The sequence below is a fragment of the Pseudoalteromonas sp. CuT4-3 genome, from assembly GCF_035666335.1.
In the GTDB taxonomy this organism is placed as follows: Bacteria; Pseudomonadota; Gammaproteobacteria; order Enterobacterales; family Alteromonadaceae; genus Pseudoalteromonas; species Pseudoalteromonas atlantica.
Genome location: NZ_CP142030.1, coordinates 3,399,843 through 3,457,513 on the forward strand (window position 1 = coordinate 3,399,843; position 57,671 = coordinate 3,457,513).

A 57,671-nucleotide genomic window follows, 5' to 3' on the forward strand; every position below is an offset into this window, starting at 1 on the left:
CGCGGCCTTGCTGGCGCTGCTCAACAGCTTGCTCATCACTGAGTTTACCGGTTGCATCATAGGTGGCTGCTTCTGCACTGCTTGGCAGTTTTGCTTTATCAGCATCGCTTTGTGCTTTGGTTTCGGTATTACTGGCGCTATTGGGTGCAGGGGCAGGAATAACTTCGCGCAGTTGGTTGTCACGCCGAGCGGTTTCCGTATAAACATTGGCAGTGTTTATATTGATAGACGGAAATGGCGTGACAATATTCATAACGTTTAAACTTTAATATCGATTAGCGTACCAAGCACTTCATCTGCAGTTTGAATAGATTGCGTGTTTGCCTTGGCATTAAACTCTTCAACTTTTAAATTAACAAGCGCTTCGTCAACCCGAGCTGGTTGTGCAACAGGCGCTGTTACAGCCTCTTCAGGTCGCGCAGCTGTTAACTGGCGCTGTTGGGCTAGTTGCGTATCGTCTTGCTCTTCAATGGTGGCACGGTTTATCTCTGCGCTTGCTCGTTCTATACCTTGGCTTGCACGATTAAACCCTTCTACACCACTATTAAATACTGAACCAATAGCCATGCTGTACCTCCAAAAAATAAATATTGTTTAATTATCGCTCACTTCATGGGCAAAATAAAGCTTTAAACAGTACCTTTCTTTAGGCTATTTTAAAGCATTGATTTAACGGCAGATAAAAACTCTTTTTTATGAGAAATAAACGGTGCATGGGAGGCTTTGTCTAGTACTTCGTATTCAAACTCAGTATTTAGTGCTGCCATTTTATTAATTGCTTTGTAAGGTACCAGCGCATCTAAACGGCCAAATATCGCTTTTACAGGCACTGGGCAATGCGCAAATACGTTGCGTAAATCATCATTTTGTAAAATATTTAAACCCGCACTTAACGCCTCACTTTTAGGGGCGCTGTACTGATTTAGCAAGTGCTTTAGCTGCTTTATATCATCGCGTGCCGACTCACTACCCATGGCCTGAATAGCTAAAAAGCGCTCTATGGTTTTTTCTCGCTGATTAACTAATTGCTCTTTAAATTGCTCAAGCACGCTGGCTTTTATTCCAGGCCAATCATCTGCCTCGGCAAAAAAAGGGCTTGAGGCAACTAAAATTACTTTTGATACTTTATTTGGCCAATGTTTAGCAATATAAAGTGCAAACAATCCTCCTAGCGACCAGCCCATTAAAATAGAGCCAGGGCTAAGTTGCTCGCTTACGATTTCAGCTGCATCGTGTAAATTATAAGGACTTGGGCAGCTATTGCTGTTGCCAAAGCCAGGCAGATCAATACTGCGCACCGAGCCACTGTAAAAAAACGTTAACTCTGGCTGCACTAATTGCCATACGCCTTGGTTCATGCCCCAACCATGTAATAAAACTAACTCGCTTTGCATATTTGCCTAACCTTAACCAAACTTAGCCACATCTTAACGCTTACATTGACGAAAGCAACGCAAGGAGCAGCCAATGCAACACTCATTTTTTAATTGGTTATTTCCCTCTTATTGCGTGCAATGTCAGGGAGTTATTAGTGCTCAAGAGGGGTTGTGCGACTATTGCTTAACGGATTTAAGCGTGTTTGATTTAAATAAGCACAGTAATTTATTGCACCGCCCGGATATTGTAGAAATGTTTCCGCATTGCGAATTTGATAAGCTCTTTGCCTGTGCTTTTTATCAGCCCCCTTTTGAGCATTGGCTTAAACGGCTCAAATTTAATAATCAAATTCACTATAAAAAAGCGCTGCAACAAGTAATTAAACGCCAGCTAACGGTGTTTTTTGAAAATTTAACTACCCGACCCGACATAGCTATTATTTTACCTTTGCACCGAGGACGCTTTTTAACGCGCGGGTTTAATCAGGTAAGCCAAGTGTGGCAACCGTGTTTGGCAAAACATATTTGTATAAGTAATGCGCTAATACGCAATAAAGCCACGCAAGCACAGTCACAATTATCTAGAGCTAAGCGGGTTAAAAATGTAAAAAATGCCTTTGTATGTACACAAGATATGAGCGGTAAAACGGTGGTTATTGTAGATGATGTAATGACCACAGGCGCCACGCTCAACGCGGCTACCCGGGTATTAAAGCAAGCGGGCGCTAAACAAGTATGGGCTTTTGCTACGTGTTTAACGCCACTTTAAAGGTGTAATTAATCACCTCTTACTCTAAATGTGTGGCCAAAAAATAAAGCATTACTGAGTAATCGGCTTGTGCCGTACCAGTATCCTCTAAATACAGGGTTATCTGTCATCGCAATAACACTGCCACGCCCGTATGAGTGAGCCATCATGGCTGCTGCACCGGCAATTTGCTGCTCATTTACGCCATCGGTAAACCCTGCTAATAGTGGTTTTTGCGGGTAAGTGAGTATGTTTACAAACGGGGCAGATGATTTTTCTAATAACCAGGTACTATTTTTAAATACAGGCAGCGTTTCACGATTAAGCGAAAACGTTAGTGGATGCGTGGTGTCTACATCGGTATTAAAAATAGCGCCGGCTATACGTTGTCGCCCTGCTAAATGGTCTTTATCTGCGTAATTTAGCCCTTGAGTATTAAAAGCGCTGGCTACATCTTGCCTAGATAAATAATTAGCCTTAAGTAATTGCTGATCAGCTAAAAATTTAGCGCCGCCTTTGTGGCCCCAAATTACGCCGCCTTTTCTTACCCAGCTTTTAATAGCAACTTTATCACTATCGGGTAAGCCCGAGTAATTGCCATTAGCTAGTACAATGTGGCTATAATTATTTAAATCTAGGCTACCTAAACGCTCCATTTCTACTATGGTCGGAGAAATACCGACAAAGCGGTCAAGGTAATACCATACTTCACCCGCTTCGTATTGGCTTACGCCTTTACCGCCTATAAGCAGTACTTTTGGCTCGTTTAATACCGCCATAGTGCGCGAGCCTAAATCGGCGCCTTTCCCTGTAAGGCCAGTGGTAATAGGCTTTATCGCAATACCAAATTGCGTTTGAGCATCGTTTAAAATAGCCACCCAATCAGGGTTCGTTTGCAGCCCTGCGGGGACAATAATGCTGCCAGGTGCAAAGTCTATTTCGGTGGTGCTGCTTTTAGCTGTTAAGGCACTTAACGCGACACGCGCTTTAATGCCTTGCTTTAGCAAGCTATTTAACATTTTAGGTGCTAAGTAATCGTCCCAGGCAAAGCCAAATGCATAGCTTTGCTTTAACGCAGCAAATGATGGTTTAACTGCTTTTTGCCACGCAGTGCTGGCTACTTCTAAGCCCCAACTACTTTTTACTTGTGCAAACTCTAAATTAAAAGCGTGGGCGAGTGTCCAGCCCGACACATCATAAAATGTGTTATCGGCAAAACTTTTTTGCTCACTAAAAATAGCTTTTACTAAACGAAACTGTGGCTGAGCTAACGGCACAAAATAGCTCTGGGTGCTAAAGTTTTTGCCATTGGCTTTTAGCGTTTTTGTAAGTGGATAGGCGTTAATTTGATGCTGCTTTAACAGGTTTAAAAATAGTTTAATCCGGGTGTTATCTTTAGCGCCCTCAACCACATAGCCTTCAAAACTTTCATCATGTGCTAAATCAATTGCTTGGTTATAAAATTTTGCCTGATAGGTTAATAGCGCCTCGCGGTTATCTACCGCTGCTTTAAAGGTTGATAGGCTTGTTAGTAACTGATTTTTAAGAGTAAAAGGAAACGTAAGCGTACCATTTATGGTTTCTTGTACATGCCCACGTGAGCTGGCTTGCTCAAATAAAATACCTATACCGCCGTTTACATCGGGGTAGGTTGAACCCTTGCCGTAATAAAAGTCGTCAAAGCTTTCTTCGGTAAAATAAAGGGCATTATTTTTATCTAAAGTTTTAGCATGGTAATTGGCTATGGCTTTAGTAAGTGTTACGTTTTCATCTGGGGTAATTGGGTGCTTGCGACTGGCAATGCCAGGTTGAAAAAAGTAGCTGCTGTTTGGCCCCATTTCATGAAAGTCGGTAAGAATATTTGGCTTCCATTGATGAAATTTAGCAATGCGTGCACGCGACTCTGGGTGTTGTAGTAACAACCAATCGCGGTTTAAATCAAACCAATAGTGATTTGTACGGCTACTTGGCCAGCTTTCTACGTGTTCACGCGTTTTAGGGTCGCTTGATAAGTTCATCCCCCGATTACTATTAGCCCAATTGGCAAAGCGAGCCAAGCCATCAGGGTTAAGTGAAGGGTCGAGCAAAATAACGGTATTATTTAAAAATTTTTCTATTTCTGGGCCTTGCGCTGCAGCAAGGTAATACGCAACCAATAAAGCGGCATTGCTGCCTGATGACTCATTGCCATGCACACTGTATCCCATCCAAACTACAGCAGGCTCATTTTGTGTGTTTTTAGCTTGCTCACTGTTTGTTAAACGGGCTAAGTGCGCTTGGCGAATTTGCTCTAAGTTAGCTAGTTTTTCAGCGCTGCTAATACTTAGCATCACAAGCGGACGTTGCTCGTGTGTGCGCCCTATTACTTCAAAATTTATACGATTACTTTTTTGCGCTAGAATTTCCATGTAACGCACCAGTTGGTCGTGCCTTACATGCCACTCACCTACTTCGTAACCAAGTACGTCTTGTGGGGTGGGTATTGTTTTATCAAACTCTACATCTTGTTCAAAATAATACGAAAGTGGTTTTGCCATACTTGAAAAGCTAAGCATTGCCACCATTATAGTTACTATCCAGCGCATATAAATCACTCTAAAAATGTTTGTTATTTGCACGCTAGCATTGCTTAAAATAGATGCCAACTTTTTACGCTCAACACTAGCCGCAACACGATGAGCGGAGTATGATATGCAGTATCCGAGTAATTTAGTCAAGTATAGACGGTTTTATGATTTCTATTTCCGAAACAGCACAAGCGCATTTTGCTAAACTTTTAGCAGATCAAGCACAACAAACTAATATTCGTGTGTTTGTTGTAAACCCTGGTACATCACAAGCGGAATGTGGTGTTTCTTATTGCCCAGAAGACGCCGTAGAAGACAGCGATATTCGTCTTAACTTTAATGGTTTTGATGCCGTAGTAGATACAGAAAGCGCTCCTTTTTTAGAAGAAGCTGAAATTGATTTTGTTACCGACAAAATGGGCACTCAGTTAACTTTAAAAGCACCTAATGCAAAGGCACGTAAACTAGGCGATAACGCATCGCTAAATGAGCGTGTTCAACACATGCTAGAAACCGAAGTAAACCCGCAGCTAGCTAACCACGGTGGCCAAGTAAGCCTAGTTGAAGTAACCGATGAAGGTATTGCAGTACTTCAATTTGGTGGTGGTTGTAATGGCTGTTCTATGATCGATGTAACGCTTAAAGAAGGCATCGAGAAAGAAATGATTGCAAAGTTTGATGAAATCACCGGTGTTGCCGACATTACCGAGCACCAAGCGGGCGATCACTCTTATTACTAAGCAATAATGTTAAAGCCGCTTATTTATCGCTTAGGGAGTAACCCTAAGTTGAGTTTAACGCGCTTTTTTCGCGGCTTAGCACTGTTTGTGCTAGCCGTGATATTTATTGCCCTTGGCTACTACACCCACTTTAGTTTACAAATTATAGGTGTGGTTATTTTAATCCCGGCATTATTTTTTGCTGTATGGGGTTATAGCGGTATTTTTGCCAATCGTTTCTCGCAAGTTTTAAAAGATATGGGGCCAAAAAATCACGACCCCGACCTATGGAAATGACACGTTCGCTTAATCTAGCAGCTGATTAGTTGCTTTTAACTGCAAATACTTAATAATTAACGTAACGCCGCGCATAAGCATAAAGCAACTCATAGCCAGCCATAACGCATTATTTTGCCACTCTATAAACACCCAAAACACCCCAAAAAAGCCAATAGCAGCTGAAAGAATCATACTGTTACGCATATTTTTTGCCCGTGTAAGCCCTACAAATACGCCATCAAACAAAAAACAGCTCATTGCTAATATAGGCAATACTATTACCCACGGTAAGTAATTTGTCGCAGCTTCTATCACCTCGGGTACATTGGTTAAAAGCTTAATAATAGCGCTGCCAAACACAGCAAAAAATACGCTGTAAAGCACGCCAAAAAGCACCCCCCAAAACACACTTATTTTTACCCATAATCTAATGTTATTAACGCTTCGCTGGCCTTTAGCTTGACCAACTTTGGCTTCGCTTGCATAGGCTATTCCATCAAGTGCAAAGCTTACCAACATTAAAAAGTTAAGTAACACGGCATTCGCTGCAAGCGCTGTTTCACCTATGCGGGCGCCATAAAAGGTCATAAAGCTAAAGCACAATTGCAAAATTAAAGAGCGAATAAATATATCTCTATTTAAACTAAGTAGCTCTGCCATTTTGCTAACACTGAGCCAGTTGGGCACGCTTAGCTCCACGCCTTGCTTTTTAGCGAGCTTAATCACTAGTAGCAACGCAAAAGCCAACGCGCTGTAATCCGCAATTAACGACGCCCACGCGGCTCCCGCTACTGCCCAGTCTAAATACACCACAAAATATATATCGAGCACTATGTTGGTAATATTGGTCACTAGCAGCAAGTAAAATGGTCCTCGCCCATAATGTACGCCAAGCATCCAGCCAAGCAGCACTAAATTACAAAGTGCGGCAGGGGCACTAAATATACGAATACTAAAATACTGATATGCTTGAGCAAGAACCTTACTATTTGCGCCTGATAAAAATGCAATAGCTTGTTTTATCAAAGGCGATAAAGCTATAAGCGCTAACGCCACACACACGGCAAGTAATAAGCTGCGTTTTAAAAGCGCTGCCAACTGTGTTAAGTTATTTTGCCCGTATGCTTGGGCCACTAACCCTGTGGTGCTCATACGTAAAAAACCGGCGAGCCAAAATAAAATAGAAATAACAGCTGAGCCAAGTGCGATGCCCGCTAAGTAATGCGCGCTACCTAAGTGGCCAATAACAGCGGTATCAACAATTCCTAACAGTGGGACAGTAATATTTGATAATATCATTGGACCCGCTAGCAACAGCAAGCTTTTATGGTGTGCATTATTATGTTTAAGAAATTGTTTCATTTAGTTTTAATTACTCTCATTTGTTTATCAGTACGTGCTCATGCGGCGGTTATTTTACAGTATCACCATGTAAGCGAAACCCTTCCGGCTGTGACCAGTGTAAGCGCAAATACGTTTACCAAGCATTTGAGCTACTTAAAAGAGCATAATTTTAATGTTATTGCACTAAATGAGCTAATAAGCGCTATACAACAAGGCAAAACCTTACCTGAGAAAACAGTCGCTATCACCTTTGACGATGGTTACAACAATAACTACGAACAAGCTGCGCCTATTTTAGAAAAATTTGGTTACCCCTATACTATTTTTGTAAACCCTACCCTTATTGATGAAGGCAAAGGCTACGTAATGGGGTGGGATAAATTAAAAGAGCTCGCAGGCAAAGGGGCGTTAATTGCCAATCACACTGCCCAGCATGACTACCTGCATATTAAGCTAAAAGATGAGAGCGATGCACAGTGGCAAGCACGTATAAAACAAGATATTTTGCATTCTCAACAGCGTATTAAAGAAGAAATAGGCCACGACTATAAATACCTAGCGTACCCGTATGGTGAGTTTAATAACAAACTACAAGCGCTTGTAGAAGAGCTTGGCTTTATTGGCATTGGTCAGCACTCAGGCGCTGTAAATAAAAACGCTAACTTTACCCGCTTACCGCGTTTTCCAGCCTCTGGCTTTTACAGTAAATTAGATACGCTAATTACAAAATTAAACTCTCGGGCGTTTAGTATTAAAACCCTAGATTACCAAGACAGTGTAACCTCACAAAACCCACCAACGCTCAGCATTGAGTTTGAAATGGGTGATTTTCATAAAAGTCAGTTTGCGTGTTATGTCTCAAGTGTTGGGCAGGCTAAGTTAACTTGGGTAAACGACACAACTGTAAAAATTAACTCACCAAAGGCGCTAAATAAAGGCCGTTCACGCTTTAATTGTACCGCCCCTTCTATTGAGCACCCTGGTAGTTACTATTGGTTTTCGCAGCCGTGGGTTATTCAGTAGCAATTACACTTTTATAGTCTGATGCAATAAGCGCTGGGTTACTTTATCAAGCGCAACAATTTCGTGAGCGGCACCTAAATCAACCGCCGCTTTGGGCATTCCCCACACCACAGAAGAAAACTCATCCTGTGCAATGGTGTAACCACCCGCTTGTTTAATACTAAGCAAACCCTTTGCTCCATCGCTCCCCATACCGGTTAGTAACGCTGCCACAATGTTTTTTCCACCGCACTCAAGTAACGAGTTAAATAATACATCTACTGCCGGTTTATGGCGGTTAACAGGCTCAGAATCATCAAGCTCGCAATATAAACTTGCCCCTCTTTTTTTTATACAAGTGCAAACCACCTGGGGCTATATAAGCCCATCCCGCAGTGAGCTTGTCGCCGTGCTGCGCTTCTTTTACGTTAATTGCACAGGTGCGGTCCATACGCTGGGCAAACGAGGTACTAAATACCGGAGGAATATGCTGGGTAATCACAATCGCAGGGCAATTGGTCGGCATTTTTATAAGCACTTCTTTTATTGCTTCTGTGCCCCCTGTTGAAGCCCCTATCGCTATTATCTTGTTTAATAAAAATTGTGCATTGCTAGGTAAAAGCTCACTTACGGTGCTTACCTTTTTAAAACTTCTTACCCTTGCACCTGCCGCCACGCGCACTTTTTGCTGCACAACATATGCATATTGACTCATTTGCTGCTTAACATTCACAGTTGGCTTGGCAATAAAATCCACTGCACCAAGCTCAAGCGCTTCTAAGGTGATAGGCGAGCCTTGCTGGGTTAGTGTAGAAATCATCACAACGGGCATAGGTCTTAAGCGCATTAGGTTTCTTAAAAAGCTAATGCCGTCCATTTTTGGCATTTCTACATCGAGGGTAAGCACATCTGGATTGAGCAATTTAATCATTTCTCGTGCTTGATAAGGGTCTTCAGCACAGCCAACAACCTCGATATCGCTAGCCTGAGATAATATTTCGCTCAGCAAACGCCTTATCAGTGGTGAATCATCTATTATCAGAACTTTAACCATTACGACTCCTAAAACAGCTCTATGTTAGTCTCGGTGGCTTTATCTTGTTGCTTAAGGTTTTGCAGGTAGCGCACTTCGCGTTTTTCAATTGTATTGTTGTGCAAATTCTTCAGCTTTTTTACGTGGACTTTGCCCGTATGCGGATGAAAAAAATTTTTCGAGGCCATGGCCCCCCATATCTTGTGCGACAAGATTGAGCGACTCTTCCTGAATATACGCATTAGCAAAGCTAATATTACCAATCCCTATGTCAGTCATTGCGCTAATTATTTTGCCGCCACCAAAGAGTTTTATTTTTAAATTTTTTCGCGCAGCACCACCTTTGAGTACTTCGTTGATCAGGTATTCCATTGCCCAGTTTCCGTAGCGGCAGCTCAAACTATGGGCACTGTTTAATTCTAGGCCTTTTTTTACCGGCAACATAAAATGATTTACGCCACCTATACCGGCTTTCTCATCGTAAACACACGCGGCTATGCACGACCCAAGCACTGTAGAAATAAGCTCATCATTTTTTGATACATAAAATTCGCCAGGTAATATTTTTGCCACCACGCTTGTGCGCCCTGCATCCCAGTAACGTTTTATATGTTCAAACCCTGGGAGCACCGGCCTAAACTGTGCGTGCATTGTGTTGCTTTTGATACATGGTTTTCCCTAAATTTTTAAACTCAGAATGCTCTTTTCCCATACTCTCTGAGTGCCCTAAAAACAAATAACCGTCACGATTAAGTGCATTTGCATAACGTTTAAATAAGGTGTCTTTTGTTTCTTTATCAAAATAAATAACCACGTTACGACATAAAATTAAGTCAAACTGCCCTTTCATGGGCCATTCTTGTAAAAGGTTAAGGCGTTTAAAAAAAATGTGTTTATTTAACTGTGGTTTTACTTTATATGTTTGCCCATCTTTGCTTTTTAAAAACCACTTTTTTAAGTACATTGTTTTCTAAGCCATTTACATTAGCCGCGGTATAAATACCCGCTTGTGCTTTGGCTAATACATTAGAATCTAAATCGGTTGCTAAAATTTTTACATCCCAAGAACTTGGGAATAAATCGGCAAGGGTTATTGCTAAGCTGTAAGGCTCTTCGCCTGTAGAGCAACCCGCTGACCATACGCGTACTCGTTTTGTTACTTTGTTACTGCTAAGTAACTGCGGCACTATGGTGTTTTTTAAAAACTCAAAGTGGTGGGGCTCTCTAAAAAAGGAGGTTAAGTTAGTGGTAATAGCATTAATAAATGCGTCAAACTCAGCCTCTTTATTATTGTGTAAGTACTCTAAGTATTGAGAAAAGTTTTTAAGTTTATGCTCTCTTACCCTTCTTGCTAAGCGGGAATACACCATTTCGCGTTTATGATCGCCAAGCACAATTCCGCACGCGTTATAAACTAAAGTGGCAATGTCTTTAAAATCTTTATCGGTACATAAAAATTCTTTCATTGTCATACCATCCCTTGTAAAGCAGGCTTGCTAGGGTATTAACTAGCAAGCCAGTAATGACTAAAACTCTTCCCATTCATCTGCTGAGTCTATAAAGTTTTCGCCTTTGGGTTGGGTATTTTTTAAATAGCCACTAGGTTGGCGCGCAGGGGGCGCTGAGCGTTCAAAGTGCGTATATGGTAATGTGTTCATGCCTTGCTGCCCGAGTGAAAAAAAGTGCAATAACTGACGCATCTCGTTTGCTTGCTCAGCCATTGACTCGCCCGCCGCAGACGCTTCTTCTACAAGGGCCGCATTTTGCTGGGTCATTTCATCCATTTGGGCAACCGCTTTATTGACTTGCTCAATGCCTGCGCTTTGCTCTTCAGAGGCCTCGGTTATATCCGAAATCATTTGCGTAACACGTTGTACGCTTGAAACAATTTCTCTGAGTGTTTCGCCCGACTCATTTACAAGCACAGAGCCATCGGTTACTTTTGCAACGCTGTCTCTAATAAGCTCTTTAATTTCTTTGGCTGCTCCAGCTGAGCGCTGCGCTAAATTACGCACCTCACCAGCAACAACGGCAAAGCCACGGCCTTGCTCACCCGCTCTGGCTGCTTCAACGGCGGCGTTAAGTGCCAGTAAATTAGTTTGAAAGGCAATTTCATCAATCACGCCAATAATGTCTGCAATTTTTTTACTCGACTCGTTAATGGCCGACATACTCGTTACAGCCCTATTAACTACTTCACCACCTTGAATTGCTTTCTCACAGGTTTCTTCGGCTAAATCGTTAGCGACTTTTGCGTTATCTGCATTTTGCCTTACGGTACTGGTCATTTCTTCCATACTTGAGGCGGTTTCTTCAAGTGATGAAGCTTGTTCTTCGGTACGCTGGCTTAAATCGGCGTTGCCTTGCGAAATTTCCTCTGCGCCACTGGCTACTAATGTGGCCGATGAGTTAATTCGGTTAATCACATCGGTCAATTTATCTGCTGTGGTATTAGCATCTTGCTTGAGCTTATCGAACGAGCCTTGATACTCTTTTTCTATGCGTTTTGATAGGTCGCCATTGGCCATTGCATCAAGCATTTGCGCGGTATCACTAACGGCATCATCAACAATTTCAACTAAGCTGTTTAAGCCCTGCGCTAAGCGTAAGAAAAAGCCTTCTTTTCCTTTTTCATCTACTCGGGTTTCTAAATCGCCATTACCTGCATCGCTGACTAATTGTGCAATTTCTTTTTCTATTGCAACTTCGCCCGTTCTATCTTCCCACTCAACTACGGTGCCTATGCGTTCTTGTTCTGGTGTAAAAATAGGGTTTGCAACTAAACCAAAGGTGCGCCCGCCTACTTTTATTTCGGCTCGGTAAGTTGTTGTAAGCTTAGCTAGTAGGTTTTGTTGATGAGCCGGATTTTTATGGAATATATCAATGTTTTGCTGCATTAAATTGGTGCTATCAAAGTTTGGCAGCTCCTTTTTCAAATCATCTTCAGCAATACTCATCATCGATTTAACCGCGTTGTTCATGTATACAATTACATTTGAAGCATCGGCTATCATGGTGTTTGTTGCTACGGTATCAAGGGCTTGTTTTACTCGTAAGTTTTCTTGTGCTTCAGCACGTTCTTGCTCTGCTTTTGCTACGCTATCGGTAATATCTTCCCACTCAACAATAGTGCCTAAATGCTTACCTTCATGGTTTATCCACGGTGTAGCAATTAAACTAAAAATAAGCCCCGCTAAACGTAACTCAGTTTTATAAGGTTGTTTTAAGTTTTTTAATAGTTCGCGTTGATGAGCTGGGTGCTTATGAAAATCATCAACACACGTGCCTATTAAATTATCAACAGAAAAACTAGGTAGCACACCTTGCAACTCAGTTTCTCGCGCTTTGAGCATTAATTTAACCTGATCGTTTACAAATACAATATTTAGGTCTTTATCGGCAATCATTACATTGGCTTGGCAAACAGTTAACGCACTTGCTAAATCGGCAGCCTTTTTAGACTCGCGCTCTAGCTGTTTTTGCGCGGTGATATCACTGGCGTATTTAATAACTTTATAAGGCTTGCCGTTTAAATCGAAAATAGGGTTATAAGAGGCTTGAATCCATACTTCTTGCCCTTGTTTGCCTATTCGCATGTACTCGCCCGAGTCGTACTCGCCTCGTCCTAACTTATCCCAAAATTGTTTATACTCGTTTGTTTTAGCGTATTCTGGGTCGACAAATAATTTATGATGCTGGCCTTTTATTTCGCTAAGTTGATAGCCTAAACCATTTAAAAAATTGTCATTGGCAGTAATAATTGTGCCATCAAGATTAAACTCAATCACCGCCTGAGATTTACTAATTGCCTCAAGTTGGCCTTGCGCTTCAGCGGCCTGTTTCTTTTGTTCGGTAATGTCGGTAGCAAATTTAATTACTTTTAGCACTTGCCCTTAGCTATCAATAATTGGGTTATAGGTAGCTTGGATCCATACTTCTCGCCCTCCATTAGCAAGACGCTTAAACTCATTAGAAATAAACTCACCACCGCGCAAGCGTTGCCAAAAATTTTTATACTCGCTGCTTTGTGCTTCATCTGGTTCAACAAACATAGAGTGGTGCTGCCCTTGCACTTCCTCTAAACGGTATCCCATTGCATTTAAAAAGTTTGAATTAGCCGTAATTATTCTGCCACTGGGTTCAAACTCAATAACCGCTAATGATTTATTTAATGCATTAACGATTAAGTCATTACTTGATTCTGACTGCTTCGGATTACTAAACCATCCCATGCCCATCACCACCTTTATGTTTGTTTTTGTTGCTACATAGCGCTGTGGCTATATATCCATTGTTCTTTGTAAATCAATTAACGAGACCATTTTTTCGCCCACGTTCACCAGCCCTGCGACATATTCACAATTACTCGAATCAGACAGGCTAGGGACGGGCTTGGCGTCTTGCTCTGCAATGCTGTAAACATCTGACACCGCATCTACTGCGATGCCCATTATTTTTGAATCGTTTTCAAAAATAACTTTTACAACAATAACAACTGTTAATGGCCCATATTCAGTGCTTGGCAGGCCAAAACGTAAGCGTAAATCTATTATTGGCACTATGGTGCCGCGAAGGTTTATCACTCCTTTAACAAAATCCGGCGCGTTGGGCAGTACGGTAATTTCTTCCCAGCTTCTGATCTCTTGCACGGTTAATATATCTACGCCGTATTCTTCGCCAGCCATAATAAAGGTTAAAAACTGCTTAACGCCTTGCTGTTGCCCTAAATCAATTTTGTTGTTTAGCTCGCTTTGTTCACTAATCATGAAGCCTCCAGAGGTGTTTTAGATTCTATGATTAGCTCTTGGCTACCTGGTTTTTTAAGCCCTGATAATTTTATTAAGCCGCTAATATCAACAATTAACGATACACGCCCGTCGCCTAAAATAGTTGCTCCAGACACCCCATCTACTTTTTGATAATTGGCCTCTAAACTTTTTATTACTACCTGCTGCTGCGAAAGTAAGTCATCAACCAGCAAACCCACTTTTTGGTTATCGGTTTCAACAACCACCAGCAAGGTTTTGTCTAATGACTCTATGGCGTTTTGATGATTAAAAATTTGATATAAGCGTAAAATAGGAATGTATTCGTCACGCAGCCTTAGTACATCTAAGTCTTTACCCACTCGGCTTACTTTAGTGATATCAATCTGTAGTGATTCAACAATAGAAATAAGCGGAATAATATAAGTATGCTGGGCAACTTTAACTAATTGACCATCTAAAATGGCAAGTGTAAGGGGCAGCCTAATTGTAAAGGTAGAGCCAACGCCAGGCGCTGATGAAACCTCAACCGAGCCATTTAAAGATTGAATATTGCGCTTAACAACATCCATTCCTACACCACGCCCAGATAAGTCGCTAACCGCATCGGCGGTAGAAAAGCCAGGCATAAAAATAAGCTCGTTAATTTCATCATCTGTTAAATTACAATCAGCGGTGATCAGCTCATTAGCAATGGCTTTTTCTTTAATTTTTTGCGTATTTAAGCCTTGCCCATCGTCCATTATTTCTATCACGATATTGCCGCCTTGATGAAAGGCATTTAAGGTCACGGTGCCCACTGGGTCTTTACCTGCGGCAACCCGCTGTTCAATTGTTTCAAGGCCATGATCGAGCGAATTTCTGACTAGGTGCACCATAGGGTCAGATATTTTTTCCATTACCGTTTTATCTAGCTCGGTTTGCTCGCCTAATAATTTTAACTCCACCTGTTTATTTAGTTTTTGCGCTATATCGCGCACTAAGCGCGGAAACCGGCTAAATACAAAGTTAATCGGTAACATACGAATACGCATAACATTTTCTTGCAGGTCTCGGGTATTGTGCGCCAGTTGTGCCAAACCTTCTTGTAATGACGTAATGGTTGATTCGCTAATTTCTTGCTCGCTCAACTGATTTAACATGGCTTGTGTTATCACCAGCTCACCGACCATGTTTATTAACGAGTCTACTTTGTCTATTCCTACTCTTATGGAGGTAGACTCTGGTGCTGATGTTGGCTTTTTATCGGCTGTGGGTTTGCTTTTAGGTTTGTCGGGTGCTTTTTTAGCATCGCTAATAGACGGTGTTTGAGCTGTGCTGTCGTTGCTCTTTTCATCAGGGTTGCGGTGTGAGACGTGTCTTCATCAAATAACCCGCCACAGAGCTCTATTTTTATATCGACATCATCTTCTACCCATTCAAATACCTCTTTAATGGCGGCTTCTTTTTCGCTGGTATTTAAAAAAAAGCGCCAGTGTAAGTAGCACTCGTCACTGCTTAAGTCTTTAATATCTGGGATATCGTCTAAAAATGCCTGTGTTTCAAGCTCGCCGAGTTCAGCTAATTCGCTGATCATAAATAAAGGCTCGTTGCCTGTTTTAAAAAGGTGATGATGCGGTTTAAAATCAATTTGAAAGGTATTTACCTCAGCAGCAGCCGTGACTTCGCTAACCTCGCTTGGGGCTGAATCGGCTTGCATTTCGAGTACAATTTCAAACTGTTTTTTTAAGGTTGTAGCGTGTGATAAATCAGGCTCTTGCTCTGCTTGCAGCTCACCGAGTAACCCACGCAAGCAATCAACAGCTTTAAGCAATAAATTAACGTGCTCGGTGGTGAGTTCGCGCTCACCTTGGCGTATTTGATCCAGTAGGGTTTCTAGCACATGGGTAAACTCAGCAACAGAGTTAAAGCCAAAGGTGCCACTGCCCCCTTTAATTGAGTGCGCAGCTCTAAAAATAGTATTTATTGTTTCTAAGTCTTCTTCGCCGGGCTCTAAATTTAATAGCTCGGCCTCCATTGTATCTAGGCCTTCAAAACTTTCTTCAAAGAACACTTCAAAAAATTGACTTAAATCTATACTCACGCCGCACTCCTCAGTTAACGAATTACTTTTTAAGTACCGCTAGTAACTGATCTGGGTTGAAAGGCTTTACAATCCAGCCTGTTGCGCCAGCTGCTTTACCTTCTACTTTTTTATCTAATCCTGACTCTGTGGTTAGCATAAGTAGCGGCGTAAATTTGTAATCAGGAAGACCCCTGAGCTCTCTGATAAGCGTAATGCCATCCATAATGGGCATATTTACATCTGAAATTACCGCATCAAAACTTTGCTGCTTGGCAATCGCGAGGGCTTCGCTGCCATCTTTTGCTTCGGTAACATCAAAACCTGCGGTTTTAAGCGTAAAGCTCACCATTTGACGCATTGACGCAGAATCATCAACCGCTAAAATTTTCTTCATATAAACCTCTAACCTTTACTTTCAAGTGTTAAATATTGACTTAAGCCAAGTTGATTAATGGCGTTTTGAAGTGCATCACTGCTGCCTACCCATACAATTTTATGGTGTATGGTAAGTAGGTGTTTTTGTAAGGCACACAAAAGTTGAATTGACGCGGTATCGGCTGAAACAACCTCACTGACATCTAAACAAATATCGTTGTTACTATTGAGTTCTTGTAATAAATCTTGGTGAAGAGTCTCTACTTGCATAATCGCAAGTTCGCTTGGAAGTTTTAGCATTTTTTCAGGACTTTCCCTGTCAATTCATAACAAAAGCTTAGCCTTAGTTATTAAAATTGCCATAAAAGGCTCAAAAAAATTAATAAAACTTTTAAAAGTGACGCTAAAAAGCAAAAAAGGAGCTTAAGCTCCTTTTAAAATTCGTGAAAAGTTTAAAACTAGTTTTTATAGTAATCCGCTATTTGTTTAAATTCGCTAATGAGTTGAGTGGTATTAATAAGGGGCACATTTCCTTGTTGGAACTCAGGCTTAAATATGGCTCTTACCGCTCCATTTTCATCAACTAAAGCCACCGAAGCACTATGATCGACCGCATATTCTGATTCTTGCGAGTCACTAATGGCATAAATTAGGCCAAGCTCTCTAACCACGGGGAATAGGTTTTTGTGCTCACCCGAAACAGCTAAAAAATCAGGGTTAAAATAATCAATATACGCTTTGCGCTTTACCGGCGTATCGCGTTGAGGGTCTACCGACATAAACCAAATTTGCAGTGGGTATTCGTTATGTAACTTTTTATACACGCTGTTTAGTTTAGCAAGCGTTAATGGGCAAATATCTGGACAACTGGTATAGCCTAAAAACACTAAGTTCCACTGCCCCAAAAATTGCGCTTTGGTGACTAACTCACCGTTTTGGTCGTTAAGAGTAAAATCAGAAAGAGGCTTTGCTTGCTCATACACTAAGGCTTGCACATCGGGTGCACTATTTTGCTCTGAGCAAGCGACTAATAAAAACGAAAAAATTACAACTAAGCTAATCCGTAACTGCTTCATAAAGGGAGCCATTTATCTATAAATAAGATCACGAAGAGTACCATTAAATGCACAATTGAAAAGCGAAATAAGTCCATTGCGGTGTCATCGCTCGGGGCTAATTTAAGCTTAACTGCTTTATACAAAAAGAGTGCATTGAGCACACATGCGCCTACTAGATAAATATCGCCCGACATACCAATTAAATAAGGTAATACGCATACAAGTGCCAGTAATATGGTGTAAGCCACAACACAAGTTTTACAAAAGTCGATACCGTGAGTCACTGGCAACATAGGAATTTTAGCGCGTTCGTAATCGCTTTTGCGTGCTATTGCCAGTGCCCAAAAATGCGGTGGGGTCCACGTAAATATAATCATTACTAGTAACCATGGCGCGGCTGCCATTTGATTGGTTTCAGAAACCCAGCCCAATAAAGGAGGCATTGCCCCAGCCAAGCCACCAATCACAATGTTTTGCGGTGTGGCACGCTTTAAAAAAGAGGTATAAATAAAAGCATACCCAACTAATGCAAACAAAGTAAGTACGGCTGTTAGGGTGTTTGCCCAAAGCATTAGCATTATAAAACCAGCAACCCCTATCACGCCTGCAAAGCTTAGCGCATGGGTTTTACTAAGCCGGCCTTTGGCTACAGGGCGGTGGCGTGTACGCGCCATTTTTGTATCTATTTCGCTATCAACAACATGATTTATTACCGCCGCAGCGCCAGAGAGCAAACCAATGCCTAATAAACTAATAAATTGTACTGCAATGCCTCGCCCTACATCAGGCGCCAGTGCCAAGCCAACCCAGGCAGTAAGTACCAACATAGCCACTACTTTAAACTTGCTAATAGCTAAGTAATCTTGCAGTAAATTATAAGCACGTTGAATAAAAGGGTGTGCGCTAATAACCTGTAGTTCTTTTTTGTCGAGTGTGAGTGCCATAATTATTCCCCTTTAAGTGCGTGCTTTTAGGTAGTAACACAACCTAACCATAGTCAATAACAAGATAGCTGCCATTAAATTGTGCGCCAGCGCCACTCCAAGCGGAAAGTGCCAATGCACCACCGCAAGCCCCAAACTAATTTGGCAAAGTAGCGCAACAAGCACGCTGACAGTACAGTGTTTTATTTTTGCAGATTGCGCCTGACTGTATATACGCCACATAATTAGCGCCAACACAATACATGTAACTAGCGCCCAAATTCTGTGTAGTAAATGAATAGACATACGCGCCTGTTGCGATAGCACTCCGTACTCATAATTACTGTGCTCAAGCGGCAGCTGAAACACACTACTGAGTGAAAATGGCTGCGCATAACTACACAGCGGTAGGCCATTACAGTGTGGCGCCGCATAATTTGCTGCAAGCCACCCACCTAATGCAATTTGAATAACCAACACAGCCAATGCAACTAAGCTCAATGAAAAATAGCCTTTAGCGCTACTATCTCCGCCCTCTATGGGTTTAGTAGTTAAACGCAGGTATAAAAGAGTGATTAGCGATAAAATACTAAATCCCCCCAGCAAATGCCCCATCACAATGAGCGGTTGCAAGTTCATAGTAACGGTCCACATACCCAGCGCAGCCTGAAATATAACTAACAATAATAAGGCTAGCGGTAATTTAACCGGCGTGTTTGAGTAATGGCGCTTTACAAAAGCCAACACAAATAGCGCTAAAATAAGCAATCCCAGCGCGCCTGCAAAGTAACGGTGGATCATTTCTTTCCACGCTTTGGCGGTTTCAAACATCATATCTGGATAACTTTGGGCAGCCAGTGCGATATCGGCTTCATGCTTTGGTACAGTTAAAAAGCCATAGCAACCGGGCCAATCAGGACAACCAAGACCTGCGTCACTTAAACGTGTATAAGCACCTAGCCCTACCACTAACAGCGCAAGTAACCCCGTTGCAAGTACCCAGTTTTTATAATTTTTATACATAGGAATCTCCCATTAACAATGCGCTATTAATTAGCTTGAACGAGAATAGTTAAGTAGTTTTTTTAAATCTTTTAATAAACCTTTTTGCACTAAACGGTTTTCTTGTGGCTGCTCTTTAAACGGATACTCAAGCACCACTAAACCCATATGATCGATTAAATACAGGCTAGCGGGCTGCAAATTTTGTTGCGCGTTAAAGGTTTTCCAAGGAATGTTTTTAACTTTAGGCGCCCCCATTACAGCCATATCAACCTTGCCCTGATTTTTTCCTAAGGCGATATATAAGTTATCAAGTGCATTGAGCTGCTCATTGCACGAAGCATTACATTTATTGGAGTAATTAAGCGCAATTGTCCATTGCTTAGGGTTATGTTGCTGCCAGTTTTCAAGCTTTACTTCGTGCTGTAAAAACTCGCCATTATTGGTAATGGCGCTCGGCAACCAGTCTAGTTTTAGCGCACCGTATGCAAGTACTAGCGGTACAGCGCAACATACAACAAACAAAACTAAGGGGTTATTTTTCATTGTTAGTCCTCTTTTTACTGGCAAAAATGGCCACCACTACACAGGCTAAGGCTATTAAAAACCATTGCACTGCATACGCTTGGTGCTTTTGCGGACTCATCACCACCGCTTTATAATGCGGTATAGCTAGCGCATCTCCAGCACCTTGACGATAAGCCATAAAATTAAATAACGATTGATTACTCTGCTCACTTAGCTTTTTTAAATCTATTGCTTGAATTCGTTTTTGAAGGTCTTGTTTTGTCGAATTGGTTTGTAAGTTAAAGCTCGTTAAATTTTGCTCTTTTATCTGCGCTTTAAGCGTAATATTACGTTTAGGAAGTTGAATGTTAGGTAGTTCGCTGCGTGAAATAGGTGCTTTTACCCACCCTAAATTAACGAGTAAAGCGCCACTTGCTTGGCTTGGCTTAAATAAAACCAATAAATCGTAACCGACTTGCCCTTGGTAAACTTGGTTATCTAAAAGCCAGTATTGCTGATTTATTATTTTTCCGACAAGCTCAACCACTACACCTGTTTTATTCCACTTTGAAGGCATTGCCTGTAATTGCTGCCAGCTCATTACGCCTTGGGTTTGCATGTTAGCTATAGCTGTTAGCTGTTGCTGCTTTTGCTCAGCCCTTGCTAATTGCCAATACCCTAAACGTACACATACCAGCACCACAGCTACCACAACGCAAAGTGCGATAAATGAGCTAAGCTTTTGTTTACGCCTTAAAATTAACTGCATAAAGGGTCAACCCAGTGATTATTAAAATTATTATTGTGCTGCTGTTACTATTTATACTTTTCAACTTGTTTAGAGCGCTATTTATTATGGTGACCGATAAATCTGGCGGTCGGCCTATGTCGCATTTTTTAGGCCGTCGCGTGCTGTTTTCTCTGGTGGTTTTGGTGATGGTGATAGCCGCTGTAAAACTTGGTTTTATAAAGGCTAATCACTCACCATTAGCCGTTACAACACATACACAAAAACAAATAAACACAGCCACACCACATCAACAAAATGCCAGTACCAAGCCGCTGCTTGAAACGCAAAATGTTTATCTTTCGTAAAGTGGCCTTTTAAAATACGCACAAATACAACAAACAAAATGATGGCGCCAAGGGTCACATGCATGCCATGAAAACCTGTCAGCAAAAAGAATGTATTCCCGTAAATGCCTGCATCTAGAGTTAAGTTTAAGTCGTTGTAGGCATAAATATATTCTTCTACCTGCAATGCTAAAAAGCACACACCCAATAAAATGGTTGCCCCTAGCATCACTTTTAGCGGTTTACGTTTATTGTTTTCAATGGCTACGTGAGCAAAATGCAAAGTAACCGAAGACGCTAATAAAATAAGCGTATTAATAAGGGGTAAGCCTTGCCACCCCATAGCTTGTGTGGTTTCACCTGCCGGTGTGGTTAGTAGTGGCCATACGGCCTCAAAGGTAGGCCAAAGCACCTCGTTGGTCATCGCATTATTCCCAGCGCCGCCAAGCCAAGGCACCGACAGTATGCGGGCGTAAAATAATGCGCCAAAAAAGGCCATAAAAAACATAACTTCAGAGAATATAAACCAGCTCATTCCTTGTCGAAATGAGCGGTCCATTTGCGCTGAATATAAGCCCTGATCAGACTCGCTAATTACATTTTTAAACCAGCTAAAAATCATATACAGCAGCACTGCAATGCCTGCATATAGCAAGTACACACCGCTGCCCCCTTCACTTTCTAAGTTCATGACTGTTAAAGCCGCACCCACTGCAATAAAAAATAACGCCACCGCGCCCACTATGGGCCAAGGACTTTGCTCGGGTACGTAGTAGTTTTCATAATCTTGATTCATGTTACTTGCTCCTAGTTTTACACTAGACATGCAGGCTAGTTATTACTTGCTACTAGCTGCTCACTAATATCAAATACGGTGTACGATAAAGTTAGCTCTTCTACATCGCTCGGCAGTGCAGTATCAACATAAAAAAGCAGCTTAAACTCAAGCTCTTCACCCGCTTTTAGGGGTTGTTGATCAAAGCAAAAGCACGCTATTTTATGTAAGTACTTGGCTGCCTTTCCGGGCGATACAGAAGGCACCGCTTGCATTACTTTATCGATATCACTGGTGTTTTTTGCGCTAAACATTACCTCACGCATGGCACCTGGTTTCACATCAACACTGTATTCTTTAGATTTAACAATAAACGGCGCACCACTTTGCGCATGGGTTGTAAAGCTCACACCTATTTCTCGATTTTGTGCAACCTGTGTACTTTGTTTAGCTTGTTCAAGCGACGGCTTGCCATTAAGCCCAGTTATGTCGCAGAACACGTCATATAAGGGCACTAAGGCAAATGCAAAAGCAAACATACCTATACAAATAAGAATTAGGCGCTTTAATAGCGGTGCATGTGTCATTATTTAATTTCCGGCGGCGTAGAAAAAGTATGATACGGCGCAGGAGAGTCCACTTCCCACTCTAAACCTTCAGCACCATCCCATACTTTTGCAGGGACTTTATCGCCCCCTCGGGCACATTTAATTACCACAGCCACAAAGAGTAACTGCGATAAACCAAAGGCAAACCCACCTATGCTTATGATTGCGTTAAAATCAGCAAACTGCAGGGCGTAATCGGGAATACGGCGCGGCATGCCTGCCAGCCCTACAAAATGCATAGGGAAAAACAATACATTTACGCTTACCAGCGATAACCAAAAATGCCACTTAGCCAAGGCAATGTTGTACATGTTGCCCGTCCACTTAGGCAGCCAATAATAAGCCCCCGCCATAATCGAAAATATTGCCCCCGTAACTAACACGTAATGAAAGTGCGCCACCACAAAGTAAGTATCGTGATACTGAAAATCAGCAGGGGTTATAGCCAACATCAGCCCCGAAAAGCCCCCTAAAGTAAACAGCACAATAAAGGCAATACTAAATAGCATGGGCACTTCAAAACTTATTGACCCTCGCCACATAGTGGCTACCCAGTTAAATACTTTTACCCCTGTAGGCACCGATATCAGCATGGTCGCGTACATAAAAAATAGCTCGCCAGCAACGGGCATACCGGTCGTAAACATATGATGTGCCCACACTATAAAGCTCAGTAATGCAATAGAGGAGGTTGCGTAAACCATTGAGGCATAACCAAATAGTTTTTTACGTGAGAATGTAGGCACTATGGTCGAAATAATACCAAAGGCGGGTAAAATCATGATGTACACTTCGGGATGACCAAAAAACCAAAATATGTGCTGAAACATCACCGGATCGCCGCCGCCTGCCGCATCAAAAAAGCTGGTTCCAAAGTATTTATCGGTGAGCACCATAGTGACCGCTCCGGCCAGTACGGGCATAACAGCAATTAATAAAAATGCGGTTATTAGCCATGTCCAAACGAATAATGGTAGCTTCATCCATGTCATGCCTGGGGCACGTAAATTAACAATGGTCACAATAACGTTTATTGCGCCCATAATTGAGCTAATCCCCATAATGTGCACTGCAAACACAAACATTGCGGTGTTGTCGTTACTGTACGTTGTTGAAAGCGGCGCATAGAACGTCCAGCCAAATGCGGGGCCGCCTCCAGGCATTAATAACGAGGCCAATAAAATTAAAAAAGCGAAGGGTAAAATCCAAAAGCTCCAGTTGTTCATTCTGGGCAGTGCCATATCTGGCGCGCCAATCATGAGCGGTACCATCCAGTTAGCAAGCCCCGTAAAGGCTGGCATAACAGCACCAAACACCATAATTAAACCGTGTACTGTGGTCATTTGGTTAAAAAAGTGTGGGTCTACCAATTGTAATCCTGGCTGAAATAACTCAGCCCGAATAACCATGGCCATTGCACCGCCAATTAAAAACATAGTCAGCGAAAAAATTAAGTACATGCTGCCAATATCTTTATGGTTTGTTGTGTATAACCAACGTTTAAAACCTTTGGCTGGGTGATGGCCGTGGTGAGCGTCATTGGCGTTAGGTTGTTCTACTATGCTACTCATTAGTTCGCCTCCGCATCAAGTGCTGCCTGAATTTCACTAGGTTGGATGACATCACCCGTTTCATTACCCCACGCATTACGTTTATAGGTAATTACCGCTGCAAGTTGTTTAATTGAGAGCTGCTTTGCAAATGCCTGCATTGCAGTTCCTGGGCGACCATGAATCACTACATCAATGTGATCTTTTATATCACCCAAAACAATGGGGCTGCCTTTTAACGCAGGAAATACGCCCGGTAAGCCCATACCTGTAGGTTGATGACACGCAGCGCAACTTGCCATATACACTTGCTCACCTAGTGTCATTAGCTCTTCTTTAGGAATTGTTGTCTCAAGCAATGCTGCATCAGCAAGTGCGGCTTTTTGCTTAGCTTGCTTAGCATCTGCAAGCCATGCGTTAAAGTCCTCTTGCGATTTAGCTTCAACCACCACGGGCATAAAACCATGATCTTTACCGCACAGCTCTGCACACTGTCCTCGGTAAATACCTTCTTCGTTAATGTTGGTCCACGTTTCGTTGATAAACCCCGGATTGGCATCTTTTTTAACGGCAAAATCGGGTACCCACCAAGAGTGAATAACATCATCAGAGGTCATTAAAAAACGCACCTTTTGATTAATTGGCAGTACTAAAGGTTTATCAACCTCAAGTAAGTAATTGGGGTTTTTATTAGCAAGGTTGGCTATTTCGTCTTGAGGGGTAGATAAAATAGAGTAAAACTCTACGTCTTCACCCATATATTCATAATGCCACTTCCACTGTGACCCTGTAATTTTAATGGTTAAGTCGGCCTTACTGGCATCTTCCATCGCAATGAGGGTTTTAGTGGCAGGAATTGCCATGGCAATTAAAATAACAAACGGAATGGCAGTCCAAAGAATTTCTACTTTGGTACTTTCATGAAATTGGGCAGGAACTGCCCCTTTAGATTTACGGTGATGAATCAGTGCCCAAAACATTATTGCGAACACTATCACCCCAATCACACAACATATTAAAAATATGGTCATGTGTAGCTGATATACATTATTACTTATATCGGTTACGCCCTTGCGCATATTGTATTGGCTATTAGCCAGCACTTGCTGCGGGAACATAATCAACACAAGCCACAAGGTAGAGGTCAGTTTACCCATGTGACGGCTCCTTTGATGCTATTGCGAATGCAAAGCGAAGAGGCATACGGCTTAAACGCCAATTCGTTATTTTTATTTTTTAACCAATCTTATTTTTAATTGGTATCGCTAGGACAACAAAAGGTTTGTGTATATTGTGTGTTCTCATAACTAAAAAGCTGTGAGTTATTGTTAGTCCAGCACATTAATGATTAGCTAAAAAACGTACAACAAGCAAGTTTTAGTATAAAAAACAATCAAGTGATATTTTAAAATTGACTAAATGACGGCGTATTAAATTGTTATTTAACAGCCAAGATACGAGCAAAATTAAGGGATGTAACACGCCTAGGAAGATAAAAGTATGAGTGAAAAAAAGTTTACAGCCTAAATAATTTTAGGGCGCTTTGAGATGGTGGAAGGTCTGTTTTTAAAACAAAAATGCACACTTAAAAGTGCGCATTTATAAATATTACTTAAAAATAGTTAAAAATTACATCCAGTCGGCATTTCTTATTACGCCAACGGCTAACCCTTCAATATTAAAAGATTCGTTTTCAAGGTCTACTTCAATTGGCTTAAACTCTTCGTTCTCGGCGTGTAATAATACTTTTCGGCCTGCTTTTTCTAGGCGTTTTACGGTTACGTCTTCATCTACTCGCGCAACCACAACTTGGCCGTTTTCTGCTGTTTGAGTACGGTGTACGGCAAGCAAGTCACCATCCATAATACCTATATCTTTCATACTCATGCCGTTAACACGCAGTAAAAAGTCGGCGGCTGGTTTAAACATAAGTGGGTCTATTTTACAGTGACTCTCAACATGTTCTTGCGCCAAAATAGGCGAACCCGCTGCAACTCTACCTATTAATGGTAGGCCTAGTTGCTCTGGCTCTTCTTCTTCAACCAATTGAATACCACGGCTTGCGCCTGGTTTCATTTTAATAACACCTTTTTTGGCAAGCGCTTTTAAGTGCTCTTCTGCGGCATTGGCACTTTTAAAACCTAGTGTTTGCGCAATTTCGGCACGTGTAGGAGGCATACCAGTGTCTTTAATAAAAACTTTTATTAGTTCGAGTATTTGAGCTTGGCGTTTAGTTAATGGTCGCATACAACTGGTTTTCCATACAGTACATTTAACTGTGAGTATATACAGTTAAATAAAAATCGCAAATTTAAATTGTGCTTTAAAATAGCTAAATACACCGCACTTGGATAAATTTTAGGTAATTACAGACGTTCAGTATTTAAAATGCTATAAATTTGCTTTCAATATAAAGGAGTAATTATGAGTATTTGGCATCAACCCATCACATTAGAGCTTTGCAAACAGTTAGATGAGGGAATAAACGGCCAAGGCACGCTGATGAAAACCATGGGCATAGAAATAACCGAAATAGGAGATGATTACCTAGTGGCTACCATGCCTGCTATTCCTGAGCATCATAATCCTATTGGTATGGTACATGGTGGCGCAAATGTGGTACTTGCCGAAACCGTAGCAAGCTACGCCGCTAACTTTGTCGTGGACTTTACAAAATTTTATTGTGTTGGACAGGAAATTAGCGCCAGCCACTTAAAGGCCTCTCGAAATGGCACTTTAACCGCCGTTACTCGTGCATTTCATATTGGTAAGCGCAGTTCTGTATGGGAAATAAAAATAACCAATAGCCGCGGCGAGCTTTGCTGCGTATCAAAAATGACCGCAGCGGTTGTCGAGCGCAAATAATCAACTATGGCTACTTTTCGATAGGGTAAATCGTTATTTCCATACCAGCGCCAATGGCAGATATGCGTAGCAGTGTATCTGCATGTAGAGCTTGGTTAAAACACTTAGGTGACGTGCCCGACTCAAAGCCTATATCAAACGTTCTGCGCGAACAGCTTAGCCACTGCTTAAGCGCATTACGTGAACACGACTCTATTAATTCACATAAGTGGTTGATTGCTTTGTCTGGCGTGGTTATATCACCTGAGGCTTCAATACGCGCCAATTGACGATATTCGTCTTTGTCATAATGCAAAACCATCGCGTTTTTCTTTAAGTCTGCCACTAGGGCGCTAATATCTTGTTTAGACTCAAGCTCTAGATCTACATTTAAAAATTGAATTTCCGACATTGTCTGCTTTTTACCCTCTTATAGTTTCATCGCAAACTTTAACGCAGTTTTACTTTTATACCAAATCAACTAAGCGCTAAACATGGCTTTATTCATAGAAAATACCTGTTTAAACGCCATTGGCACCTAATTTGCCTTATAAAACGGGTTAGGCTAGTTACGCTTAATTTTACCGTTTATGTATGAAAGTTATACACACACTGTGTAATTAAACGCTTCAGGAGGACAATTATGGTAGATCATGGCCCGCAAATTAAAAACGACGATCAGTACGATGCGCTTCGAGATGAAGGAATGAGCAAACAAAAAGCCGCGCGCATTGCTAATAGCAATACTCATAAAACCGCTGTTAAAGGCGGCAAAGCCTCAAAGTATGAGCAGCGCACTAAAAAGCAGCTGTATAATAAAGCTAAAGAGCTCGGCATTAGCGGCCGCTCTAAAATGAGCAAACAAGGGCTAATAAATGCCTTGCGTGAGCATTAAACGCAGCCTCGCTGATTTTTTATCGCTCCTTTTTATTATTTTTATAAAGTTAGAGTAAGCTTATGAATAACTGCGACAAAATGCCGCAGTAAAAGCATGGGTTGTTGTAATACACTAACGCTAAAAAATAATAAGAAGCACAAAATGAGAAAACAACTATTTAAGCGCGCTCGAAAACTACATAAGTGGCTAGGCTATTTACTTGCCTTACAAATTTTAGCTTGGCTGTTAGGCGGCTTAGTAATGAGCGCGATACCACTTGAATACGTACACGGTAAGCACCTTGCTAAGCGTACACTTACAAACCCATTTACTCAAGCAGACTACCCCACATCACTCGATAATATTACTGCGCAAGTGCCTAACCCCACGCAAATAGTGTTTGAGCACTTTTTAACGACCCCGCTTATTACTGTTATTAATAGTGGCGAGCAGCAAAGCTTTAATGGTTTAACGGGGCGCCCTTTTCAGCCACCCACCAAAATACAAATTACCGCTAATGCACAAGCGCATTTACTCATCGACGCTAAGCCAATTAGCACAACGCTTTTAAAACAAGGCACTCGAGAGGTGGGATACAAAACAAATGTGTGGCAAGTACAATTTAACGACACCTTTAATACTACGCTGTATTTAAATGCAATTAACGGCAAAGTTATCACCGTTCGCAGCACACTATGGCGCATATTCGACTTTTTTTGGATGCTACACATAATGGATTACGGCGAGCGAGAAGATTTTAACAACCCGCTCCTCATCAGTTTTGCAGCCACCAGCGTACTATTTTGTTTATGCGGTATTATTTTATTAATACAAAACGTTAGGCTAAAAAAACTTACACGTGTTGGTCAATCAAAATAGGGTTGCCGTCTGGGTCTGTAATAATAAAGCTTTTATCACCCACAGGTTCAACCTGGATATGAGCGTTTTGAAAATATTCGCTAAGCGTATCAACATCCTTAAACTCTGTAACGGTTTGTGCGTTTTGATCCCAGCCAGGATTGAAGGTCAGCATGTTTTTATCAAACATACCCGAGAACAAGCCAATTAAATGCTCACCGTTTTTCATCACTAACCAGCTTTGCTCTATCTCACCTGCAAACTCGCTAAAGCCCAGCTTTTCGTAAAACGCTTTTGAGGCTCTAATATCTTTAACCGTTAAACTTATTGAAAAAGCACCTAGCATAGTCATCTCCTCGCTATTTTTTATATCAGTATAGAGTGTACTAAGCATTGCGGATTAAAATTTGTTCAGGCTTTATCTTTTAGCAGCAAAACTTTAGACTAGCGCCTCCTGTAGTTCACGTATGTGATGGATATGCTTAAATTTATTTTGGCCTTTGTGGCTTGTTGTATTTGTTTTTCTGCATCGAGTGAAGAATTTACCCGTTTTTCAACGGCTAAAAGGCACTTAATTAAAACCCTACCCGAAAACGCCAAAAGCCTTTACTGCGGCTGCGACATTAAAAAGCAAGGTAAAAAGCTAATCCCCGACCCTAGCAACTGTGGTTATATTCCGCGTAATACGTTAACTTCCTCTGGTAAAGTTAATGTACGTGCACTGCGTATAGAGTGGGAGCATATAGTGCCGGCGTGGGAATTTGGTCACCAGCTACAGTGCTGGCAAAACGGTGGCCGTAAAAACTGTCGCAAGGTCAGTGCTAAATTTAGAAAAATGGAAGCCGATATAAACAATTTAGCCCCCGCAATTGGCGAAATTAACGCAGATCGCTCTAACTATCGCTTTGGTATGCTTAGCGAAAACGCTGCCCAATATGGCCGCTGCAAAGTAAAGGTTAACTTTAAACAACGCGTTGTAGAGCCTCCTTTTTATGCCCGTAAGCGCATTGCCGACACCTACGCCTATATGCAAAAAACATACGGCTTAAAAATATCAGACAAACAACAAAAACTATTTGATGCCTGGCAAAAACAAGCATTTGCAGATAAAAGCAGCGCAAGTAAGCTGTAGCACACCTAAGTGTATACACTCATTTACATAATTTAGGGGCGAATACGTTGAATAAATGAGCGGGTGTTGTAGTATTTTAAACAACTTATTTACAAAAAGTAGTTTTGTATGTTTAAAAATAATAAAGCAACACTCGCTATTATTGCTGCACTTTCAAGTCTAACGCTTGTGGGCTGTGGCGGTGGTAGCAGCATGAATGAAACGCCCGACCCAGTCGTCACACCTCCTGCAAACACAGCCCCGACATGGACGGCAGGTGTATTTGAGCCATCGGAGGAGTTAAAAAACTTTTGCGAAAACCCACGCACAGGTAACGATCCGTTTAATAATAATGAGCCTTACCCAGACCAAGCCGGTTCAGCCCTTTACGAAAAGCTTTGGCTTCGCTCGTGGAGCGACGAAACCTACCTTTGGTATGATGAAATAGCCGATAACGACCCTGAAAACTTTGCTACAGTGGCCGATTATTTTGCCCAACTAAAAACCGAAGAACTAACCGACTCTGGTGCTAAAAAAGATAATTTTCATTTTTCAGAGCCTTCTGAGGACTACTTTCAAGAAGCGCAATCAGGTGTAACCTCAGGCTATGGTATAAATTGGGCATTTATTGGCGACCCAGCTGATAGAATTTTACGTGTTGCCTACCTAGAAGACGACTCACCAGCAAGCCAAATTGGTTTTCAACGTGGCGATACCGTACTTGAAGTTGATGGCGTAAGCATTAATACCAGCACACAAGCAGGCGTAGATACCTTAAACGAAGGATTATTTAGCCCCACTAATGGCGACTCGCACACCATCGTTGTGCGCAGTAACAATGGCGCTGAAAAAACCTTTAACGTAACTGCCGGCAACATAGAGCAAACACCTGTACAAAACGTAAAAACCATTACCACTGCAAATGGCACTAGCGTAGGGTACATGCAGTTTAATAGCCATATAGGTATTGCCCAAGAAGGCTTAATTGCTGCAGTTAATAAATTTAAAACCGATAACGTGGAAGAGCTTGTTATCGACTTTAGGTATAACGGAGGCGGTTTATTAGCGCTTTCTTCGCAGCTGGCTTACATGGTGGCGGGCAGCGCCAACATTCAAAACCGTATTTATTACCAAACTCAGCAAAACGATAAACAACCGGTAGAGTCGCCTTTTCCGTTTATAGATGAAGAAATTGATTACTCAACTTTTTTTAGCACTGGCGAAAGCCTCCCCGATTTAAACCTATCTAAGGTGTATGTGCTTAGTACATCGGGTACGTGTTCAGCCTCAGAAGCCTTTATTAATGGCTTAAAAGGCATTGACGCCGAGGTAGTGCTCATTGGCGACACAACCTGCGGTAAACCATACGGTTTTACCCCAACACATAACTGTGGCACCACCTATTACACCATTCAATTTAGCGGTATTAACAGTAAAGGGTTTGGTGAATATGCAGCAGGCTTTACGCCAACGCCTACACCACAGTTTGATGCTGATGTAAAAGGCTGTGTAGTCAGTGACGACTTTGATAATCAATTAGGCAATCCAAACGAAGGGCTACTCTCTACTGCGCTTTATCATATTGATAATAACGGCACGTGCCCTGTTAGCACCGCCTCTGCAAGTATTAAAACGCAAGTACAAAGCGCTGCTGGCGATAGCAAGCAGCTATTACCTTTAAACGCACCTAATAACGTTAACCGTGGCAATATGGATTTAACCTGGCCTACGTTAAATAAGGATAAGTAATGGCTAAACTACTGGCAATATTAACCTTATTATTTATTGGAGGCTGTAACAGTATGAGTAATGCCACTGCTAAGCCTGCACTACTTACCGAGGTAAACCCAGGCGTTATAGCCACGCTCCAGCAAGCGATTATAAAAGCAAAGGGCGGCACACTAGTTACACTGGCCGACACCGTTTTTACTAAACGCAGCGAGCTATTATTAAGCCATGGAAATAGTAAAGACTCAAATGGTATGCCCATAATGGGCGCGCATAATATCAAGCCAGAAAAGTTTGTTTTACAAATAATCGGCAAGCAGTGCGTGCTTTATTATCCTAAAAAAGATATGTCTATTGAGCTTAAAAACGTAAGTTGTAAAGCACAATAAAATACTATTAAAAAGGCACACAGCATTAATACTGTGTGCCTTTATCGTTTTTCACTTGGTTTATAAGTCTTGATGTGGACCAAACACTTCGTAATGAATATGCTCGTTTTTAACACCTAGTGCCAGTAACTGGCTTTTCACAAACGCCATAAACCCAGCGGGGCCACATAAGTAAAAATCGCCATTTGTAAGAGGTAACTGTGTTTTTATGGCAGCTAAGTCCATTAACCCTGTAAAATCAGCCCTATCACTACTTTGATTAAACCACGTAATAGTTTGCAAGCTGTTATAAGCCGCACTTAATTCATTTAAATAGTGTGCAAACGAGTGCTGCTGCGCATTTTCGCACGCATGTAAATACATAATATTTTGCTTAGGGTTATCGCTTAATAGCGTTTCGAGCATCGCAAGCATTGGGGTTTGCCCTACACCTGCTGAAATAAGTACCGCTGGGTTTTTACTATTTCGTAAAAAGAAATCACCTGCAGGCGGGTATAGTTCAACTACGTCGCCTTGAGCTAGTGAGTGTAAATAATTAGACACCATGCCAGGTTTTGGCTGTAGCTCTTTTTTAACGCTAATACGGTAGTTTTTACCATTGGCTTTTTGTGAAATAGAATACTGGCGAATTTCTTCATATTCAGCGCCCGCTGGTTTAACTTTAATCCCTAAATACTGGCCTGGTTTATGGGTAATCACCGCTTTGCCATCTATAGGCGTTAGTGTAAAACTTGTTACGAGTGCTGATTCAACCTGTTTGTTGGTTATTTCAAATTGGCGCGTGCCCGCCCAACCACCGTGTTTATTTTTACTGTGCTCATATAAAGCCGCTTCTTCGGTAATACAAATATCAGCAAGCAGTGTGTAAGCTTCACGCCAAGCGTATTCTACATCCGGCGTAAACTGCTCTGGTATTAGCTCTTTTAAGGTGCCAATTAAGTGAGCACCAACAATGGGGTAGTGCTCTGGTAAAATATTTAAACTGGTGTGCTTATGGTTAATGCGCGCTAATGCCTCTTTTAACACCGCTAAGTTATCAATATTTTGGGCGTATGCCGCTAAGGCGTTAAACAAAGCAAATTGCTGGCGCCCGGTGTTTTGGTTGCTCATATTAAAAATATTTTTAAGCTCTGGGTTATGGCTAAATAGTCGCTTATAAAAATGATCGGTCACAACCGTGCCGGCTTGCGCTAATAACGGAACAGTGCTTTTAACAATCTCAATGGTTTTATCAGATAACATAATGTAGTCCTGTAGATAAACTAACCACGGCGCCCATCAACACGACGGCGCGTTAATATAGGTGTGCAGTAAATTAAAAATAACAAAAAAGCCACTAACCACAGCAAGGCACTGATCTGCCAAGCAAAGTGTGGCGCAATAATTAAGGGGAGTATGGAGCGAGTAATAGCTGCCACCAGCACAAGCGTAAAAGCAACAGATATATATTTAGGTGTATTAAGCGTACGCCCTGTATGCCCAAGTGATACACGGGTCATCATGGCTAAAATCATCATCCCTATTGTGCCAATAGTGATAAGGTGGAGCGCATCTTTGAAAGGTATTACGCTTGTATAAAAGCTAAATGCAATCATCATTAAGCCAGCACCTAAAGCAAAATAAGAAAAATGCAAAGACCATAATAAAGGCACTTTTAGCACGTTTGCATGCCACCAAAGTTTTGCGCGAATTAAGTGAAGCGCAGCCACCATTGCAACAATTAATGCAGGGCTAATTGAGCTTAAAAATAATTTACTGATAAAAAATAAAGTAATTGCCAATATTGATAAATACAGCATTGCTTTATCAATTTTAGGAGTGCGTACTTGCTCGCTAAGCGCTAAGCCTTTAGCTGTAAAAAAAGGAATAACCCGCCCTGCTACAATGCCGACCAGTAAGCTGACAACCAATACCGCAGTGTCAACCACAGCCAAAGCAAGCTGCATGTTGTTATTTAAAACAAGGAGTAAATAAAGAGTATTAAGGGCGCACAACACGCCTAAAATAACTAAAAACGGGTAATTATTTTTACTGCGTGCTGCTATTAGCATATTAGCCAGCGCCGTAATTACCCCTAACCACCATGCTAGCTGTAGCACAGTAACAAGCCATAAATTAGCATTAGCAAAATCAGCCAGCTTTATAAAAAATGCTAAACGAGCACTTATCCATACAAAAGTAAGTAGCATAAGTGCTTTGCCACTTATACTTTCAACGCCTGTCCAAGTTTGTGCCGCCGTAAGTAAAAAACCGACTGCTACCACTCCTGCAAAGCCAAATAGCATTTCGTGCGCGTGCCAAAGTGTGGCTGGCATGGTTAAGTGCCAACTAGCATAGCCCGTTAAAATAAGTAGCCAATACCCTATCGATAAAAATGCCAGCAAACCGCCTGCTAAAAAGTAGGGTCTAAAAGCAAGCATCCATAACGGCCATTTTGTTACCTGATGAATAGCTATGTGCGCTGGCATTGGCTCTGTTAAATTTAGTGGGCGCATTAGCGTACTTCCTGCCCTAAACCATGTTGCGCAACACAACGCAGCACATAACTAACTTTTAAAATAGCTGCCACTACAATCGTACTAATATGCGCTGATATTTGTACCTGCATCGAAAAGTGCTCTGCGTACGGGTAACTAATTAAAATGCTCACAACCATACAAATAGCGCTAAGCCCTAATACTGCATTAACAGTAAATAATAGCGATTTAAAAAATGCGCCTAACTCAACCTGGTTGTTTACATTATTTAGTGTAAGTGTGTTCATAACTACCTCAGTAACCATTAACGTCACTTAGCTATTACACATAGCGTGCCAATAAAATAAAACATTAATATTCAGTTAGTTAAATATAAACACTTTACAAATTGAGTCTTTATGACACACTCTAATTTAAATCATAAAAACACGAATAGGTCATTTTGACATGAATCAACAATTCAACCTTACCCAAGTGGCTTTAGAGCTTGCCCAAAGCACGCTGCACGAGCACAGCTTTGATCAATTATTGGCAACGGTTGAACGTGTAATACCTAGTGATGCCAGTGCATTACTTGTCGTGCAGGGCGAGCAACTCAAGCCCTTAGCCATCAAAGGTCTGATGCCCGACAGCCTTGGTAGGCGCTTTAAAATAGCAGAGCACCCACGATTAGCGGCCATTTGTAGTGCAAGCCACGCATTACAGTTTGCACACGACTGCCCCCTGCCCGACCCATACGACGGCCTACTGCTGGCCAAAACGGGCGATATTCCTGTGCATGCTTGCTTAGGCTTACCCCTTTACGATAAAAGCACTTTGCTAGGCCTGCTTACATTCGATAGCTTAAACGCAAATGCCTTTAGCAGTATTAGTGCAGATACACTCAGCACCTTACAAACACTGTGCAGTGCGCATTTTAAAACAGCCCTAGAGCTTGCCCATTACAAACACCATGCTCAGCATTCAAACGCCCTTGTACAAGCGCTAACGCGTGATGCACTTACTCGCGATGGCGGCGAAATTATTGGCCAAAGCCCTGTAATGCAAACGCTAAAAAATGAAATAAAACTCGTTGCAGCCTCTAATTTTAGTGTATTGGTGTTAGGAGAAACGGGCGTAGGGAAAGAGCTAGTAGCCCGTAATATTCACTTAAATTCTGCCCGAAAAGATCAACCGCTGATTCACTTAAATTGTGCCTCACTCCCCGAAAATCTTGCAGAGAGTGAGTTTTTTGGCCACGCCAAAGGCTCATTTACTGGCGCACAAAATGCCCGCCAAGGTAAGTTTCAGTTAGCTGATGGTGGCACGTTATTTTTAGACGAAATTGGCGAGCTACCATTGACTATGCAAAGCAAACTATTACGGGTGTTGCAAAGTGGTGAAATACAAACAGTGGGAGAAGACACGCCAAAATATGTGGATGTAAGGGTAATAGCAGCCACTAATCGTGATTTAAAACATGAGGTAGCGCAAGGCCGCTTTAGAGCCGATTTATATCACCGGCTAAGTGTTTACCCTATTACCGTGCCGCCACTTAATAAACGCGAGCACGACATAACTTTATTGGCTGGTTATTTTATTGAACAAACTGCCCGTAAATTAGGTATAAAACAATTAAAGCTAAGCACTGAAGCGCAAGTATTGCTCAACCAATACAGTTGGCCTGGTAATGTACGCGAGCTTGAACATGTTATTAGCCGCAGCGCATTAAAAGCTAAACAAAGCCAGTGGCAAAACCCAATAATAACAATTACAAGCGAGCACTGCGATTTAGCCCAACAACCAAACAACAACGCGCACGTTAGCACGCCAATTACCGCCCACATTGCTCATCATCAGCCCTTAAAACAAGCCGTTGAATCTTTGCAATTTACAGTTATAACCGAGCAACTAAAGCAGCATAATTATAACTGGGCAGCAACTGCAAGAGTGCTGGAACTCGACAGAGCCAACCTAGTTAGGCTTGCCAAACGCTTAGGCATTAAAGTTAAAAAAACTATTTAACGTGTGGCATGTTACTAAAGTAGGTTTTTAATAACGCAGCAAAGGCTTGCACTTTGGCCGTGCGGTGTACTAAATGGTGAGTAACCAACCAAGAGTCAAACTCCCAATGTAATTTGTCGTGCAATATAGGCACTACGTCGGGGTTATTTTCTATCGCGCTTTGATGCAACCCCCCTATGCCTAAGCCTTTAATAACCGCGCGCGCCGCTTCTGAGGTTTCTGATACTCTTAATTTAATTTGCGACTGAGGAATAAACTCATCAACCCAGCTAAAGTACGGTACACGCGCATTAAATCCCGCAATACCCGATATAAAATTATGCTGCTTTAAGTCATCTAAGGTTTTTGGCATGCCGTGTTTAGCAATATAACGTTTGTGAGCATAGAGGCCGGCCGATAGCTTAGCTAAGTGCTGCGCTATATAGTCGCCTTCATCAGGTTTGGGGCCTACACGTATTGCTATATGAGCTTGTCCGTGGTCAAGCCTTAGGCGCTTTTGCTCTAAAATCACTTCTAGCTGCACTTGCGGGTGCAATGTTTGAAACTGCTCACACACGTTGCTTAGCATATCCATAAAACCACTTACGGTAGTCAGTAACAAGCTCCCTCTGAGCTCACTATCGGCTGCGGCAATGGCATTATGTAAACCTTCGAGTGAGTTATCTATTGCTTGTGCGGTTTCAAATAATTTTGCCCCGCTTTCGGTTACTTTATATCCGCGCGCATGGCGATGAAATAACCGTACATTTAAGTTTTTCTCTAAGTTATTTATGCGCCTCAACACTGTGCTATGGTGCACACTTAGTGCCTCTGCTGCGGCGGTCAAAGTACCTAGCCTTGCCACTTCAAAGGCAACTTTTACGTCTTGCCAGTCGTCAAATTTTATTGCCACGCTACCCGCCTTCTACTTATGTGCATATACGCACATAAGTGTTGCGTTTATTCGGGTTTTCTACAAGCAAAAATTTGCTACATTAGTGTCATACCCAACTAATAAAAGGTCTTAATCATGTCAGCACCAAAAATTATCGCGCTCGCGGGTAGCCTGCGTAAAGATAGCTTTAACCAAAAACTCATTAACGAAGCAGCTCGTTTTGCTCTGCAAACAGGTGCTGAAGTGGAAGTAATTACACTCGCCGAGTTAAATTTGCCATTATTTAGCGAAGACATTGAAGCGCAAGGCACACCTACCGATGCACAACTATTAAAAGATAAACTGCGTAATGCTGATGGTATTTTACTGGCAAGCCCAGAGTACAACGGCTCAATTACTGCTGCACTTAAAAATGCAATTGATTGGGCATCGCGAACTGAGCAAGGCGCAGTCCCCGCATTTCGCAACAAAGTAGTGGCGTTATTTGCTACATCACCAGGTGGTTTGGGTGGTTTGCGCGGCTTAAACCATGTACGCGATATTTTAAGTGGGATTGGCTCGTTAGTACTTGCCGATCAGCTCGCTATCCCATCAGCATTTACTGTATTTGACGAAGATGGAAAAATTAGCGACCCAACCACTGCAGAAAAAGTTAGCGTATTAACGCAGCAGCTCGTTTCTATTGCTAGTAAATTAAGCTAATTTTTACGATTGTGTCGCTGCTAATTTAGCAGCGATAAAATCGGTGTGCGCTACATATAAAAGCCCAGCCACTTTGCGTATTACATACTCTTCTTGAGGGTCTATCTCTCCATCGGCATACGCCAATCGCCATAATAGCTCAATTATTTCAATGCGCTGCGCCGCACTGCAGTGATCGTTAATCTGCTTAGAAAATTGAAAGTAATCAATAGCCCCATCTAAGCTACCAGCGGCATTAGTGGTGAGCTCATCAACTTCCGATTCTGTTAAATTAAAGTATTTTTTTAAGGTTACAGTCAGGGTGTGTTGTTCATCATGGTCGAGCTTAGAATCAGCACGCATTACTTCAATAAGCAGCGCAGCAACCGCTGTTTTTAGATCATGCTGCTCTATGCTTGGCTGTTGCTCGTCAAAAGCGGCAAACAGTTGTTTTATTTGTTTGAACATCACATATTCTCTTTTTGGGTGTTAGACTTAACTTAAATACATCGCACTTAATGCTTTATTAATGGGTATTAAGTTCGCAAATTAAAGGATACATTTTTATGAAAGGCTTATACACACCGCATTTAGTTGTTGGCGCTGCATTGCTAGCCTTTTCTGGTATAGGGAGCGCCTTTGCAGAAGTGGGCGAAAAAGAAAAGTCATACGACTTTGATAACAAAGTACATTACTACCAAACCAAAATTGGTGAAGACAACTATAAAATAGAAATACAATCAGACGACTACAAACACTTTGCTAATCAAAGTATGTTTTTACTGCGCCACGCAGACAGATTATGCCGCGGCAGAACCTTTATGTTAAAAGTGCTTGAAGGCGTGCAAGAGTACGAACGTTTTCCTACTAAACCACGCGCTTATCAACCACCATTAAACGTTTTACTACAATGTGACGCACCCGAGAAAAAAGAAAAATAGTTTATTTTTCGTAGCCCCACGGCGCTGCTGGTGGAGTAATTGGTTTAGTTAAATCAAAGTCCACCTTAAACTCGCGCCCTTGGCGAATTAACCGATACGTAAAAACCTCAGGATAAATATACATTTGCCATGTATTACCTGCCGACTGCGCTATCCCTTGTGCTACAAATAACTCTTTAGAGTATTGATCGGCCGGGAAAGACTGCATTTGTGCAAAACCCGCATCAAGGGTATGACCGCCATACATAGTTGAAACATCGTCGCTGCCATCTTCATGGCGATGATCGTGCTTTAAGCTCAAACCACTGCCCGTTTTAGTAATGATCCATGTACGCGATGCATCATCTCCCACATGAAATGGTACTTGCAGCTCGCTATCAGTACATTTGCGTACATGCATAATTAGTTTTTTATTCTCGAATGAGCTTGGGCCTTTTGCGTTATCTACGCTTACTTTGCCCTCAAACGCTTTACCACAATGCGCAGCTATATTATTAAAAAATGCATCGTGTGTTGGTATAGATACCAAAGGCGCAGGACGCGCGATAGCCGCTGTTGAGGCAAGTAATAACGTTGCTGCCGTTAATAATTTCATAAAGTACTCTTATAATAGTTTTTTAATACCATAGCGGTTTAAGTTAATAATGGGAAATAGCTGCGACAAGTGGCTTTTCTGCTCTGTTTTTCATTAATGTTAAAAGTGAATAATGGAAGTCTTGAAAAATCACCTCACCCCATATTCGCGAATAAACACCAAAATTTGTATTATCTTGCACAGTCGTTTTTAAAGTTAAAATCGTATTGCCGCTTTTATCTTCACTTAACGCATACCCACCATAAAGAGGTGAAAAGTATTCGCCGCCTAGTTTTACGTGTTTATCGAGTGCATCATCGGGAATAGCATCAGGGTCTATCTCAAATCTATAAAGCATCTGTTTATTTGGCTGCCAATCCGTAATCACTTCTTTAAATGTAACTCCTTTTTGCCATTTACTCGTTCTAACAGCCCCAACCCCCTTAGCATTCATATTTGCCTCTAAAGGTTTAGGTACACCTATTAATTGGGTAAGCGAAAATGGCAATTCTTGTGGCTCTATGGTGCTTACATTTGCAAGCTGCTGCCATACACGATTTATAGGCGCTTCAATAACTATAGAGTTGGTTACTTCATACGTTTTTGATAAGTGTAAATAATTTACCTCAATAGGTGAGAGCAATACAGGAAGCAAAGCTATTGAAAGTAAAGGCCTGTTAGCGTTTTTTGTTTGACGGTTTTTAATAAAGCCTGCCAGTAAACCACCCATACTTGCAAAGAGCATAAAGGCAGGCAAAGCCATTGCCACACAAATACTGCCTTCAAGCAGTGTAATAACGCTTACAAGTAAAAAAACAAAAATTGGCTGCCAAGCAATTGTCACCATTTGCCTTTTAGTTAATGTATTTGAGCTTTTAAATTCAAAATGAATACGAATATAGCCAATTGCAACGGGCACTAAAAACATAAATGAAATAGATACAAGGCTACTTAAATTATAAGTATCAAGCAGCTCCACAAACAGCCGCATAAATATGCCGTAAAGCGTACCAAGTAAAATACCAATTGATTTAGGAGATTGAATTTGCATTGAATTTCTTATTATTTGAGTAACCATTGAACCTAGCAGATGCGCTATTTCAGTTCAATTAAAATACATAAACCACTACTTAGACTAAAGGATAACAGCCTTGTTTTTACAATGTTTCACCAAATTAGAACACATAAAAAACAAATCAACACACTGATTTTAAACAAAATATACTTTACATTTAAGAATGCCAACACAATGATTTAGCATAAAATAAAGCCATACACGACCTTTTGCCTATACATTCCTGAGTAAAAGCTGATCTACTCTGCTCCTTCACTATTCATTTGCTTTAACAAAAGCCGTATTAATAAATAAGCAACGAGTAACAGGAGGGACTATGTCAGTAACCCCAAAGGGTAACGAGCCAGAAAAAACAAGCGCACCGCACGTAGATGATGCCAACAGCTATCAAAATAAGCATAAACCAAGTTCAGAATTTAATACCCGCGACGAATACCTAGAGCACGAGCTGCAAATTATGCAGCCTAAGCGCTGGCGGCCTAATTTACCATTTAGAGACTACCGCTTTGAATTTGAAGACACGATTCCTGCCATGGCGGGCACCATTGGTAAAGTCGTTATGGTGGGTGCTATTGCCGCTACTTTTGCAGCGCCACTGGGTTTAAGTGATGCGTTTGTGTTAGAAAACGTACGCTATGAATTACTGATTGTTTCTATTTTTATTATTTTGTTTTCAGGCTTTATCTTACCTACCGCTAACTTAGCGGGTACTCATGGGCCACTTATTCCTCTTATTCCTATTGTGGTTGCCGCTGGCGGCCATCCTATGGCGTTTGGCTTACTGATTGGTGCCTTTGGCTTTATTTTAGCCATAACCAAAGGAGGGAGCTTGCTGGCACGCTTAACCAGTAAAGGTGTGTGCGGGGGCTTACTTATATATTTAGGCTTTATTGGCACAATTTCGCAGGTTAAAAAGCTGTTTGCATGGGCTGAGGCCATAGATATGGCGCACATTGCATTTATTGTTATTTTGGCGACCATTTTATTGTATGCGTTACTTGAGCACTTTAAAAAGCGCTGGTTAGCTGTGCCGCTTAGCTGCCTTATTGGCGGTGTGGTTGCATTTGCACTCGGTGCGCCGTTTGAATTTAATACCGCGCCGGGCTTACCAAATATGAACCCAGCTTATTGGTGGGGCGAAAACACAGGCTGGATGCTTGGCTTACCTACGCTTGAAAGCTTTGTGGTTGTGCTGCCATTTGCGGTATTGGCTGTGGCTATGTGGTCCCCGGATTTTTTAGGGCATCAAGTATTTCAAAAAATTAGTTACCCGCAACGCACTGAAAAAGTTCAAATGAACATAGACGACACCATGCTAAGCGCATCGGTTAGACAAACCTTTGGCTCGCTGGCCGGTGGTGCTAACTTTACCTCATCCTGGGGGACTTACATTGTCCCTGCCGCTATTGCTAAACGCCCTATCCCGGCGGGCGCCATTTTAACAGCCGTATTTTGTATTATTGCGGGTTTATGGGGCTACCCAATGGATTTAGCCATTTGGCAACCCGTGCTGTGTGTTGCGCTTATTGTAGGTGTGTTTATTCCGCTGCTTGAGGCGGGTATGGAAATGACACGCGAAGGTAAAACAACGCAATCGGCCGCTATTGTTGTGTTTGCGTCAAGCTTGGTTAACCCTGCTTTTGGTTGGTCACTGACTATGCTGCTTGATAACTTAGGCTTAATTGGCTGTAAAGAGCGCAGTGCTAATTTAACTAAAATGAGCCGCTGGGTTATTCCGCTAATTATGTTTGTTATTTTAACTACCGTTATGGCTATTGTTGGTATGCTGCCAGGCATACCTGCGCTAATGGCAGATTTTAGACATTAATAATTTGAAGAGTTAAACATAAAAAAAGCGCGGCTTATATACTCAGCCGCGCTTTGTTTTCATATGTAATTAATTGCTTTTCGTTACTGCCAAGGGCGCTCAGCAGCAAGTTGTTTTTCAAACGCATCAATTTGTGGATTTAGCGTTTCGGTCACACCAATAAAATCTAAGCCACTTAATAAACGCTCTTTTACGTCTTTACGAATATCAAAACTAATTGGCGCAAACTTATCGCTTGTTAGTGTTTGGTTTTCAAGATCGATTTGAATGTTTATATCGTCGTGCTGCTCGCTAAGTACAAACAATTGCTCAAGCGTATCAGCGGGTAGCGCAATGGCTAGCATTTGGTTGTTGCCACAGTTATTAAAGAAAATATCAGCAAAGCTTTCCGCTAAAATTACTTCAAAACCATATTGCTTAAGCGCCCACGGTGCATGCTCGCGTGATGAGCCACAACCAAAGTTGTCGCGCGTTAATAATATTTGCGCGCCTTGGTAGCATGGGCGGTTTAAAATAAAATCAGGATTTGGTTCGCCGTTTTCTAGGTAACGCCAATCATAAAACAGTGCTGCATCAAAACCATCACGGCTAGTTGATGTTAAAAACTGCTTTGGAATAATTTGGTCTGTATCTACATTGTTTTTATCAAGTGGGGCCATTAAGCCACTAAAAAATACGCTCATTAGGCTTCTCCTCTTATATCAACAAAGTGACCATGTATTGCAGCAGCGGCTGCCATTGCTGGGCTTACTAAGTGCGTACGCCCGCCACGGCCTTGGCGGCCTTCAAAGTTACGGTTAGAGGTAGATGCACAGCGTTTGCCCGCTTCTAAGCGGTCGTCGTTCATTGCTAAACACATTGAACAGCCCGGCTCGCGCCACTCAAAACCTGCCGCTTTAAAAATATCGGCTAAGCCTTCGTCTTCGGCTTGCTTTTTAACAAGGCCAGAGCCCGGTACGATAAGTGCTTCAATGCCTGCGACTACTTGCTTGCCTTCAACAATTTTTGCCGCGGCACGTAAATCTTCAATACGGCTATTAGTACACGAACCAATAAAGACTGTATCTACTTTTGCGCTTGATAATTTATCGCCGGCTTTTAAGTCCATGTATCTAAGTGCGCTGCGTATAGCATCGGCTTTAATTAAATCTGGTTCTTGGTCAGGATCTGGTATGCATTCATCAACGCCAATTACTTGCTCTGGGCTTGTACCCCACGTAATTTGCGGCTGAATGTCGTCAGCTTCAAGCTCAACACTCAAGTCAAACTCTGCGCCTTTATCTGATTTTAAGGTTTCCCAGTATTCAACTGCGGCGTCAAAGTCAGCGCCTTTAGGTGCAAATGGGCGACCTTTTAAGTAATCATACGTGATTTGATCTGGTGCTATTAAACCTGCTTTTGCACCCATTTCAATACTCATGTTACATAACGTCATACGGGCTTCCATTGAAAGTGCTTCAATGCCTTCACCACAAAATTCAGCAACATAACCTGTACCGCCAGCTGTGCCTAACTTACCAATAACCGCCATAATTAAATCTTTAGAGGTTACAGTTGGGCGAAGCACACCATTAATTTGAATTTTTAACGATTTTGCCTTTTTTTGCTGTAGCGTTTGCGTTGCTAATACATGCTCAACCTCAGAAGTACCAATACCGTGCGCTAATGCGCCAAACGCGCCATGCGTAGAAGTATGGCTATCACCACATACAATGGTAGTGCCAGGTAAGGTAATACCTTGTTCAGGCCCCATTACATGCACTATGCCTTGGTTAATTGAGTTTAAATCGTAAAGTACAATGCCAAACTCTTTACAGTTAGCATCAAGTGCCATTAACTGGTTTTTAGATACTTCGCTTGCGGCATCAAGTGATCGGCTTTTAGTCGATACGTTATGATCCATTGTTGCAAAGGTTTTTTCTGGGCAACGTACCGTACGGTTTTTTTCACGTAGGCCTGCAAAAGCCTGTGGTGATGTCACCTCGTGTACTAAATGACGGTCAATATAAAGTAAATCAGTTTGCTCGTTTATGCTGGCAACGGTATGTGCTTGCCAAATTTTGTCGTATAACGTTTGGGCCACTTGCTAATTCCCTACTTTGTTAAATCGCAGCATAACGGTGCTGCGATTTATATATTAAATACGTGAAACGATGGCAGCTGCCACATCGCTTGTGCTGTATCCACCTTGTGGGTAGATATCTGGCGTGCCAACGCCTGCTTCTACGGCTTCGGCTACGGCTTTTTCAATGGTGCGCGCAGCTTCGTCTTGGCCTAATGAGTAACGTAGCATAAGTGCAGCACTTAAAATTTGTGCAATCGGGTTTGCAACGCCTTTGCCTGCAATATCTGGTGCTGAGCCACCGGCTGGTTCGTACAAACCAAAGCCCGATTGATTCAAGCTTGCCGATGGTAATAAACCCATTGAGCCTGTGATCATTGCACACTCATCTGACAAAATATCCCCAAATAAGTTATCGCAAAGTAGCACGTCAAACTGGCTAGGCTGTTTAACTAATTGCATAGCTGCGTTATCTACGTATATGTAATCTAGGCTGACTTCTGGGTAGTCTTTGCTTACTTCGGTAACTACTTCACGCCATAATACGCTTGATGCAAGTACGTTTGCTTTATCAACCGATGTTACATGGTTACTACGTAATTTTGCTGCCTCAAAGGCAAAACGGGCAATGCGTTCAATTTCTTTACGCGAGTAAGTTTGTGTATCAAATGCAGCTTCTTCAGCGCCTTCGCCGCTTCGGCCTTTTTCACCAAAGTAAATGCCGCCAGTAAGTTCGCGTACACATAAAATATCAAAGCCTTTTTCGCTAATATCTGCACGTAATGGCGATGCTGCGCTAAGCGCTGGTAAAAGTTGTGCTGGACGTAAGTTACAAAACAAACCAAAGTGCTTACGAAGCGGTAAAAGCGATGCACGCTCAGGTTGCTCGTTAGGGGGTAGGTTTTCCCATTTTGGGCCACCTACTGAGCCAAATAAAATGGCATCGGCGTTTTCACACGCGCTTAGCGTTTTTGGTGGTAATGCTTCACCAAATTCGTCAATGGCTGCGCCACCAATAGCATGATGCTGACGGTTCAGGGTAAAACCAAACTTATTGCTTACAGCATCAAGTACTTGCTCTGCTGCTGCCATTACTTCTGGGCCAATACCGTCGCCTGCTAATACGGCAACGCTGTAGTTTGTTTTACTCATCCTGCTTTCCTTTGTTGTTTTAAATCAGACACTTTTTGTGCACGATAAATTAAGTTGTAAACACGGATCATGGCGCGTACCGACGCCTCTACCACATCCGCAGCAATACCCGCACCGTGATAAGGGCGACCATCGTATTTAGCAATAATGTTTACTTGACCAAGCGAACTTGCGCCTTGACCAGTGGCTTCTAAATTGTATTCAATCATTTCAACGCTCATACCAGTTAAGCGCTCAATAGCCGCAAATGAGGCTTCAACAGGGCCATTACCTGTAGCAGCTTCTTGTTTTGCTTCGCCATCAATTAACATTCCAATGGTAGAGCTGGCTACCGACTGTGAGTTAGACGCTGAGTTTACAAACTCTAATTGGTATTTTTCGTCTTTGTCGTTAATTTGATTAAAGTAAATCATGGCTTCAAGGTCGTAATCGTATACGGTGCCTTTTTGATCAGCTAACGCTAAAAAGCTCTCGTATAAGCTGTCCATATCGTAGTCAGCTTTTTGATAACCTAACTCTTCTAAGCGGTGCTCAATAACATGACGACCCGAACGCGAGGTCATATTTAATTGGTTATTTGGCACACCGACGCTTTCTGGCGACATAATCTCATAAGTATTTTGCGCTTTTAATACGCCATCTTGGTGAATGCCCGAGCTATGTGCAAAGGCGTTTTCGCCCACAATCGCTTTATTTGGCTGTACCGGCATATTGCATATTTTTGCCACTTGGCGAGATGCGCGATAAATTTCTTCGCTTTTAATATCGGTGTGTACGTTTAAGTGGTCTTTGCGCATTTTCATGATCATCGCCACTTCTTCAAGCGAGCAGTTACCCGCACGCTCACCAATACCATTTATTGTACACTCAATTTGGCGAGCACCTGCTTGTACCGCGGCTACCGAGTTAGCTACAGCTAAACCTAAATCGTTATGACAATGTACACTTAAACGCGCTTTATCTATATTCGGCACGTTATTCATTAAATGGCGGATCATTGCGGCGTATTCGTCTGGCGTTACAAAGCCAACGGTATCAGGTAAATTAATAGTAGAGGCACCGGCGTTAATTGCCTGCTCAACAATTTTACATAAATCCCAGTGCGGCGTACGCCCTGCATCTTCACACGAAAACTCAACATCATCAGTGTAGTTACGCGCTAATTTAATTGATTTAACCGCCATGGCCGTTGCATCGTCTAGGCTCATACGTAATTTGTGTTCAAGGTGCAAAGGGCTTGTGGCAATAAAAGTATGAATACGGCTTTGCTGTGCTGTGCGAAGTGCCTCACCACAGGCTTCAATGTCTTTTGCTACTGAACGTGCTAAACCACAAATAATTGGGCCTTTAACCTCGGTTGCAATACGTTGCACCGAGCGAAAATCAGCGGGGCTCGAAACCGGAAAACCCACTTCCATCACATCCACGTTCAAGCGGCTAATAGTATGCGCTAGCTGAATTTTATCGTCTTCTGTAAGGCTTGCTTTAAGTGCCTGCTCGCCATCACGTAAGGTGGTATCAAAAATCCATACTTTATCTTTGTCTTGCATAACTGCCCCTCATTCCTCTGTTACCCAAATTTCAATTTATCCCAGCCGCGAGATAATAAAAAACCCCGCAATTGCGGGGTTTTTAGTGTTTAACTCGATGCAAACACACTAATCCCCGCTCACTGACCATAGCAGTAAGAGGTTAAGTTTTAGTGTAATTAAACGAATATTTTGCATCTTGTTTCTTGTGTGTGTGTTCAGTGAGGCCTATTTTTAACATTACAAAGCAGTTGGTGCAAGCATAAATATTCCAAACAAAGGAATAAAAACCCCACATTGAAGAAATTTATATACCCAAAAATAGTATATTCAGGTTTTATAAATCACACGGATAGACTTTTTAGCTTAAATTAATGTGTTGAGTAAACTTGCGTGCTTAGATTAACTTATTGCTAATTTTTTAAGCTAAACCTGATTATTTGTTTCACGAATATAATGACCTGCACCGCGGGTAATATAACGCAGCTGCCAAATAACCCGCTCAATGAGTTCTTCGCGTTGTTGACCTTCTATATCAAGTGCTTCAGCGCCGGCATTAAATACCAGTGTTACCATGGCTTCGGCCTGAATATAAGCATGAATTGAATCACACTTGGTTTCGCTTTCTAAATAATGCGCAAGCTCTAAAATAAAGTGTTTTACCTCACGCGCTACGGCGGCTCTAAAGGCTTTTGAGGTGCCAGAACGTTCTCGCAGCAGTAATCTAAATTGGTTGCTTGAGTTATCAATAAACTCCATAAAGGTAACAACCGAGGTATTTATTACGCTACCACCACTGGCTATACGTCTGCGAGCTTGGCGCATAAGCTGGCGAAGGGTTAAGCCTGCTTCGTCTACCATGGTTAAACCTAGTTCGTTCATATCTTTAAAGTGGCGATAAAAAGAGGTGGGGGCAATACCGGCTTCGCGGGCAACTTCGCGTAAGCTTAAATTAGAAAAACTATGATCAGCACTAAGCTGATTAAATGCCGCCTCAATTAAGGCTTGTCGTGTTTTTTGTTTCTGTTGTGCTCTAACACCCGACATCCACAGCTCCCTGAGTAATTTTATATGAAGTTTTAATGATAATTAGCCGAATTGTCTAGTCTAATACTTGACGCCAAGAGATTGAAACACTATTTTAGCTTACAGTTGTACGCTGAGAGTAAAAACGATGAATAAACCACCGATTATTTGGACAAACGTCCTATTTTTTAGCCTAACCTTTTTGGCGGCTGTCACACTTGTACCCTGGTACGGCATTAGTTACGGATTTACCAGCGCGCATTGGATTGCATTTGTAGGCTGTATGTTTTACGCAGGCCTATCTATCACTGCCGGATACCACCGATTATGGGCGCATAAAGCCTATAACGTACACCCTGCAATAGAATTTATTTTTGCTCTTGGTGGCGCATTTGCTTTGCAAAACAGTGCGTTGCACTGGAGTAGCGATCATCGTATACACCACGGCCAAGTAGATGACCCAGTAAAAGACCCTTACGCCGCAACTAACGGCTTTTGGTACAGCCATATTGGCTGGATGCTACGTGATTACCAAGGCGATAGTTATAACGATTACAGTAATTGTCGCGATTTACAGCGCAATAAAATTGTTATGTGGCAGCATAAACACTACTTAAAGCTTGTTATAGCCATGAATGTCGGTTTACCGCTTGTGCTTGGTTTATTAGTAGGCGATGTGTGGGGTATGCTACTACTTGCAGGTTTATTACGCTTAGTATTGAGCCAGCACTTTACCTTTTTCATTAATTCATTGGCTCATATTTGGGGATCACGCCCATACACTGAGAAAAACACTGCACGCGATAATGGCTTTTTAGCGTTATTTACTTATGGCGAGGGTTACCATAACTTTCACCATATTTTTGCAAGCGATTACCGTAACGGTATTAAGTGGTTTCATTATGACCCAACTAAATGGATGATTCGCTCTTTAGCAGCGCTCGGTTTAGCCAGTAAATTAAAGCGCACCCCGGTTGAGCGCATAGAAAAAGCCAAAGCCGAAACGCTAATGAGTAAAACGCAAACGCGCCTTTCAAAATTGCCTTTAGCGCAAGATAAGCTTACATTATTACAACAAGAGTACGATTTACTGCTGAAAAAGCTGCAAAATTACTGTTCACTACAAAAACAAGTGTTAGAAGGTAAAAAAAATAACATGGCAAAGCAGTGTGAACAATCAGCATTAATGACACAATACCATGAGCTGGAAGCCGCCTGGGAGAATCAAAAACAGGCATGGCTAGCACTTAATGCGAGGTTATTAAAAGCCTCTTTTAATTAATTTAGGAGTGGCTGTGGCCAAACAACCAGAACAGAAAAAAGCACCCGTAAGTTTCCAATATGACGCAATAATTATTGGTACGGGCCCTGGCGGTGAAGGCACCGCCATGAACCTATCTAAAAACGATAAAAAAGTAGCGGTTATTGAGCGCCAACAAGCTGTTGGCGGTGGCTGTGTACATTGGGGAACAATTCCTTCAAAAGCATTACGCCACTCGGTTAGCCGCTATATTGAATACAAAGCAAACCCACTTTTTAATGTTGGCGAGCGCCCTAGCCGCTTAACGTTTCCTGATATTTTAAGCCATGCAAGTTCTGTTATTTCTAAGCAGTCAAACTTACGTAGCAGCTTTTACGACCGTAACCGCATTCATATGTACCAAGGCGATGCGAGCTTTGTAGATAAACACACGGTTGAAATTAAGCGCTTTGATGGCTCAGCAGAGCGTATTACCGCTAAAACTATTGTGATTGCTACCGGCTCACGCCCATACCGCCCACCTGAAGTCGACTTTAGCCATTCACGTATTTACGACAGCGATACTATTTTAGGCCTAGAGCACGACCCACAACGTGTACTTATATACGGTGCGGGTGTTATTGGCTGTGAATACGCTTCAATCTTTAAAGGCTTAGGCGCTAAGGTAGATTTAGTAAACACGCGCGACCGCTTATTGGCCTTTATGGATGCAGAAATTTCTGACGCGCTTAGCTACCACTTTTGGAATAGCGGTATTGTTATTCGTCATAACGAAGAGTTTGACCGTATAGAAACGCGCTCAGATTGCGTTGTAATGCATTTAAAATCGGGCAAGCGTGTAAAAGCCGACTGTATTTTATTTGCTAACGGGCGCACAGGTAATACCGATACGCTAAACCTTGAAGCTATTGGTTTAAAAGCCGATGGTCGAGGCCAGCTTAAAGTCAACGAAATGTACCAAACTGAGGTAGACAACGTTTACGCAGTAGGTGATGTAATTGGCTACCCAAGCTTAGCGAGTGCAGCATTTGATCAAGGCCGTATAGCTGCCGATGCTATTGCCTGCGGTAATTGCGAAGATAAGCTAATTATAGATATACCGGCCGGTATTTATACTATTCCTGAAATGAGTTCGGTAGGTAAAACAGAGCAACAGCTAACCGCTGCAAAAGTACCGTATGAAGTTGGTCGTGCTCAGTTTAAGCACTTAGCTCGTGCGCAAATTGCGGGCACAGAAGTTGGTAGTTTAAAAATATTGTTTCACAGTGAAACAAAAGAAGTACTTGGCGTGCATTGCTTTGGTGAGCGTGCCTCAGAAATTGTTCACATTGGCCAAGCCATTATGGAACAAAAAGGGGCAGGCAACACTGTTGACTACTTTGTAAATACCACATTTAACTACCCAACGATGGCAGAAGCCTACCGTGTTGCGGCGTTAAATGGATTAAATAGGTTATTTACATAAGCCTATAACCGCGCAGCAAAAAGCCCGCTAATTAGCGGGCTTTTTAATAGCTATTATGTCTTGTCCTGAAATGTGTTTACACATTTAGGACTTATTTTATGAAAACCACTAAAACTAAAGACGTTAAGCGTACTCAGCGAGATTATACATTAGGCTTTAAATTATCTATTGTTGAGCAAGTAGAAAAAGGCGACTTCACCTATAAACAAGCGCAAAGTCATTACGGCATTCAAGGCCGCAGTACCGTTCTGGTATGGCTGCGAAAACATGGTAAATTAGATTGGTCTAAACCAACTTATATAGCCAACATGCCTAAATCGAAAGAAACCCCAGCACAAAAAATTAAACGTTTAGAGCGCGAGATAGAAGAGTTACGCCTAAAGGATTTAATCAAAGATGAAATGATTAATATTATGGATGAAGAATATGGAGCGGGCTTGCGAAAAAAGTACATATCCGAGCTATCACGCGCGCAAAAGAAAACCATCAAATAAAGCTTACTCCGTTATGCCGTGCATATGGCGTAACGCGACAAGGTTACTATCAAGCTATGCGCAGAATAGATGCTCGGAATAAAGAATTGGAGCCAGTCAAAGAATTAGTGATGTACTGGCGGCAATTCATGCCTCGTATTGGTGGGAAGAAACTTTATCTGATGATAAAGCCAGACCTGCAAGAGCGTGGCATTAAACTAGGTCGTGATTGTTTTTTTGATTATTTGAGAGAGCATGACTTTCTTGTAAAACCAAAGAAAAATTACACTAAAACAACAAACAGTAACCATTGGATGCGCAAGCATCCCAATTTACTAAAGGAATACATGCCTACTGCGGCCGAGGAAGTCTTCGTTAGTGACATTACATACGTAAAATCAGCGCAAGGCGTGCATTACCTATCGTTAGTCACTGATGCTTACAGTCGAAAAATAATGGGTTATGAGCTGAGTGATGAAATGAAAGCAACCGATGTAGTCAGAGCATTAGAAATGACAATTAAGCAACGCGTATATAAACGTGATGCCATTCATCATTCAGATAGAGGTTTACAATATTGCTCTGAAGTATATCAAAATGCGCTATTAAAAGAGGGCATTAGACCATCGATGACCGATGGGTATGACTGTTATCAAAACGCATTAGCAGAGCGTATTAACGGGATATTAAAGCAAGAGTTTTTACTGTATAAATGTCGCAATATGGCAGAGTTAAAACAGCTCGTTGAAGAATCGATATTTATATACAATGAAATGCGACCGCACTTAAGTTTGGATATGAAAACACCAAATCAAGTGCATAAAAAAGACCTGGCGCTTTCGCACCAAGTCTTTCATTAAAACCGTCAACCTATTTCAGGACGGGACATTAATACCACGGTTGTTATTTGTGGTATTGCGCGCTTAGCTCATGTACTGCATTAATAAATACACCGGCGTTTTCTGGGTCTACATCTGGCGTAATACCGTGGCCTAGGTTAAATACGTGGCCATCACCTGTGCCAAAGTCTTCTAAAATAGTGCCTACTTCTTGGCGGATACGATCAGGCGTACCGTGCAGCATTGACGGGTCCATATTCCCTTGCAATGCAACTTTATCGCCTACACGGCGTTTAGCGTCGCCAATATTAATAGTCCAATCAAGACCTACTGCATCACAGCCTGTTGCTGCAATTGCTTCAATCCACTGACCACCATTTTTGGTAAATAGTGTTACCGGCACTTTACGGCCGTCGTATTCGCGAATTAAACCATCAACAATTTTATGCATGTATTGCAGTGAGAATTCGTTGTAATCGCGCGGGCTTAATACGCCGCCCCACGAGTCAAATACCATTAACGATTGCGCACCAGCTTTTACTTGCGCGTTTAAGTAATCAATGACTGAATCAGCTAGTTTATCTAGTAATAAATGTAGTGTTTGCGGCTCTGCAAACGCCATTTTTTTAATTTTACCAAATACTTTACTGCTTCCACCTTCAACCATGTAAGTTGCTAGTGTCCACGGTGAACCCGAAAAGCCAATTAGTGGCACTTCGCCTTTAAGTTCACGGCGAATAGTACTTACTGCGTTCATTACATAGCCAAGCTCGTCAGTTGGGTCTAGCTTAGGAATCTTTTTAACATCAGCAAGTGACGAAATAGGGTTTTCAAATTTAGGGCCTTCACCGGTTTCAAAGTACAAACCTAAACCCATAGCATCGGGAATAGTTAAAATGTCACTAAATAAAATAGCAGCATCTAACGGGTAACGGCGAAGTGGTTGTAGTGTTACTTCACATGCAAGCTCAGCATTACGGCACAGGCTCATAAAATCGCCCGCTTGTGCACGTGTAGCACGGTACTCTGGTAAATAGCGTCCTGCTTGACGCATCATCCATACCGGTGTTACATCAACGGGTTGTTTTGCAAGTGCACGTAAATAACGGTCGCTTTTTAATTCGCTCATAGCGTAAATAATCCTGAGGCTTATAGAAATTGTTCAAGATTGTACCACCATATTCTCCGGCTCTCTATCGCTAAGCTCGTAAAACATGTGTTACAGCTAACAGAACCTAGTTTGTTGCTTATTTAGTCACATTTGAGCATTAAATAACCAAAAAGAACTAACAATAAAAACTTTTTGTTAATATGTTTGCAACATAACAAAAACCTTGGTATTGTTTGTCCCGCTTTAACAAGAACAATAATAAAAATCTTAAACAACAATAACAAAAATATTTATAATAAAAATAACAAAAATCTTCTATAACAATAAGAAAGCTTGTATTAACAGGCCAAAACAAGAAATTAAGCCACCTTAACCGGTGGTTTTTTCTTGCCTGCAATAAAATAATAATTTACCTACAATAAATACACACGTGCACCAGCTCATACCTTTTACTTGTTGATATACACTTAAATAAAATATATCTTGATGTATAAGAAAATTTAAATTTAACCATAAAAGTGACCCAGCTTAGGAGAACAGTAATGCTGACGCGCGTAGAGAAAGCTCAACAAAAATGGGGTGGTAGCCATACTGTCATTGATAAATGGTTAAACGAGCGCCAAGAGTTAATTGTACTTTATTGTAAAATGGCTGGGTTTTCGCCATACGACAAAAAAGATCACGCCTTACCAGAGCCAGAACAAATTCAATCATTTTGCCAAATTTTAATGGATTACTTATCTGCCGGCCATTTTGAAGTGTACGATGACATTGCAAAAGCCTGCGAAAGCAAGGGCCTTGAAAGCCAAGAGCTGGCAAATACAATTTACCCGCGCATTTCTAGCACAACAGATATTGCTTTAGACTTTAACGATAAATACGCAGAAGTAGATAAAGAGGACTTATTAGCAGAGTTTGATAACGATTTGTCGGTACTTGGCGAAACGTTAGAAGCGCGTTTTGAACTAGAAGATGAGCTAATAGATAATTTGTTTTCTAACCACACAGATTAATAAAATAGCTTACAAAAAAGGGACCGTTATGGTTAATGCCGATCAGTTAAGAAATATTTTAATGATCAGTTGACCGATCTTCTATAGATGTAAGAATCCGATGAGCATTTGCCATCGGATTTTTTTATGAATATTAAAATAGCTTTAGACACCGCATTTAATGCCAGTACCCAATTTCATTCGTTTGAAAAACTCTCATCACTTCTAGATCCATCTATTATTGATGAGGCTTTTGTTGAAGCGGGAGTCGCAACCGTCAGAAAGCGTCGCTTACCTCTTGAATCTGTGATGTGGTGCGTCATGGGGATGAGTCTTTTTAGGCAAGAGTCAGTGTGGAATATTGCGACTAAGATGGATATTGCACTACCAGGTAAAGCACCGCTTGTTGCACCCAGTGCGATGGTTCAGGCTCGACAGCGCCTAGGAACCAACGCTGTCGAACAATCCTTTAAGAAGATGGCTAAGCATTGGTATCAACAAGGTAAATTCGAAACATGGAATGGACTAAATTTACTCGGTGTCGATGGGGTTGTGTGGAGAACGACTGATACAGCTCAAAACCGTGAAAAGTATGGCTCTGGTAGTACTCAGTATGGCGACACGGCATTTCCTCAAATCCGCATGGTGTGCCAAATGGAGCTGACAAGCCACCAACTCATTAATAGCGCGTTTGATAAATACAAAGCGAGTGAAATGGTGCTAGCAGAGCAGCTAATTAGCGATACGCCTAATCATTCACTGACCCTGTTTGGCCGTGGTTTTTATTCCTTAGGCTTACTCCATCAATGGCAACTCGCTGGAGAAGAGAGGCACTGGATGATACCGGCAAGAAAAGGGCTCCAATTTGATGTAATAAAAAGTTATAGCCGTGTAGATAAACAGGTAAGGCTGAGAGCCACACCACAAGCGAGAAAAAAGTTCCCCGAGCTGCCGGAGGAGATTGAGGCGCGGCTAATTACGAAAAAAGTGAAAGGAAAAGAGTGCAGAATTCTTACATCGCTTACCGATGTAATGCGTTACCCCAGTGACGAAATTGTAGACTTATACAGTCACCGCTGGGAAATTGAGTTAGGGTATCGTGAAATGAAACAAACGCTACTGAACAGTGAATACACGCTTAGAAGCAAACGCCCAGACATGGTTGAGCAAGAATTGTGGGGATTACTGCTTGCTTACAACTTGATAAGAGTCGCTATGACCGAAGCGGCTACACGTAAAGGTATCTGGCCCAATCAGCTAAGCTTCAGTGGGTGCTCAAGCGCGGTTGTGGCATTCTTACTTACAACGGGACTTACAAGCCCAGGAAAACTCCCTGTGCTGTATGAGAACCTTATCAATCAGCTAACTTATTACGAGCTTCCGACGAGGCGGGAAGATAGATTTTACCCTCGAAGGGTCAAACCCAAACCAAGTAAATACCCCACCAAAAAGAAAAATACCAGTCAGCTTAACTGACTGGCATTAACCGTTATGGTCCCTTTTTGCGTTATAAGCTACCGCTTATTGCGCAGGTGCTTCGTCATCTTGTATTTCAAGTAGTTCTACTTCAAAAACAAGCGTTGAGTTAGCTGGAATTTTACCTAGGTCACGATCGCCGTAAGCAAGCTCAGAAGGAATAGTGAACTTGTACTTAGACCCTACTGACATAAGCTGTAAACCTTCAGTCCAACCCGCAATTACACGGTTAAGAGGGAAAGTAGTTGGCTCGTTACGCGCATAAGAGCTATCAAACTCAGTGCCGTCTAATAAAGTACCTTTGTAATGTACTTTAACTACGTCTGTTGCTGCTGGCTTTTCGCCTTCGCCTTCGCTAAGTACTTCGTACTGTAGACCTGACTCAGTTACTGTTACGCCTTCTTTTTTAGCATTTTCTTCTAGGTATTTTTTACCTGCTTCTTTGCTTTTTTCAGACTCAACTTTAGCTTTAGCTTCTTGCTTTGCACGCACTGATGTATCTAGCTCAGTTAGCACTTCACGGATTTTTTCTTCATCGATTTTTGCATTACCAGCAAGCGCGTCTTCAAAACCACGAATTAATAGTGCTTGGTCTAGTTCAATACCAATCTCTGATTTATCAGCTAGGTCTTTATTTAAAAAGTTACCTACTGATGCACCAATACCGTATGCTTGTTGCTGCTCTACAGTGTCTAATTTAACTTCAGCTTGCTCTTGTTTTGCTTCTTGATTACAAGCTGTAAGCGCTAAAACCGACGCTGCAATCAATGACAATCTAATCGTCTTTTTCATTTTAAATCTCCGACACACTTTGCAGTTGTCATTTATTGTATTATTACTAGTTAAAGATTAACGGCCTACATGATAGGCTGCTTGTTTAATAACTAACTAAATTAAAACCTAACCTATTATAGTGATTAGACAAACACCCTAGGCCTTCAACGTGACCTAGTCTAACCTCTCAGTCACTAAGAGTTAAGAGGAAATACCTGTAATATGTCGATATTTCGTACTTTTTTAATCGCTTTTAGCTGTTTATTAGCCCTAGCTTGTAGCGATCAAAAACAGCAAGCTGCACAACGCTTTGAACACGCAGCACAGGGTGCGTTTTCCTCGGCAGTATCTAACGATGGTAAATACAGCCTAGTCTCCTCCATTCACCATGGGGTCGCCCTGTGGGATAATCAACAGCAGGTACTAAAATATCAATGGTTTCAACAGCAATCACAAGAAAGCCTAGTGTATGCTGTGGCTATTGCGTTTGATAATAGCGTGGCCGTTACCGCAGAAAAAACCACTTTTGCCGTGTGGGATATTAGCAGCGGCGAAAACCGCGGCTATTATAAAATTCAACAAGCCACTATTCGCGATATTGCGATAAGTAACCAAGGCCGCAGTGTTTTATACGGCAGAAGCGACGGCGTAGTGGTATTTTTAAACCTAGAAACCGGACGCCGCATTGAGTTTTTAGGCCACCAAGACAAAGTAAACACCGTTGATTTGTCGCCTAATGGACGCTATGCCTTAAGCGGCTCAAACGATTACGTTGCTTATTTTTGGGATACACGTACAGGGCAAGTAATTCATCGCTTTAATCACCCGACACGTGTTACCCAAGTAACCCTAGACCCACAAGGTCGCTACGCATTTACCGCAGATAGTATGAAGCAAGCACATGTATGGAAGCTGACTACAGGTGATCTTGTGAGTAAACTGGCGTATATTGCGCGTCAGAAAATTTTTACTGCGGTACGCTTTAACGAACAAGGCACATTGCTGGCCACAGGCTCGCCCAATAAGCGCGTTGACTTATGGCAGTTACCCAGCGGAGAAAAAATTCAAACTTGGCAAGTCACACCACGTGAAGGCAGTAAGCCTAAATCGGCTGTGGTGCTAGATATAACGTTTATAGATAACGGCAAGTCGTTGTTAACCGAGAGCTCGAGCGGAATTGCAGAGCACTTTACAATACGAGAAGCAAATGAACACAATTGAAAATCGTTTAATGGAGCTTGAGGCAAAAGTTGCTTTTCAAGACGAAACAATAGAAATATTAAATGACGAGCTAAAAGCACACCAACAGCAGCTTGCAAAAATGAAGCGCCAAACTGAGTTACTAGCAGAAAAACTTAAAGAAGCGCAGCAGCCGTCGCTAATGTCGCAAATGCAAGAGCCGCCTCCGCCACATTACTAAGCACCCGACAAAATAAAAACCGGGTTAATCGCCCGGTTTAAATACACCAATTACTTGTT

Annotated in this window: 56 protein-coding genes and 6 pseudogenes (2 of these 62 cut by a window edge); 22 read left to right on the plus strand and 40 right to left on the minus strand. The window is 41.9% G+C overall.

Going from position 1 to position 57,671, the window contains the following annotated elements; all coding sequences use genetic code 11:
- The 3 genes from VOI46_RS15755 to bioH form a co-directional block, all read right to left on the minus strand.
- Positions 1-253 carry the start of a putative metalloprotease CJM1_0395 family protein gene (locus VOI46_RS15755; RefSeq protein WP_004588241.1) on the minus strand. The gene continues 599 nt to the left of window position 1, outside the view, so 253 of the gene's 852 nt are visible here — the first part of the coding sequence; its start codon is at positions 251-253; its stop codon lies beyond the left edge, outside the window.
- A 5-nt stretch (positions 254-258) separates the two neighbouring features.
- On the minus strand, positions 259-567 hold the full coding sequence (locus tag VOI46_RS15760) for a hypothetical protein (protein WP_004588240.1): 309 nt from the start codon (positions 565-567) through the stop codon (positions 259-261).
- Between the two features lie 89 nt (positions 568-656).
- The gene (gene bioH / locus VOI46_RS15765) at positions 657-1,394 is read right to left on the minus strand and encodes a pimeloyl-ACP methyl ester esterase BioH (protein WP_004588239.1); all 738 of its coding nucleotides are present in this window, start codon (positions 1,392-1,394) and stop codon (positions 657-659) included.
- Between the two features lie 73 nt (positions 1,395-1,467).
- Here bioH and VOI46_RS15770 point away from each other — a divergent pair, with 73 nt between their 5' ends.
- Positions 1,468-2,145 carry a ComF family protein gene (locus VOI46_RS15770; RefSeq protein ID WP_004588238.1) on the plus strand — a complete coding sequence of 226 codons (678 nt, stop codon included), beginning with the start codon at positions 1,468-1,470 and terminating at the stop codon, positions 2,143-2,145.
- Between the two features lie 8 nt (positions 2,146-2,153).
- Here the strand turns inward: VOI46_RS15770 and VOI46_RS15775 are convergent, their stop codons facing one another.
- Positions 2,154-4,709, minus strand: coding sequence for a M14 metallopeptidase family protein (locus VOI46_RS15775; RefSeq protein ID WP_232424002.1), 2,556 nt, complete (start codon positions 4,707-4,709; stop codon positions 2,154-2,156).
- A 146-nt stretch (positions 4,710-4,855) separates the two neighbouring features.
- On the opposite strand from VOI46_RS15775, the gene nfuA reads away from it, so the two are divergent.
- Complete coding sequence (gene nfuA / locus VOI46_RS15780; RefSeq protein ID WP_004588236.1) at positions 4,856-5,431, plus strand: Fe-S biogenesis protein NfuA; 576 nt, start codon at positions 4,856-4,858, stop codon at positions 5,429-5,431.
- 6 nt (positions 5,432-5,437) lie between these two features.
- Positions 5,438-5,707 carry a hypothetical protein gene (locus VOI46_RS15785; RefSeq protein ID WP_004588235.1) on the plus strand — a complete coding sequence of 90 codons (270 nt, stop codon included), beginning with the start codon at positions 5,438-5,440 and terminating at the stop codon, positions 5,705-5,707.
- A gap of 9 nt (positions 5,708-5,716) precedes the next feature.
- Here VOI46_RS15785 and VOI46_RS15790 read toward each other — a convergent pair whose 3' ends face one another.
- Complete coding sequence (locus VOI46_RS15790) at positions 5,717-6,988, minus strand: MATE family efflux transporter (RefSeq protein WP_039972287.1); 1,272 nt, start codon at positions 6,986-6,988, stop codon at positions 5,717-5,719.
- 42 nt (positions 6,989-7,030) lie between these two features.
- Between VOI46_RS15790 and VOI46_RS15795 the strand changes: the two genes are divergently transcribed.
- Positions 7,031-8,056: a polysaccharide deacetylase family protein gene (locus tag VOI46_RS15795; protein WP_039972284.1), complete on the plus strand. Its 1,026-nt coding sequence runs from the start codon at positions 7,031-7,033 to the stop codon at positions 8,054-8,056.
- Between the two features lie 3 nt (positions 8,057-8,059).
- Here VOI46_RS15795 and VOI46_RS15800 read toward each other — a convergent pair.
- The 13 genes and pseudogenes from VOI46_RS15800 to VOI46_RS15860 all read right to left on the minus strand — a co-directional run bounded on the left by VOI46_RS15800 (position 8,060) and on the right by VOI46_RS15860 (position 20,533).
- Positions 8,060-9,089 (minus strand): annotated as a pseudogene (locus VOI46_RS15800) (chemotaxis response regulator protein-glutamate methylesterase).
- An 8-nt stretch (positions 9,090-9,097) separates the two neighbouring features.
- Positions 9,098-9,719, minus strand: a pseudogene (cheD, locus tag VOI46_RS15805) (chemoreceptor glutamine deamidase CheD).
- Positions 9,703-10,534: pseudogene (locus tag VOI46_RS15810) on the minus strand (protein-glutamate O-methyltransferase CheR). Before VOI46_RS15810 ends, cheD begins: the two co-directional pseudogenes overlap by 17 nt.
- A 60-nt stretch (positions 10,535-10,594) precedes the next feature.
- A pseudogene (locus VOI46_RS15815) lies at positions 10,595-13,300 on the minus strand (methyl-accepting chemotaxis protein).
- A gap of 48 nt (positions 13,301-13,348) precedes the next feature.
- Entirely contained in the window at positions 13,349-13,834 is a 486-nt protein-coding gene (locus tag VOI46_RS15820) for a chemotaxis protein CheW (RefSeq protein ID WP_004588228.1), read from the minus strand.
- Positions 13,831-15,917, minus strand: a pseudogene (locus VOI46_RS15825) (chemotaxis protein CheA). The gene VOI46_RS15820 and the pseudogene VOI46_RS15825 overlap by 4 nt, the downstream one beginning before the upstream one ends.
- A 22-nt stretch (positions 15,918-15,939) precedes the next feature.
- Positions 15,940-16,293 (minus strand): response regulator, encoded by a 354-nt coding sequence (locus tag VOI46_RS15830; protein ID WP_004588225.1) that lies wholly within the window; start codon positions 16,291-16,293, stop codon positions 15,940-15,942.
- An 8-nt stretch (positions 16,294-16,301) separates the two neighbouring features.
- Positions 16,302-16,574, minus strand: a complete 273-nt coding sequence (locus VOI46_RS15835; protein WP_004588224.1) for an STAS domain-containing protein — start codon at positions 16,572-16,574, stop codon at positions 16,302-16,304.
- A gap of 158 nt (positions 16,575-16,732) precedes the next feature.
- Positions 16,733-17,350, minus strand: a complete 618-nt coding sequence (locus tag VOI46_RS15840) for an SCO family protein (RefSeq protein ID WP_004588223.1) — start codon at positions 17,348-17,350, stop codon at positions 16,733-16,735.
- On the minus strand, positions 17,347-18,276 hold the full coding sequence (gene cyoE / locus VOI46_RS15845; protein ID WP_004588222.1) for a heme o synthase: 930 nt from the start codon (positions 18,274-18,276) through the stop codon (positions 17,347-17,349). Before cyoE ends, VOI46_RS15840 begins: the two co-directional genes overlap by 4 nt.
- Before the next feature lie 12 nt (positions 18,277-18,288).
- Positions 18,289-19,278: a COX15/CtaA family protein gene (locus tag VOI46_RS15850; protein WP_004588221.1), complete on the minus strand. Its 990-nt coding sequence runs from the start codon at positions 19,276-19,278 to the stop codon at positions 18,289-18,291.
- Between the two features lie 30 nt (positions 19,279-19,308).
- Positions 19,309-19,803, minus strand: a complete 495-nt coding sequence (locus VOI46_RS15855) for a hypothetical protein (RefSeq protein WP_004588220.1) — start codon at positions 19,801-19,803, stop codon at positions 19,309-19,311.
- Positions 19,793-20,533 carry an SURF1 family protein gene (locus VOI46_RS15860; protein WP_004588219.1) on the minus strand — a complete coding sequence of 247 codons (741 nt, stop codon included), beginning with the start codon at positions 20,531-20,533 and terminating at the stop codon, positions 19,793-19,795. The genes VOI46_RS15855 and VOI46_RS15860 overlap by 11 nt, the downstream gene beginning before the upstream one ends.
- Before the next feature lie 14 nt (positions 20,534-20,547).
- On the opposite strand from VOI46_RS15860, the gene VOI46_RS15865 reads away from it, so the two are divergent.
- Positions 20,548-20,859, plus strand: coding sequence for a DUF2909 domain-containing protein (locus tag VOI46_RS15865; RefSeq protein ID WP_083901814.1), 312 nt, complete (start codon positions 20,548-20,550; stop codon positions 20,857-20,859).
- Here the strand turns inward: VOI46_RS15865 and VOI46_RS15870 are convergent.
- The 5 genes from VOI46_RS15870 to lexA form a co-directional block, all read right to left on the minus strand.
- Positions 20,759-21,634, minus strand: a complete 876-nt coding sequence (locus tag VOI46_RS15870) for a cytochrome c oxidase subunit 3 (RefSeq protein WP_004588217.1) — start codon at positions 21,632-21,634, stop codon at positions 20,759-20,761. The two genes, VOI46_RS15865 and VOI46_RS15870, sit on opposite strands and share 101 nt — an antisense overlap.
- A gap of 35 nt (positions 21,635-21,669) precedes the next feature.
- Positions 21,670-22,200, minus strand: coding sequence for a cytochrome c oxidase assembly protein (locus VOI46_RS15875; RefSeq protein WP_004588216.1), 531 nt, complete (start codon positions 22,198-22,200; stop codon positions 21,670-21,672).
- Positions 22,200-23,792, minus strand: a complete 1,593-nt coding sequence (gene ctaD, locus VOI46_RS15880; RefSeq protein ID WP_004588215.1) for a cytochrome c oxidase subunit I — start codon at positions 23,790-23,792, stop codon at positions 22,200-22,202. Before ctaD ends, VOI46_RS15875 begins: the two co-directional genes overlap by 1 nt.
- Complete coding sequence (gene coxB / locus VOI46_RS15885; protein ID WP_004588214.1) at positions 23,792-24,928, minus strand: cytochrome c oxidase subunit II; 1,137 nt, start codon at positions 24,926-24,928, stop codon at positions 23,792-23,794. The genes ctaD and coxB overlap by 1 nt, the downstream gene beginning before the upstream one ends.
- A 472-nt stretch (positions 24,929-25,400) precedes the next feature.
- The gene (lexA, locus tag VOI46_RS15890; protein ID WP_282337914.1) at positions 25,401-26,018 is read right to left on the minus strand and encodes a transcriptional repressor LexA; all 618 of its coding nucleotides are present in this window, start codon (positions 26,016-26,018) and stop codon (positions 25,401-25,403) included.
- Between the two features lie 177 nt (positions 26,019-26,195).
- On the opposite strand from lexA, the gene VOI46_RS15895 reads away from it, so the two are divergent.
- Positions 26,196-26,636, plus strand: coding sequence for a hotdog fold thioesterase (locus VOI46_RS15895; protein ID WP_004589367.1), 441 nt, complete (start codon positions 26,196-26,198; stop codon positions 26,634-26,636).
- Positions 26,637-26,646: 10 nt separating this feature from the next.
- Here VOI46_RS15895 and VOI46_RS15900 read toward each other — a convergent pair whose 3' ends face one another.
- Entirely contained in the window at positions 26,647-27,027 is a 381-nt protein-coding gene (locus tag VOI46_RS15900; RefSeq protein WP_004589368.1) for a hypothetical protein, read from the minus strand.
- Positions 27,028-27,255: 228 nt separating this feature from the next.
- Between VOI46_RS15900 and VOI46_RS15905 the strand changes: the two genes are divergently transcribed.
- Complete coding sequence (locus tag VOI46_RS15905) at positions 27,256-27,510, plus strand: Rho termination factor N-terminal domain-containing protein (protein WP_024033916.1); 255 nt, start codon at positions 27,256-27,258, stop codon at positions 27,508-27,510.
- 144 nt (positions 27,511-27,654) lie between these two features.
- On the plus strand, positions 27,655-28,371 hold the full coding sequence (locus VOI46_RS15910; RefSeq protein WP_282337915.1) for a hypothetical protein: 717 nt from the start codon (positions 27,655-27,657) through the stop codon (positions 28,369-28,371).
- Here VOI46_RS15910 and VOI46_RS15915 read toward each other — a convergent pair.
- Positions 28,346-28,696: a VOC family protein gene (locus VOI46_RS15915; protein WP_282337916.1), complete on the minus strand. Its 351-nt coding sequence runs from the start codon at positions 28,694-28,696 to the stop codon at positions 28,346-28,348. The genes VOI46_RS15910 and VOI46_RS15915 overlap by 26 nt on opposite strands.
- A gap of 126 nt (positions 28,697-28,822) precedes the next feature.
- Between VOI46_RS15915 and VOI46_RS15920 the strand changes: the two genes are divergently transcribed.
- From VOI46_RS15920 to VOI46_RS15930, 3 genes are all read left to right on the plus strand, one after another.
- Positions 28,823-29,482, plus strand: coding sequence for an endonuclease (locus tag VOI46_RS15920; RefSeq protein WP_282337917.1), 660 nt, complete (start codon positions 28,823-28,825; stop codon positions 29,480-29,482).
- Positions 29,483-29,590: 108 nt separating this feature from the next.
- A complete protein-coding gene (locus VOI46_RS15925) occupies positions 29,591-31,210 on the plus strand; it encodes a S41 family peptidase (RefSeq protein WP_324738087.1) in 1,620 nt (539 codons plus the stop codon).
- Positions 31,210-31,578 carry a hypothetical protein gene (locus VOI46_RS15930; protein ID WP_004589374.1) on the plus strand — a complete coding sequence of 123 codons (369 nt, stop codon included), beginning with the start codon at positions 31,210-31,212 and terminating at the stop codon, positions 31,576-31,578. The genes VOI46_RS15925 and VOI46_RS15930 overlap by 1 nt, the downstream gene beginning before the upstream one ends.
- 60 nt (positions 31,579-31,638) lie before the next feature.
- Here the strand turns inward: VOI46_RS15930 and hmpA are convergent.
- The 3 genes and pseudogenes from hmpA to VOI46_RS15945 all read right to left on the minus strand — a co-directional run.
- A pseudogene (gene hmpA, locus VOI46_RS15935) lies at positions 31,639-32,829 on the minus strand (NO-inducible flavohemoprotein); the annotation flags it as partial.
- An 11-nt stretch (positions 32,830-32,840) separates the two neighbouring features.
- Positions 32,841-34,073, minus strand: coding sequence for an NnrS family protein (locus tag VOI46_RS15940; RefSeq protein WP_324738088.1), 1,233 nt, complete (start codon positions 34,071-34,073; stop codon positions 32,841-32,843).
- Entirely contained in the window at positions 34,073-34,342 is a 270-nt protein-coding gene (locus tag VOI46_RS15945) for a hypothetical protein (RefSeq protein ID WP_039972505.1), read from the minus strand. Before VOI46_RS15945 ends, VOI46_RS15940 begins: the two co-directional genes overlap by 1 nt.
- Positions 34,343-34,502: 160 nt before the next feature.
- Between VOI46_RS15945 and norR the strand changes: the two genes are divergently transcribed.
- Positions 34,503-36,059 (plus strand): nitric oxide reductase transcriptional regulator NorR, encoded by a 1,557-nt coding sequence (norR, locus tag VOI46_RS15950; protein ID WP_004589378.1) that lies wholly within the window; start codon positions 34,503-34,505, stop codon positions 36,057-36,059.
- Here norR and VOI46_RS15955 read toward each other — a convergent pair.
- On the minus strand, positions 36,052-36,951 hold the full coding sequence (locus VOI46_RS15955; protein ID WP_004589379.1) for a LysR family transcriptional regulator: 900 nt from the start codon (positions 36,949-36,951) through the stop codon (positions 36,052-36,054). The genes norR and VOI46_RS15955 overlap by 8 nt on opposite strands.
- Positions 36,952-37,068: 117 nt before the next feature.
- On the opposite strand from VOI46_RS15955, the gene VOI46_RS15960 reads away from it, so the two are divergent.
- Complete coding sequence (locus VOI46_RS15960; protein WP_004589380.1) at positions 37,069-37,635, plus strand: NAD(P)H-dependent oxidoreductase; 567 nt, start codon at positions 37,069-37,071, stop codon at positions 37,633-37,635.
- A gap of 3 nt (positions 37,636-37,638) precedes the next feature.
- Here the strand turns inward: VOI46_RS15960 and VOI46_RS15965 are convergent, their stop codons facing one another.
- Positions 37,639-38,082 (minus strand): TerB family tellurite resistance protein, encoded by a 444-nt coding sequence (locus tag VOI46_RS15965; protein ID WP_004589381.1) that lies wholly within the window; start codon positions 38,080-38,082, stop codon positions 37,639-37,641.
- 98 nt (positions 38,083-38,180) lie between these two features.
- Between VOI46_RS15965 and VOI46_RS15970 the strand changes: the two genes are divergently transcribed.
- A complete protein-coding gene (locus VOI46_RS15970; RefSeq protein ID WP_004589382.1) occupies positions 38,181-38,555 on the plus strand; it encodes a hypothetical protein in 375 nt (124 codons plus the stop codon).
- A 1-nt stretch (position 38,556) separates the two neighbouring features.
- On the opposite strand, the gene VOI46_RS15975 is transcribed toward VOI46_RS15970, so the two are convergent.
- The gene (locus tag VOI46_RS15975) at positions 38,557-39,150 is read right to left on the minus strand and encodes a hypothetical protein (protein WP_004589383.1); all 594 of its coding nucleotides are present in this window, start codon (positions 39,148-39,150) and stop codon (positions 38,557-38,559) included.
- 43 nt (positions 39,151-39,193) lie between these two features.
- Positions 39,194-40,180 carry a hypothetical protein gene (locus VOI46_RS15980; RefSeq protein WP_004589384.1) on the minus strand — a complete coding sequence of 329 codons (987 nt, stop codon included), beginning with the start codon at positions 40,178-40,180 and terminating at the stop codon, positions 39,194-39,196.
- A 340-nt stretch (positions 40,181-40,520) separates the two neighbouring features.
- On the opposite strand from VOI46_RS15980, the gene VOI46_RS15985 reads away from it, so the two are divergent.
- Positions 40,521-42,032, plus strand: a complete 1,512-nt coding sequence (locus tag VOI46_RS15985; RefSeq protein WP_004589385.1) for a DUF3360 family protein — start codon at positions 40,521-40,523, stop codon at positions 42,030-42,032.
- A gap of 83 nt (positions 42,033-42,115) precedes the next feature.
- Here VOI46_RS15985 and leuD read toward each other — a convergent pair whose 3' ends face one another.
- The 5 genes from leuD to fabR all read right to left on the minus strand — a co-directional run bounded on the left by leuD (position 42,116) and on the right by fabR (position 47,822).
- Positions 42,116-42,715 (minus strand): 3-isopropylmalate dehydratase small subunit, encoded by a 600-nt coding sequence (gene leuD, locus VOI46_RS15990; protein WP_004589386.1) that lies wholly within the window; start codon positions 42,713-42,715, stop codon positions 42,116-42,118.
- Positions 42,715-44,115 carry a 3-isopropylmalate dehydratase large subunit gene (gene leuC / locus VOI46_RS15995; RefSeq protein WP_004589387.1) on the minus strand — a complete coding sequence of 467 codons (1,401 nt, stop codon included), beginning with the start codon at positions 44,113-44,115 and terminating at the stop codon, positions 42,715-42,717. Before leuC ends, leuD begins: the two co-directional genes overlap by 1 nt.
- A gap of 54 nt (positions 44,116-44,169) precedes the next feature.
- Entirely contained in the window at positions 44,170-45,246 is a 1,077-nt protein-coding gene (gene leuB / locus VOI46_RS16000) for a 3-isopropylmalate dehydrogenase (protein ID WP_004589388.1), read from the minus strand.
- Positions 45,243-46,796 (minus strand): 2-isopropylmalate synthase, encoded by a 1,554-nt coding sequence (leuA, locus tag VOI46_RS16005; protein ID WP_004589389.1) that lies wholly within the window; start codon positions 46,794-46,796, stop codon positions 45,243-45,245. The genes leuB and leuA overlap by 4 nt, the downstream gene beginning before the upstream one ends.
- Positions 46,797-47,201: 405 nt before the next feature.
- Positions 47,202-47,822, minus strand: a complete 621-nt coding sequence (gene fabR / locus VOI46_RS16010) for an HTH-type transcriptional repressor FabR (protein WP_004589390.1) — start codon at positions 47,820-47,822, stop codon at positions 47,202-47,204.
- Between the two features lie 127 nt (positions 47,823-47,949).
- Here fabR and VOI46_RS16015 point away from each other — a divergent pair, with 127 nt between their 5' ends.
- The 3 genes from VOI46_RS16015 (at position 47,950) to VOI46_RS16025 (ending at position 51,860) form a co-directional block, all read left to right on the plus strand.
- Positions 47,950-49,083, plus strand: coding sequence for a fatty acid desaturase (locus VOI46_RS16015; RefSeq protein WP_004589391.1), 1,134 nt, complete (start codon positions 47,950-47,952; stop codon positions 49,081-49,083).
- 13 nt (positions 49,084-49,096) lie between these two features.
- On the plus strand, positions 49,097-50,527 hold the full coding sequence (gene sthA / locus VOI46_RS16020; RefSeq protein WP_004589392.1) for a Si-specific NAD(P)(+) transhydrogenase: 1,431 nt from the start codon (positions 49,097-49,099) through the stop codon (positions 50,525-50,527).
- Positions 50,528-50,625: 98 nt separating this feature from the next.
- A protein-coding gene (locus VOI46_RS16025; RefSeq protein ID WP_096041988.1) for an IS3 family transposase occupies positions 50,626-51,860 on the plus strand; the annotation gives its coding sequence in 2 pieces (ribosomal slippage) (positions 50,626-50,977 and positions 50,977-51,860; 1,236 coding nt in all).
- Between the two features lie 43 nt (positions 51,861-51,903).
- Here the strand turns inward: VOI46_RS16025 and hemE are convergent.
- Positions 51,904-52,968, minus strand: a complete 1,065-nt coding sequence (gene hemE / locus VOI46_RS16030; protein WP_004589393.1) for a uroporphyrinogen decarboxylase — start codon at positions 52,966-52,968, stop codon at positions 51,904-51,906.
- A gap of 524 nt (positions 52,969-53,492) precedes the next feature.
- Here hemE and VOI46_RS16035 point away from each other — a divergent pair.
- Both VOI46_RS16035 and VOI46_RS16040 read left to right on the plus strand, forming a co-directional pair.
- Positions 53,493-53,963, plus strand: coding sequence for an Rsd/AlgQ family anti-sigma factor (locus tag VOI46_RS16035; RefSeq protein WP_004589394.1), 471 nt, complete (start codon positions 53,493-53,495; stop codon positions 53,961-53,963).
- 126 nt (positions 53,964-54,089) lie between these two features.
- Positions 54,090-55,418 carry an IS4 family transposase gene (locus VOI46_RS16040; RefSeq protein WP_324738089.1) on the plus strand — a complete coding sequence of 443 codons (1,329 nt, stop codon included), beginning with the start codon at positions 54,090-54,092 and terminating at the stop codon, positions 55,416-55,418.
- 45 nt (positions 55,419-55,463) lie between these two features.
- Here VOI46_RS16040 and fkpA read toward each other — a convergent pair whose 3' ends face one another.
- A complete protein-coding gene (gene fkpA, locus VOI46_RS16045; protein WP_004589617.1) occupies positions 55,464-56,210 on the minus strand; it encodes an FKBP-type peptidyl-prolyl cis-trans isomerase in 747 nt (248 codons plus the stop codon).
- Between the two features lie 204 nt (positions 56,211-56,414).
- Here fkpA and VOI46_RS16050 point away from each other — a divergent pair, with 204 nt between their 5' ends.
- Both VOI46_RS16050 and VOI46_RS16055 read left to right on the plus strand, forming a co-directional pair.
- Positions 56,415-57,413, plus strand: a complete 999-nt coding sequence (locus VOI46_RS16050) for a hypothetical protein (RefSeq protein WP_004589618.1) — start codon at positions 56,415-56,417, stop codon at positions 57,411-57,413.
- On the plus strand, positions 57,400-57,612 hold the full coding sequence (locus VOI46_RS16055) for a SlyX family protein (protein WP_004589619.1): 213 nt from the start codon (positions 57,400-57,402) through the stop codon (positions 57,610-57,612). The genes VOI46_RS16050 and VOI46_RS16055 overlap by 14 nt, the downstream gene beginning before the upstream one ends.
- A gap of 24 nt (positions 57,613-57,636) precedes the next feature.
- Here VOI46_RS16055 and VOI46_RS16060 read toward each other — a convergent pair whose 3' ends face one another.
- On the minus strand, positions 57,637-57,671 hold the 3' portion of the coding sequence (locus VOI46_RS16060; protein WP_004589620.1) for a YheV family putative zinc ribbon protein. Its footprint extends 169 nt past the window's final position; only the last 35 of its 204 coding nucleotides appear in the window; the start codon falls outside the window, past its right edge; the stop codon is at positions 57,637-57,639.

Coding starts and splice junctions, on each gene's coding strand:
- VOI46_RS15760 (WP_004588240.1), bottom strand. CDS start 567: ATGGCTATTGGTTCAGTATTTAATAGTGGTGTAGAAGGGTTTAATCGT.
- bioH (WP_004588239.1), bottom strand. CDS start 1,394: ATGCAAAGCGAGTTAGTTTTATTACATGGTTGGGGCATGAACCAAGGC.
- VOI46_RS15770 (WP_004588238.1), top strand. CDS start 1,468: ATGCAACACTCATTTTTTAATTGGTTATTTCCCTCTTATTGCGTGCAA.
- VOI46_RS15775 (WP_232424002.1), bottom strand. CDS start 4,709: ATGCGCTGGATAGTAACTATAATGGTGGCAATGCTTAGCTTTTCAAGT.
- nfuA (WP_004588236.1), top strand. CDS start 4,856: ATGATTTCTATTTCCGAAACAGCACAAGCGCATTTTGCTAAACTTTTA.
- VOI46_RS15785 (WP_004588235.1), top strand. CDS start 5,438: ATGTTAAAGCCGCTTATTTATCGCTTAGGGAGTAACCCTAAGTTGAGT.
- VOI46_RS15790 (WP_039972287.1), bottom strand. CDS start 6,988: ATGATATTATCAAATATTACTGTCCCACTGTTAGGAATTGTTGATACC.
- VOI46_RS15795 (WP_039972284.1), top strand. CDS start 7,031: ATGTTTAAGAAATTGTTTCATTTAGTTTTAATTACTCTCATTTGTTTA.
- VOI46_RS15820 (WP_004588228.1), bottom strand. CDS start 13,834: ATGATTAGTGAACAAAGCGAGCTAAACAACAAAATTGATTTAGGGCAA.
- VOI46_RS15830 (WP_004588225.1), bottom strand. CDS start 16,293: ATGAAGAAAATTTTAGCGGTTGATGATTCTGCGTCAATGCGTCAAATG.
- VOI46_RS15835 (WP_004588224.1), bottom strand. CDS start 16,574: ATGCTAAAACTTCCAAGCGAACTTGCGATTATGCAAGTAGAGACTCTT.
- VOI46_RS15840 (WP_004588223.1), bottom strand. CDS start 17,350: ATGAAGCAGTTACGGATTAGCTTAGTTGTAATTTTTTCGTTTTTATTA.
- cyoE (WP_004588222.1), bottom strand. CDS start 18,276: ATGGCACTCACACTCGACAAAAAAGAACTACAGGTTATTAGCGCACAC.
- VOI46_RS15850 (WP_004588221.1), bottom strand. CDS start 19,278: ATGTATAAAAATTATAAAAACTGGGTACTTGCAACGGGGTTACTTGCG.
- VOI46_RS15855 (WP_004588220.1), bottom strand. CDS start 19,803: ATGAAAAATAACCCCTTAGTTTTGTTTGTTGTATGTTGCGCTGTACCG.
- VOI46_RS15860 (WP_004588219.1), bottom strand. CDS start 20,533: ATGCAGTTAATTTTAAGGCGTAAACAAAAGCTTAGCTCATTTATCGCA.
- VOI46_RS15870 (WP_004588217.1), bottom strand. CDS start 21,634: ATGAATCAAGATTATGAAAACTACTACGTACCCGAGCAAAGTCCTTGG.
- VOI46_RS15875 (WP_004588216.1), bottom strand. CDS start 22,200: ATGACACATGCACCGCTATTAAAGCGCCTAATTCTTATTTGTATAGGT.
- ctaD (WP_004588215.1), bottom strand. CDS start 23,792: ATGAGTAGCATAGTAGAACAACCTAACGCCAATGACGCTCACCACGGC.
- coxB (WP_004588214.1), bottom strand. CDS start 24,928: ATGGGTAAACTGACCTCTACCTTGTGGCTTGTGTTGATTATGTTCCCG.
- lexA (WP_282337914.1), bottom strand. CDS start 26,018: ATGCGACCATTAACTAAACGCCAAGCTCAAATACTCGAACTAATAAAA.
- VOI46_RS15895 (WP_004589367.1), top strand. CDS start 26,196: ATGAGTATTTGGCATCAACCCATCACATTAGAGCTTTGCAAACAGTTA.
- VOI46_RS15900 (WP_004589368.1), bottom strand. CDS start 27,027: ATGTCGGAAATTCAATTTTTAAATGTAGATCTAGAGCTTGAGTCTAAA.
- VOI46_RS15910 (WP_282337915.1), top strand. CDS start 27,655: ATGAGAAAACAACTATTTAAGCGCGCTCGAAAACTACATAAGTGGCTA.
- VOI46_RS15915 (WP_282337916.1), bottom strand. CDS start 28,696: ATGCTAGGTGCTTTTTCAATAAGTTTAACGGTTAAAGATATTAGAGCC.
- VOI46_RS15920 (WP_282337917.1), top strand. CDS start 28,823: ATGGATATGCTTAAATTTATTTTGGCCTTTGTGGCTTGTTGTATTTGT.
- VOI46_RS15925 (WP_324738087.1), top strand. CDS start 29,591: ATGTTTAAAAATAATAAAGCAACACTCGCTATTATTGCTGCACTTTCA.
- VOI46_RS15930 (WP_004589374.1), top strand. CDS start 31,210: ATGGCTAAACTACTGGCAATATTAACCTTATTATTTATTGGAGGCTGT.
- VOI46_RS15940 (WP_324738088.1), bottom strand. CDS start 34,073: ATGCGCCCACTAAATTTAACAGAGCCAATGCCAGCGCACATAGCTATT.
- VOI46_RS15945 (WP_039972505.1), bottom strand. CDS start 34,342: ATGAACACACTTACACTAAATAATGTAAACAACCAGGTTGAGTTAGGC.
- norR (WP_004589378.1), top strand. CDS start 34,503: ATGAATCAACAATTCAACCTTACCCAAGTGGCTTTAGAGCTTGCCCAA.
- VOI46_RS15960 (WP_004589380.1), top strand. CDS start 37,069: ATGTCAGCACCAAAAATTATCGCGCTCGCGGGTAGCCTGCGTAAAGAT.
- VOI46_RS15965 (WP_004589381.1), bottom strand. CDS start 38,082: ATGTTCAAACAAATAAAACAACTGTTTGCCGCTTTTGACGAGCAACAG.
- VOI46_RS15970 (WP_004589382.1), top strand. CDS start 38,181: ATGAAAGGCTTATACACACCGCATTTAGTTGTTGGCGCTGCATTGCTA.
- VOI46_RS15975 (WP_004589383.1), bottom strand. CDS start 39,150: ATGAAATTATTAACGGCAGCAACGTTATTACTTGCCTCAACAGCGGCT.
- VOI46_RS15980 (WP_004589384.1), bottom strand. CDS start 40,180: ATGCAAATTCAATCTCCTAAATCAATTGGTATTTTACTTGGTACGCTT.
- VOI46_RS15985 (WP_004589385.1), top strand. CDS start 40,521: ATGTCAGTAACCCCAAAGGGTAACGAGCCAGAAAAAACAAGCGCACCG.
- leuD (WP_004589386.1), bottom strand. CDS start 42,715: ATGAGCGTATTTTTTAGTGGCTTAATGGCCCCACTTGATAAAAACAAT.
- leuB (WP_004589388.1), bottom strand. CDS start 45,246: ATGAGTAAAACAAACTACAGCGTTGCCGTATTAGCAGGCGACGGTATT.
- leuA (WP_004589389.1), bottom strand. CDS start 46,796: ATGCAAGACAAAGATAAAGTATGGATTTTTGATACCACCTTACGTGAT.
- fabR (WP_004589390.1), bottom strand. CDS start 47,822: ATGTCGGGTGTTAGAGCACAACAGAAACAAAAAACACGACAAGCCTTA.
- VOI46_RS16015 (WP_004589391.1), top strand. CDS start 47,950: ATGAATAAACCACCGATTATTTGGACAAACGTCCTATTTTTTAGCCTA.
- hemE (WP_004589393.1), bottom strand. CDS start 52,968: ATGAGCGAATTAAAAAGCGACCGTTATTTACGTGCACTTGCAAAACAA.
- VOI46_RS16035 (WP_004589394.1), top strand. CDS start 53,493: ATGCTGACGCGCGTAGAGAAAGCTCAACAAAAATGGGGTGGTAGCCAT.
- VOI46_RS16040 (WP_324738089.1), top strand. CDS start 54,090: ATGAATATTAAAATAGCTTTAGACACCGCATTTAATGCCAGTACCCAA.
- fkpA (WP_004589617.1), bottom strand. CDS start 56,210: ATGAAAAAGACGATTAGATTGTCATTGATTGCAGCGTCGGTTTTAGCG.
- VOI46_RS16050 (WP_004589618.1), top strand. CDS start 56,415: ATGTCGATATTTCGTACTTTTTTAATCGCTTTTAGCTGTTTATTAGCC.
- VOI46_RS16055 (WP_004589619.1), top strand. CDS start 57,400: ATGAACACAATTGAAAATCGTTTAATGGAGCTTGAGGCAAAAGTTGCT.